This is a genomic window from Streptomyces sp. NPDC058371, assembly GCF_042723265.1.
Lineage (GTDB): Bacteria > Actinomycetota > Actinomycetes > Streptomycetales > Streptomycetaceae > Streptomyces.
Genome location: NZ_JBHXJC010000003.1, coordinates 466315 through 523692 on the forward strand (window position 1 = coordinate 466315; position 57378 = coordinate 523692).

Sequence of the window (57378 nt, forward strand, 5' to 3'; positions counted from 1 at the left end):
TCCGGGCCCGCTCCGGCTGCTGTAGTCGACTGGTGCGGCGGCCGGACAGAGTCGCTGGTGTACGCCCCCGTCCGGCGTCGTTGATGTCAGCCGTGGATGTCAGCAGCTTCTGAGGGGAGAGCATGGGTGTGCATCTGTGATCACCGGGGGGTGGAGGCGAATCTGTCGTCGATGTCTGGGATCCAGAAGCAGATCTCCAACGTCTTCAGGCGGTCCCAATGCCGCACGCGGCGCCCTTGTCTGATTGCGGCAGTCAGGCTTACGAGTAGCAGTGCCGCACAAATTCCTGCCAGCACACGATCGGGTCCCGCGACGAGCTCGATCACCGCGACGACGAGCGCGAACACCAGGGCGAGGGCCGAGTTCCGCAGCATCAACGCGAGGCCTTGCAGCCGAGTGATCTCGCCCGATGCTTCCTTGCTGTGGAGTTCCACTGCAGCCAACAGCAGAGATGCATCGGTGTGCACGAAGGCTCGGTCCCGCGCTTCGGGCACTCTGGTCACGAATTCCTGACGAGCGTTCTCAACGCTCCAGTTCCAACGCGGTGCGACCTTGTCCAGGAGAGCACTCAGAGGATAGGCGAGATGCCCCAACAGGTAACTGGCAACAGCGACTCCGACCACCTGGAGCACTGACGGTGCCGAGGCCAAACTTGTGAGATCGATGATGTTCAAGCGGGCGAGCGCGTAAATGATTAAGGACAGATGCAGTACTCCGGGTATCCCATATGTGAACAGATCGAAGATGCCCACGGCTAAGGTCACGATGCTCCCCCTGACTCGCCAAGGCCTCTGACTCTAGTGAGTAGAGGCCAGGCAGTGTTCTGATGGGTCGAGAGCTTCCCTGCCTGGCCATGACGCGGAAGTGCCGCGAGCACCGCTCCCAAGCCGACGGTTCTGGTTCGTGGGCGACTGAGCGATCTTGAAAACCGTCGTCGCAGCGATGTGACCGTGGGTTCAAATCCCACACCCACAGCAGGTGAACGGCCCCCGACCAGGTGAATTGGTCGGGGGCCTCCTCATGCCTGCTGCCCGTCAACTGGAGGCGGCCGCCTGATGGCCGGTCAGCGCAAGCGGAACCCCAATGGCGCGGGGACGATCACCAAGCGCAAGGACGGCCGGTTTCAGTGCGCGGTCTACGTGCTCCAGCCGGACGGCACCCGGGCTCGCAAGTTCGCCTACGGCAAGACCTGGGCCGAGTGCGACGCGGCGTCGCCGACGTACGGCGCTTCCTCGTCCGCCTGGAGAAGGAGGCCACCGCGGCAACGGCCAAGGAGCCGCACCGTGTTCTGCGTTCCGCTCTGTCTTCCGCCTGCTGAGAGGAACTGATTACGCGCAACGTCGCCAAGCTCGTCGAGCCGCCCCGCACGGACAACCGGGAGCTGATGCCTTGGAGCCTCGACGAGACGTTGGACTTCCTTGCGGCGTCTCGCAGAGATCCGCTCTACGCGGCCTTCGTGCTCGCCATCGCGATGGGGCTCCGGCGGGGCGAGATCATCGGGCTCCGTTGGTCGGATCTCGACCTCGACAACCGCATCTTGTACGTGCGCCAGCAGACCCAGCGTCGCCGTGGCGTCCTGTACGACGACGATCCCAAGAGTCGCCGTCGCCGCGTCGTTCCGCTGCCCGCGCTCTGTATCGCCCCGCTGCGCTGGCACCGGATGCGACAGTCAGCCGCACGCGTCAAGGCGGGGGAGCAGTGGCACGAGTCCGGCTACGTCTTCACCACCCGCACCGGTCGCCAGGTCGAGCCGCGGAACGTCTACCGCTCCTTCACCCGCGTCGCCGAATCCGCCGGCCTTCGCGTGATCCGGCTGCATGACGCTCGGCACGGTACGGCGACCCTCCTTACAGCTGCCGGAGTCGCACCCCGCGTGGTGATGGAGATCCTCGGGCACTCTCAGATCAGCATCACCATGGACGTGTACACGCACGTCGTGCAGGACACTCAGCGCGAGGCCATCAGTCACATGGATCGGCTGCTCAAGCGGCGGCCGGTTGTGAGTGAACGCCCTCGTTGATGTCAAAAGTGGATGTCAAAGGCCCCGGACCATGATCGGTCCGGGGCCTTTTGGCTGGTGCCCCCGGCAGGATTCGAACCTGCGACACCCGCTTTAGGAGAGCGGTGCTCTATCCCCTGAGCTACGAAGGCGGGCGGATCTCGGTGAGACCCGGCGACCAGCCTAGCGGATGTGCGGGCGCGGTCGGAAAGGTTCTGGTTCGCCCAGGTCAGGGGAAGGTCAGGGGCAGTGCGAGGACCTGGGGGCAGGTCAGGGGCGGCGCGGGGGCAGTGTGAGGGCGGTGTGGGGTCAGACGGGTGGGACTCGGCTGAAGCGGCCCGCTACGCGTAGGTCCGTTTCGATGCGGGTCGCGGCGGTGTGGAGTTCCGGGAGGACCTCCTCGACGCACTGCTCGGGGGTGCGGCGGCTGCTGTGCATGGCGACGTTCACCGCGGCGACGACCCGGCCGGTGCGGTCCCGTACCGGTACGGCGATGGAGCGCAGCCCCTGCTCCAACTCCTCGTCGACCAGGGCGAATCCCTCGTCCCGTACCTGGCGGAGGGTGGCCCTCAGCCGCGCGGGGTCCGTGATCGTACGAGGGGTCAGCGGGGTCAGGGCAGGGAGCGAGGGGTCGGGGAGGTCGGCCAGCATGACCCGGCCCAGGGAGGTCGCGTAGGCGGGCAGCCGGGTGCCGACCGTGACGTTCACGCTCATGACGCGCCGGGCGGCGACCCGGGCCGTGTACTGGATGTCGTCGCCCGCCAGGACCGCCAGCGAGGCCGAGTCCTGGAGCCGCTGCGAGAGCGCCGTGAGGTACGGGTGCGCGATCTGGGGGAGGGACAGCCGGGACAGCGGCGGGAAGCCGAGGCCCAGCACCCGCGGGGTCAGCCCGAACACGCGGTCGTGGGACGTGACGTAACCGAGGTGCTCCAGGGTGATCAGGGCGCGGCGCGCCGTGGCCCGGGCGAGCCCGGTGGCCTGCGCGACCTCCGTGAGGGTCAGTTCCGCGCGGCCCTCGCCGAAGGCGGTGAAGACCGTCAGACCGCGGGCCAGTGACTCGACGAACTCGCGGCCCAGTTCCTGCTTGGACGCGCCCGTCCACATGGCGAGGCCCGAGCGCGTGGCGGCAGCAGGCCCGGTGCCCGGCGCCCGGTCCGACTCCCGGCGCAACTCCTCCTCCATCGCGCCCACCGCCACCCGCAGCCGTGGCAGCAGCGAGTCCCGCAGGTCCGCCCCGGTGTGCCGGCTCGTGTGGCTCACCACGCTCACGACACAGGCGATCCGGCCCGAGCCGGGGTCGCGTACCGGTACGGAGAGCGCCACCAGACCCGGCTCGATCAGCTGGTCGTCCAGTGACCAGCCGGCCTCCCGGGCCTCGGCCGTACGCCGCTCGAAGTCGTCCCCGAGGGTGGCGGAAGGCGACACGCTCCGGGCGGCCGCCGTCCCACCGGACCGGGGGACACCCCGGCCCGCACCGCCCGCCGCGTCCGCGCCCCGCGCCTCGCCGTCGTCCTCGTCCGCGTCATCGATCGGGCGGCTCCGTGCCGGCACCGCCGGGAAACCGCGGTCCTCGGGGTCGGCCGCCCGGCGCGTGTGCCAGCGGGCCCAGGCCGCCGCGTCCCACTCGGTGGCGAACAGGGGCCCCGGCGCGGTGCGTTCCGCGGGCAGCAGGTCACCGATGCGGAAGCTCAGGGACATCGCGCGGCGCCGGGTGGCCTGGTGGATGAACCTGATCCCGTCGAGGTCGCCGACGGCCAGGGACACCGACTCGTCCAGGGCGTCGGCCAGCGCGTCGGCGTGGGCGTCGAGGAGCCGGGGGAGGCGCAGGGCGGCCAGATAGGCGTTGCCGAGTTCCATCAGGCGCGGCGCGAGCAGGGCGTCCCGGCCGTCCAGACGTACGTATCCCATGCGCGCGAGGGTGGCCGTGATCCGGTCGACGGTGGACCGCGCGAGCCCGGTGGCCCGTTCGAGGCCGCTGAGACTGGACATCCCGTCGGCCTCGGTCAGCCGCCGCAGTACGGCGATGCCGCGCATGAGGGGAGCGACGGCCTCGGCGGGTACGGCGCTGTCGGGTGCCGACGAGACGGGCGAGACGTTCGATGGCATGGGCTCTCCGTTGCGGATCTCTGGTGAGACACCGTAGTGCTTGCCCGTCACCTCAGCAGATCGACGGCGCCCGGTTGATCACCTCGGCCGTCCGGTTCGTGGAGTCGGGGATCCGGCCCCGGTCACGCGGCCGACAGCGGGCGCCCCGGACGAACGGCGGCCCATTCACCGCCGCGTCACCAACACCCGGTAGTCCCCTGCCAGATCCGCCCCCGCGATCGTCACGCGGATGCCGGTCTTCGGGTCCTGGAAGGACTCGCCGGGGGCGAAGGGCGCGTCGGAGAGTTCGGCGTGGACGTTGGGGCTGCGGGTGCAGCCGCCGCTGTCGCGCTGGGAGTCGTAGACGGTGATGGGGCCGTTGCCGGTGTCCACATCGGCGTCGACCTTGTAGATGAGGATGCCGGGGCGGCAGACCGTCTCGTCGTTGCCGGCGCGGGTGCGCAGCTCCAGCGCGTATCCCGTCTTCGCGTCGAGGGGTACGAAGACCAGCTTGGCGCCGCCCTTCGTGGCCAGCGGGGTCAGCGTGTACTCGGTGGTCCCGGGCGCCGCGGCGCAGCGCACCTGCGCCGTGTCGAGCCAGCCGAGCTTCCACTTGTGCCAGCCCAGCAGGTCGTTGTCGGCGCCCCAGTCCTCGCTCATGATGTCCCAGTGACCGACCGCGCCGCCGCCGTCCTGGGTGTAGAGGTCGGGCAGGCCGAAGGTGTGGCCGTTCTCGTGCGGGAGGACCCGGTAACCGGTGTCGGTGTAGGAGCCGGAGCCGTCGTCCTGGCGGCTGTAGACGAAGGACGCGTTGGAGACCGGGACGCCGTCGGCGACCGGAGCCTCGGTGTTGCCGGCGAAGGTCACCGACAGGACGGTGTCCAGCGCGGAGGGTCCCGCGTTCGGGGTGACCAGCACGTTCAGGATGTCGTACGAGCGGAAGTCCACCGTCGGGTCGGCGGCGGCCACGATGTCCTGGACCAGATCGCGGTAGCCGGGGTCGAAGGGCGCGCCGCGTTCTATGCCGTACGCCTTGAAGGACTTGGGCATGCGCAGCCAGTGGGCGACGGGGGCCTCGGGGCGGTAGTCGAGGCGGCCGTACGAGCTGGTGCGGAACCATTCCCTGGTCTTGGGGAAGAACTCCGCGAGGCGGTCGAGCGCGCTGCCCTGTCCGGGTGCGTCGGAGAAGTCGACCATCAGATTGAGGGCGCGGACCGTGCCGGTGGAGCGTGCGTAGCCGGCCGAGGTCGGGATGCCCTCCGACATCTGCACCCCCGTCGCGCCGTTGATCATGCAGGAGCCGAGCGCCGTGGAGCGGGCCAGTGCGATGGAGCCCGCCGCGGTCGAGCCCGCCGTGAGGTGTCCGGTGCCGGCGGAGGTGCTGACCGCCAGCGTCAGGGCGGTCACCGTGGCGAGCGCGGCCACACGGCGCGGGCGTATCCGACGGCTGGTCGGCTGCATGCATGGGCCCTTCGCTCCCCGGCAGCCGCCGGTCTCCGGCTGCACCCTTTCGATCACCCTCGGTCGGGGGATGCGGGGGCGCTCGCTGGAGGAGACCGAACGTGGGTTTGTCGCCCGAAGGCGTGTGATGCAGGTCACATGCGGCTGGGGAAATAACCGGGGACCGTTTCCCCGTTTAGCCAGGTGTCCGAGCGAAACGGGGAAACGATCCCCGGATCGCACCCGGGGGCCACCGGACCGCAGCGGCACCACCGCCGCGCCGGGAGCCATCGGACCGTGACGGCACCACTCGACGCTCCGGAAGCCCGGAGCCACGGAGGCGCCGGACCGATCGGAACAGCAGCATCGAGCAGCACCCGGACAGCACTACGTGAGGAGTACGCCGTGGAGACCGCGACCCCCGTGCAGCGCCGAGCACCCCGGCCGCGCGCCGATGCCCTGCGCAATCGGGAGCGGATCGTCGCCGCCGCGCGAGAGATGTTCGTCGAGTTCGGCGCCGAGGTGCCGTTCGACGAGATCGCCCGCCGGGCCGGCGTCGGCAATGCCACGGTGTACCGCAACTTCCCCGACCGCGACTCCCTGGCGCGGGAGGTCGTCTGCTCGGTCATGGACCGCACCTCGGAACAGATCGAGTCGGCGCTCGCCGAGGGTGGTGACCCGTTCGAGGCTTTGAGCCGCTTCGTGCACGCCGCCGCCGACGAGCGGATCGGCGCCCTGTGCCCGATGCTCTCCGAGGGCTTCGACCAGAACCATCCTGATCTGGTCGCCGCCCGGGACCGCATCACGGAACTGGTCGAGGAACTGATGGGGCGCGCCCGCAAGGCCGGGCAGCTGCGCCCCGACGTCGAGTTCGGCGACATGATGATCGCCCTCAGCCAGCTCACCCGGCCGCTGCCCGGCACCGCGTGCCAGGGCATCGACCGCTTCGTGCACCGTCATGTGCAGCTGCTCCTGGACGGTATGCGGGCACCGGCCCGCTCCGTACTGCCCGGAGTGGCCGCGACCGTGGAGGACCTGCAACGAGCGTGAGCCCTCAGCCCGTCCGGTACGGCCACCGACCCGAACCGCAGTACCGCAGACCAACAGCACCACAGTGACTCGTAGCGCAGCGCCGCTACCGACCCGATCACGGCACCGCGACCGATGAGTTCCGGCCCCGGCGCCGGTCATCACCTCTGACGTCACCACCGACGACAGACTTCACGGCCGTCACCGAGGACGAGCCGTTCCGCTTCCCGGCCGTCACTGTCGACGAGCCATCTCTTTTCACCGACGCGTATCACCGTCTCACCAACAGCTTCTCCTTCACCTTTCCAATTCTGCGAAGTCCCGAAGTGGGTACCCCCATGTCTGAAACAGTCCAGGCCACCGCCAAGGCGGCACCGCCTTCCGACGCACACTCCAACCGCTGGAAGGCGCTCACCTTCATCGCGCTCGCCCAGCTGATGGTCGTCCTCGACGCGACCATCGTGAACATCGCGCTGCCCTCCGCCCAGCAGGACCTGGGGATATCGGACGGCAACCGCCAGTGGGTCATCACGGCCTACGCCCTTGCCTTCGGCGGTCTGCTGCTCTTCGGCGGCCGTATCGCCGACCTGTGGGGCCGAAAGCGCACCTTTGTCGCCGGTCTGATCGGCTTCGCCGGCGCGTCCGCCCTCGGCGGCGCGGCCACGAACGAGGCGATGATGCTCGGCGCCCGCGCCCTGCAGGGGGCGTTCGGCGCACTGCTCGCGCCCGCCGCGCTCTCCTTGCTCGCCGTGATGTTCACCGAGCCCAAGGAGCGCGCCAAGGCCTTCGGTATCTACGGCGCGATCGCCGGTGGCGGCGGCGCCGTGGGCTTCATCCTCGGTGGCGTGCTCACCGAGTACCTGGACTGGCGCTGGACGTTCTTCGTCAACATCCCGTTCGCGATCATCGCGGCCGTCGGTGCGTACTTCGTCATCCGTGAGCCGGCCGGCGGCCGCAACCGCTCGCCGCTCGACATCCCCGGCGTCATCCTCTCCGTCCTCGGTCTGGTCACGCTCGTCTACGCCTTCACCCGCGCCGAGTCCGACGGCTGGGGCGACTCCGTGACGGTCAGCCTGTTCGTCGCCGCCGTGGTGCTGCTCGCCGCGTTCGTCGTCACCGAGACCCGGGTCAAGGCCCCGCTGCTGCCGCTGCGCGTCATCACCGAGCGCAACCGCGGAGGCGTCTACCTCTCGCTCGGTCTCGCGATCATCGCGATGTTCGGCCTGTTCCTCTTCCTGACGTACTACCTGCAGATCGTGAAGGGCTACTCGCCGGTCAAGACCGGCTTCGCCTTCCTGCCGATGATCGGCGGCATGATGGTGGGCTCCACGCAGATCGGCACCCGTCTGATGACCCGGGTCGCGCCGCGCCTGCTGATGGGCCCGGGCTTCCTGGTCGCCGCGGTCGGCATGCTGTTCCTGACCCAGCTGGAGATCGGTTCCTCGTACTCCGCCGTGATCCTGCCGGGCATGGTGCTGCTCGGTCTCGGCATGGGTACGGCGTTCATGCCCGCCATGTCGCTGGCCACGTTCGGCATCGAGCCGCGTGACGCCGGTGTCGCCTCCGCGATGGTCAACACCTCGCAGCAGGTGGGCGGCGCGATCGGCACGGCCCTGCTGAACACGATCGCCGCCTCGGCGACCACCTCGTACATCAAGGACCACATCGCCGGCGCCGCCTCCAAGCCCCAGCAGCAGCTGGTCCAGCTGCAGGGCCAGGTGCACGGTTACACCAACGCGATCTGGTTCGCCGTCGGCATCCTCGTGCTCGCCGCCACGGTTGCCGCCACCCTCATCAACACCGGTCGCCCGGACGTCTCCGCGGTCTCCGGCGAGGGCGCGGACGTCGAGGACGAGCTCAGGGTGCCGGTGGTCGCCCACTGACACCACGTACCCCTGGCACGTCAGGTTCTTCGGGTACTTCTTCGGGCACTTCGCGTACGGGCGGGGGGTGGGGACGCCTCGCCCGTACGACTCCCAGGGTCTGCCCCGGCTCCGCGCTCCGCGGAGCCGGGGCAGACCTGCGTCCGGGGCCCGGGCACGTGCTGGGGCCGCCCGGGCACCTGCCGGGGCCCGCGCACCTGTCTGGGCCCGGGCCGGCGGGTTCCTGCCGGTCCACGGGCCAGGGGAGTCGGGGCTTCCTACCGCAGCCAGGGCAGGTCCGCGCCCGCGTCCTTCGGCTGGAGCCCCTCCGCGACGATCCGCACCGCTTCGCCGAGCGCCTTCAGCTGGTCGGGGTCGAGCCGGTCGAAGAGGGCCTGGCGTACGGCCGCCACATGGCCCGGGGCGGCGCGCCGCAGCACCTCGTAGCCCTCGTCGGTCAGCACCGCGAACTGGCCCCGCTTGTCGGACGGACAGTCCTCGCGCCGTACCCAGCCGTTCTTCTCCAGCCGCGCGATCGCGTGGGAGAGGCGGGAGCGGGTGATCTTCGCCTTCATGGCCAGCTCGGTCATCCGCAGCCGTCTGCGCGGGGCCTCCTCGAGCTGCACGAGCAGCCCGTAGTAAATGTGCGGCATGCCCGCGTCACGCTGCAGCTGGCGGTCGAGGTGGTCCTCGAGGAGGGTGGCGGCTGCCATGTACGCACGCCAGATGCGCTGTTCCTCGTCGTTGAGCCAGCGCGGCTCTTCAGCGGATGCCGTGTTCATGTACCCCACTGTACGAGGTCCCTCCTTGAAACTTAAACAACTAAAGAGTAGGGTGTTCGCTGTAGCTTGAGACTTCAACTATTTGGTCGGTACGGGCGCGAAGTTCGCTGTATGAGCACGAGGATCGCCGTACGAGCGCGAAGGTCCGCGTACGACCATGGAGTCGAGGAGACCGGGTGCGGTCGAGTGCCGGGTCTCCTCGGACCCCGGAGGGAGCCGCCGTCATGTCCGCCGCCACCGAGGAGCGTGCCGTGCGCGAGCGCATGCCCGCCCTCTACCTGAGTCATGGTGCCCCGCCGCTGGCCGACGACCCGGTCTGGCCCGGCCAGCTCGCCGCCTGGTCCGCCGATCTGCCGCGCCCCAAGGCGATCCTCATGGTCTCCGCCCACTGGGAGGAGGCCCCGCTCGCCGTCGGCGCGGTGCAGACCGTGCCCCTGGTCTACGACTTCTGGGGCTTCCCCGAGCACTACTACCAGGTCCGGTACGCCGCCCCCGGAGCGCCGGAACTCGCCGAGTCCGTACACAAGTTGCTGCGCTCCCCCGGCAGGCCGGTGCAGGACGTCCCGGACCGCGGCCTCGACCACGGCGCCTACGTCCCGCTGGTGGAGATGTTCCCCGCGGCCGACATTCCGGTGCTGCAGATCTCGCTGCCGACGCTCGACCCGGTCGAGCTGATGGACATCGGCCGCAGGCTCGCGCCCCTGCGCGACGAGGGCGTGCTGATCGTCGGCTCCGGCTTCTTCACGCACAACCTGCGCGCACTCAGCCAGGAGGGCCGGATCACCTCGGTGATGGCCGAATTCGACGACTGGGGTCGGCGTGCGCTGGACTCGCAGGACCTGGACGCCCTGCTCGACTTCGAGAACAAGGCACCGGGGGGCCGGCTCGCCCACCCGCGCACCGAGCACTTCGCGCCCCTCTTCGTCACCCTGGGGGCGGGCCATGAGGAACTCTCCGCGCAGCGCACGGTGATCGACGGCTTCTGGCTGGGGATGGCGAAGCGGTCGCTGCAGATCGGTTGATGCGGGATCGGTCGATGCGCCGTCGGTTGCCGTGGGGTCGGCTGCCGGGGGGTCGGCTTGCGTGGCCGTCACGCTCCCGGCGTCACAGCTCCTTCTCGTACCAGGCCACATCCCAGTAGCGGCCGAACTTCCGGCCCACCTCCCGGTACGTCCCCACGTGCCGGAACCCGAAGCGTTCGTGCAGTCGCGTGGACGCCTCGTTCGGCTGGGCGATGCCGGCGTAGGCGCGATGCAGGTCCTCGCCGGCGAGCGCCTCGAAGAGGGCCTTGTAGAGGAGGGTGCCGATCCCGCGGCCGCCCGCGTCGGGGGCGAGGTAGATGGTCACCTCCACGGAGGTGGCGTACGCGGGCTTGGGACGGAACGCGCTGGATGTGGCGTACCCCAGAATCCGCTGTGAGTCCGTGTCGGTGGCAACCATCAGGCGGTGCGGGCCGTCTTCCGGGTGGGAGAGCAGCCAGGGCAGACGCTCTTCCGGCGAGAAGGCGGCCGTGTCAAATGTGATGGGCGTCTCACGTACGAAGTGGTTGTAGAGGTCCGTGAGGGCTTCGAGGTCTTCCTCGACTCCCGGCCTGACCTGCACCTCTGTACGTTCCGACGACATCCTGTCCCCCTTTGTGGCGGCACAGGGTACTGCATGATCAGAAAAATCGAGGGGGCCCATGGGAATTCTGTCCGGATTCCAGTCGTTGTTTCCTTCGGATGCCGGGCACCCGGGAGGGTGAGCCCCCAGTTTCCAGGACCACCTGCCAGCCACCATCGCAAGGGAGCACGCATGGCAACCCGTGCCGTCGCCCGTCGTAAGTCCGCCGCCGCCGGCGAGACCGACGCGGCGCGCAGTGTTCGCGCCGTAGGCGGCGAGATCGCCGATCGCGACCTGGTCGGCATGTATCTCGACGAGATCGCGCGTACGCCGCTGCTCGACGCCGCCAAGGAAGTCGAGCTGTCCCAGATCATCGAGGCGGGTGTGTTCGCGCAGCAGATCATCGACGGCGAAGTCGACGACGCCAAGGCGGACGCGACCCGCGAGGAGCTCGAGGCGCTGGTCGCCGAGAGCGAGCGGGCCAAGGACATCTTCATCCGTTCGAATCTCCGGCTGGTCGTCGCCGTGGCCCGCCGTTATCCGCGCAGCGGGCTGCCCCTGCTGGACCTCATCCAGGAGGGCAACGCGGGCCTGGTGCGCGCCGTCGAGAAGTTCGACTACCGCAAGGGCTTCAAGTTCTCCACGTACGCCACGTGGTGGATCCGTCAGGCCATCACCCGTTCCATCGCCGACCAGTCCCGCACCATCCGCCTCCCCGTCCACCTGGTCGAGGAGCTGGGCCGCATCCGCCGAGTGCAGCGCGAGTTCAACCGCGAGCACGGACGCGACCCGGAGCCGACGGAGATCGCCGCGGAGCTGGGCTCCAACCCGGCGCGCGTCATCGACGTCCTCGATTGGGCCCGCGACCCGGTCTCGCTGAACATGGCGGTCGACGACCAGGGCGAGACCCAGTTCGGCGACCTCCTGGAGGACACGTCCGCGGTGTCGCCCGAGGAGTCCGTCCTCACGCTGCTGCGCAGCGAGGAGCTGGACGACCTGATCGGCCGCCTGGACCAGCGCACGGCCTCCATCATCAAGATGCGCTACGGCATCGACGACGGCCGGGAGCGCACGCTCACGGAGGTCGGCAAGGAGCACGGGCTCACGCGCGAGCGCATCCGCCAGATCGAGAAGCACGCCCTGATGGAGCTGAAGAAGCTGGCTCGCGACACCGGTTTCGACGCGGCGGCGTGACGGCGAGCGCCGTCCCGGCGGACGCCGTATCGGAGATGGCCTGGTAAAGCCGCTTCAAAACACCGGGCTCGGGGCACAAGACTTCAGGGCCCGGACTTGAGGGTCCGGGCTCGAGGGTCCAGGCTTCGGAGCCCGGGTTCACGAATCCGGACCCAGGGCTCGGAAACGCGAGCCCGGCACAGACGGCGTGCGCCCCGCGCCCACAACCCCATAGCCGAGTTCCGACGCGCTCCCCCCCCTGCGTCGGGACTCTTCCCGGGCCGAGCTCCGGCGCCTCCCCCCCCTGGCGCCGGGGCTCGGCTCCATTTGCGGGGGCGCGTGGGCTGTTCGGGTGCGGGTCGGGTGCGCGTTTCGAGGGCGGGTCGCGTATGCCCTTCGGGGGTGGGTGGGTGCGCCTTGGGGCGTGGGTGCGTGCACCTTTGGGGCGTGGGTGCGTGCGCCCTTCGAGCGTGGGCGGCGTACGTCTGCGAGCGCGGGCTGCGTATGCGCTTCGAGCGCCGACTGCGTATGTCTTCGAGCGTGGGCTGCCTACGCCTTCGATCGCCGGCTGCGTACGCCTTTCGAATGCATGCGGGCACACCTGCCCGGGGCACCCCGGACCTGAACCCCGGGGTGACCCGGATGGCAGATTGTGCCACAGAGGCATAACCTGCCTGCCGTGACCGGTACCAACCGTGTCGGCGGCACTCCCGCCGAGCGCACCCCCCGCCCGGGCGAGGCGGATGCGGACTCCGCTTCTTCCGCCTCTTCTGCTTCGTCTGCTGCGCCCACTGGGCGCGCCTTGCGCTCCGGCGCGGCTTCGGCCGCTGCTGCCGAGCGCTCGTCCCGGGCCGGCGGTCAGGGGGAGCCCCGGAGTTCCGGGGGCCCCTCGCTGACCGAGCGGCGGAAAGCGGCGACCCGGATGGACATCGCCCGCGCCGCGGCGGGGCTCTTCATGACGCACGGGCTACGGGGCACCCGCGCCGAGGACATCGCCCGCGCCGCCGGGGTCGCCCCGCGAACCTTCTACCGGTACTTCGCCGCCAAGGAGGAGGCCCTCGGCCCGCTCTTCTCCGCGGGCGCGCAGAAGTGGGCGGAGGCGGTCCGTGACGCCCCCGCCGAACTGCCCGTCCCGGAGGCTCTCCAGCACGCCATCGCCGCCACTCTGACGCCCGGCATCGGGGTCCGGCCCGAATCCCTGGAGTGGGTCCGCAACCTGCTCCGGCTCGCCGAACGCAGCCCTGCCCTGCTCAGGGTCTGGGGCGAGGCCTGCCAGACCGCGGAACGGGAGCTGGCGGGGGTGCTGGCGGCGCGGGTCGCGGGTGTGGGTGTGGGTGCGGGTGCTTCGTATGCGGGTGGTGGCGGCGTTGGCGGTGCTGGTGCTTCATCTGTGGTTGGTGCGGGTGCGGGTGCGGGTGCGGGTGCTGGTGCTGGTGCCGGTGCCGGTGGCGACGGTGACGGTGACGTTGAGGCCGATGCCGGGACCAGCGCCGGGGCCGGGGCTGGGGCCGATGAGCTGCCCGTCTCCCCGGAGCTCCGGCTGAGCGCCGCGGTCGCCAGCGCGGCCGTGCGCGTGGCGGTCGAGGCGTGGGCCGCCGGGGACGACCCGCCCGACGGTCCCGCGAGCCCGGCCGCACTGGCGGCGCGCAATGTGGCGTCGCTGCGGGACTTTCCCTGGGGCGCCGTGTGAGTTGCCCACGCGAGGGCGGGAGTTCGGGGCGGGGGTTCTGGATTTCCGGGTGCTCCGGCGTTCCGGAACACCCGGCCCCTCAGCCCGCCGCTCGGGACAGGCGGCCCCCCAAGTCCCGTACGCAGCCGACCAGTTCCGGCGGCTCCCGAACGGTGAACTCGCAGTCGACCATCGCGAGCCGCACCGCCAGCCACTCCACGGAGTCGCCGGCGGAGGCGCGCAGCCGGCAGTTCTGGTCGTCGATCGGCTCGGGCGCGCCCAGCCACGCCGGCAGACGCGCCGCGACGAACAGCGCGGGCGCGGCGAAGGTGACATCGAACTCGTACGTCTCCTGCCGCCTGTACATCGACTGCCGCAGGAACTCGGCCGCACTCCCGGTCGGCAGCTCGCGCGGGGTGAAACGCGTCCCCGTCGCGAAGGGTTCGGTGACCCGGTCGACGCGGAACGTGCGCCAGTCCTCGCGGTCGAGGTCGTACGCGACGAGGTACCAGCGACGGCCGGTGGACACCAGCCGGTAGGGCTCGGTCAGCCGCCGGGACGCGGTGCCGTCCCCGGACCGGTACGCGAACCGCAGCCGCTCCCGCCCTGCAACGGTCGACGCCATCACGGTCAGCGTCTCGGGCGCGATGCTGGCGCCGTCCCCACTGGTGAGCGGGGTGGTGGCCGCCTGCAGCGTGGACACCCGGTGCCGCAGCCGCGACGGAAGCACCTGCTCCAGCTTCGCCAGGGCCCGTACGGAGGCCTCGTCCAGGCCCTCGACCGCGTGCCCGGCCCCGGCCCGCAGCCCGACGGCGATGGCCACGGCCTCCTCGTCGTCGAGCACGAGCGGCGGCATCGCCTTCCCCGCCACCAGCCGGTACCCGCCGTCCGACCCCTTGGTCGCCTGCACCGGATAACCCAGCTCCCGGAGCCGGTCGATGTCTCGGCGGACGGTACGACGGGACACCCCGAGCCGCTCGGAGAGCTCACCGCCGGGCCACTCGCGGGGCGTCTGGAGCAGTGAGAGGAGCTGGAGCAGCCGCGCCGGGGTGTCGGTGCTCATGAGACCTCCCCGGCGCCGTCCCCGTTCCGTGCACCGTCGTCCCGCCGGCAGCGGTTCCCTATGCCGTCGTGCCCGGGTGTGCCGTCGCCGAGGCACGCGCCGGCGCTCCGCGAGCCTTTGCCATTCCGTGTCGTCATGCCGTACAGATTGCCGTAGATCTAGGACACGATCTGACCTATTGGCCCCCTAGATTCTGAGCATGAACTCCACCGAGACCCCTCTCAGCAGTCCGGATGCCGGCGCTGGAGCCGTGAAGACCCCCGGGTCCGCCGAAGCGGCCACGGCCGACCGGCGGCGTTGGTTCGCACTCGCCATCGTGATGACCGCAGCTTTCATGGACCTGGTCGACGTGACGATCGTGAACATCGCGATCCCGTCGATCCAGCAGGACTCCGGTGCGTCGTTCAGCCAGATCCAGTGGATTACGGCGGGCTACGCACTCGCCTTCGCCGCCGGTCTCATCACCGGCGGACGGCTCGGCGACATCCACGGCCGCAAGCGGCTCTTCCTCATCGGCATAGGCGGATTCACGCTCGCGTCGGCGCTGTGCGGCTTCGCCGCGAACCCGGAGATGCTCGTCGCCTCGCGCATCCTCCAGGGCGGAATGGCCGCGCTGATGGTGCCGCAGGTGCTGTCGATCGTGCACGCGACCTTCCCGGCGCACGAGCGGGGCAAGGTGTTCGGACTCTTCGGCGCGATCGTGGGTCTCGGCGCGGTGTCCGGTCCGCTCCTGGGCGCCCTGCTCACCGAGTGGAACCTGTTCGGCCTGGAATGGCGCCCGATCTTCCTGATCAACCTGCCGGTGGGGGTGGCCGGACTGATCCTCGGACGGAAGTTCATCAGCGAGTCCAAGGCTCCGCGGGCCCTCAAGCTCGACCTCGTCGGCGTCACCCTCGTCACGCTCGGCCTGCTGATGCTGCTCTACCCGCTGACCCGCGGGCGTGAGCTGGGCTGGCCGCTGTGGGGATACGTCTCGATGGCCGGTGCCCTCGTCGTCTTCGCCGCGCTGGTGGCGTACGAGAAGCGGAAGGCGGCGCGGGACGGTTCGCCGCTGGTCGAACTGTCGCTGTTCAAGGTGAAGAGCTTCGCCGCGGGCATCGCCGTACAGACCGTCTTCGGCGTCGGTCTCGGCATCTTCTTCCTGGTCTGGACGCTGTACATGCAGGTCGGCCTGGGCTGGAGCCCGTTGCGCGCCGGTCTGACCGGCGTCCCGTTCTCCATCGCGGTCTCGGTGGCGGCGGGGATGTCCGTGCAGCAACTGGTCCCGCGCTTCGGGCGCAAGGTGCTCCAGGCGGGCGCCCTGGTGATGGCGGCCGGCGTGCTCCTCTACATCTGGGAGTCCGAGCGGTACGGCCTGGCCATCGCTTCCTGGCAGATGGCGCTTCCGCTGGTCGTGATGGGCGCGGGCATGGGCCTGATCGTGGCGCCGCTGACCGACGCGGTGCTGTCGGATGTGCCGCGCGAGCACTCCGGCTCGGCGTCCGGTCTCATCAACACGGTGCAGCAGATGGGCAACGCGCTCGGACTCGGCCTCGTGTCCGTAGTCTTCTTCGGCACGATCGGGGACCGGCTGACGCCGCTCCAGATGGGCCCCGCCTTCGTGAACGCCTTCCAGAACGCGCTGTTCTGGGTCGCCGGAGTCATGGCCGTCATCTTCCTGCTGATGTTCGCGCTGCCGAAGCGACCGGCACAGCATGTGGAGGGGGCGGAGGGCTCGCCTGCGGAGGGCGCGCTTGCCACGGGGGAGCGGGAGGCGGAGGCGGAGCCGGAGCTCGTCGGCTGAACCGCGGTGGGAGGGGCGGGCCCGGCACCTCAGGTGCTGGGGCCGCTCCTTTTTCGTTGCGGCTCCTTTTTCGTTGCCGTCCCTGCCCGGCCTGCCTCCAACACGTGCCAAAGTCCGTTCATGCCCGAGTGGAGCCTGAACCTGTTTACTTTCTGGGCATCAGAGCGTAGCCTCCCGACGTAAACCACAGGTTCGGGCATCAATCGGAGGCGAACGGACATGTACGCACCGGAGCGGCAGCAGGAGATCCTCCGGCTGGCCCGTGACGGCGGCCGGGTGGACGTGCTGTCGCTCGCCGAGGAGTTCCAGGTCACCGCGGAGACCATCCGCCGGGACCTGAAGGCCCTCGACCGCGCAGGGCTCGTACGCCGTGTGCACGGGGGTGCGATCCCGGCCGGGCGCCTCGACTTCGAACCCGACCTCGCCGAGCGCGAGTCCACCGCGGCCGACGAGAAGGACCGCATCGCCCACGCCGCCGTGGCCGAACTGCCCGCCGAGGGCACGCTGATCCTCGACGCGGGCAGTACGGTCGCCCGGCTGGCCGGTGCCCTCCCGCTGGAGGCGACGCTCACCGTCGTCACCCACAGCCTGCCCATCGCGGCCCGCCTCGCGGACCATCCCGGCATGCAGCTCCACCTCGTCGGGGGGCGCGTACGGCACCGGACGCGCGCCGCCGTCGACGCCTGGGCGCTCCGCGCGTACGGCGAGATCCGCGCCGACGTCCTGTTCATCGCGGCCAACGGCTTCTCCGTCGAGCACGGGCTGACCACCCCCGACCTCGCCGAGGCCGCCGTCAAACGCGCGGCCGTCCGCGCCGCGCGCCGGGTGGTGCTGCTCGCCGACTCCTCCAAGCACGGCCAGGAGCACTTCGCCCGCTTCGGCGACCTGAGCGATGTGGACCTGCTGATCACCGACAGCGGGCTGAACCCCGAGGACGCCACGGCCATCGAGCGCGGCGGCACGCAAGTGCTGTGTGTCTGAGAGGCGGCGCGGATGCGTGGATGTGCTGAGTGTCTGAGCAGCGGCATGGCTGTACGTAGTGCCGTGTGTCTGAGCAGCGGCGTGGATGTACGGCGGGTCGTGTGTCTGGGCAGCGGCGTGGATGTACGGCGTGCTGTGTGCCCGGGCAGCGGCGTGGGCGTACGGATGTGCCGCGTGTCTGACAAGCGGCATGGGCATACGGACGTGCCGTGTGCCGAGAAGCGGCACGGAAGTGCTGTGAGTTCTGGAAACGAGTGCGCATGATCCTCACCGTCACCCCCAACCCCTCCCTGGACCGTACCTACGAAGTCCCGTCGCTCGACCGCGGCGAGGTGATCAGGGCCACCGGCGAACGCATGGACCCGGGTGGCAAGGGCGTCAACGTCTCGAGGGCGGTTGCCGCCGCCGGACAGCGCACGGTCGCCGTCCTGCCCCTCGGTGGTGCGCCCGGCGCACTCGTCGCCGACCTGCTCGACGCGCAGGGCATCGAGGTCGCGCCGGTCCCGATCACCGGGGCGACCCGCTCCAACATCTCGGTCGCCGAACCCGACGGCACACTGACGAAGATCAACGCACCGGGCCCCGAACTCTCCGGCGCGGAGGCCGAACAGCTCCTGGAGACCGTCCGCCGGCAGTACCGCTCCGGCGAGGCCCACTGGATCACCTGCTGCGGCAGCCTCCCGCGCGGGCTCGCGCCGTCCTGGTACGCCGAGCTGGTGGCGCGGGCGCACGCGGCGGGCGCCCGGATCGCGCTGGACACTTCGGGACCCGCGCTGCTTGCGGCGCTGCGCGAGCGTCCCGACGTGGTGAAGCCGAACGCCGAGGAGCTCGCGGAAGCCGTCGCGCGCCCCCTCACCACCGTGGGCGACGCGGTCAAGGCGGCCGAGGAGTTGCGCGCGCTGGGCGCGTGCGCCGTGCTCGCGAGCCTGGGGGCGGACGGGCAGTTGCTCGTGGACGGCGCGGGCGCCTGGTTCGGCAGCGCGCGCGTGGACGTCGTACGCAGCAATGTGGGCGCCGGTGACTCCTCACTCGCCGGTTTCCTGATCGCCGGCGGCCGCGGCCCCGAGGCCCTCGCCTCCGCCGTTGCGCACGGCGCCGCCGCCGTACAACTGCCCGGCAGCGTGATGCCGGGGCCGGCCGACCTCGACCCCTCCGCCGTCGTCGTGACCACGGAGATCCCGGTGGACCGCGTACTGACGGAGCCGGTGTCATGACGGCGCGCGGTCTTCGTGGGTTCGCGCGCCGGGGTGGGCGGAGTTTTCGCTGCTGCGGCTTCGAGGGGCGCGGCCGGGGGCGGGGGCAGGGGCGAGGCGATCTTCCTGGTCCTGTCGCTGACGGAGGGCGAGGTCTCTCCGGTTCCGTCTTCGAGGGGCGACGCGATCTTTGCGGTCCCGTTGCCGACGGCGGGCGAGGGCTTCCCGGTTCCGTCTTCGAGGGGCGGGGTCTTCCCGGCCCGGTTTCCGAGGGGCGAGGCGATCTTCCCGGTCCCGTCGCTGACGGAGGGCGAGGTCTCTCCGGTTCCGTCTTCGAGGGGCGACGCGATCTTTGCGGTCCTGTCGCCGACGGCGGGCGAGGGCTTCCCGGTTCCGTCTTCGAGAGGAGGCGAGGGCTTCCCAGCCTCGCCTCGGTCATCCCCGTGTACCCCGCGTTCTGCGAGCGCGGCACCCCCGTCCCCACCCCCGCCCGTATCTCCCCCCGGGCGACACGCGTGCGAAGGAGCCCGCGATGAGCGAGATGATCACCGCGGACCTGGTCGACCTCGACCTGTCCGCCGATACCAAAGAGGCCGCGGCACGCGCCCTCGCCGAGCGCATGATGGCCCTGGGCCGGGTCACCGACCTCGACGGCTTCCTGGCCGATGTGGCCGCCCGTGAGGCCCAGATGCCGACCGGCCTCGACGGCGGCATCGGCATCCCGCACTGCCGTAGCGAACATGTCACCGAGCCGACGCTCGCCTTCGGACGCAGCGCTGCCGGGATCGACTTCGGCGCGCCGGACGGGCCCGCCGACCTGATCTTCCTGATCGCCGCTCCGGCGGGCGCGGATGACGCGCACCTCACGATCCTGTCGTCGCTCGCCCGCCAGCTGATGAACGCCGAGTTCACGTCCGCGCTGCGGGCCGTGGACGACGCGGCGGCCGCGGCTGCGCTCATCCGCGGGGACGAGCCTCCGGCGGCGGCTGCGACCGAGACCGCGGCGGCAGGCGAGACCGCGGCGGCGACCGCCTCCGGTGACTCCGTGGCGGTGTCGACGGCGGCCTCCGCCGACAGCGGCACGGACGGCGCGGCCCCGGCGCCGGGTGCGAACGTCGAGGACGGACCCGCCCCGGCGCCGGGCGCCACCGCGGATGGCGAACCCTTCCGTATCGTCGCCGTCACCTCCTGCCCCACCGGCATCGCGCACACCTACATGGCGGCCGAGTCGCTGGAGAACGCGGGCCGCGCGGCCGATGACGTCGAGGTCGTGGTCGAGACACAGGGCTCGGCCGGCTTCACCCGGCTCGACCCGGCGGTCATCGCGGCGGCGGACGGCGTGATCTTCGCGCACGACGTCCCCGTACGAGAAAAGGACCGCTTCGCCGGAAAGCCGACCGTCGACGTCGGCGTGAAGGCCGGCATCAATCGGCCGGCCGAGCTGATCTCCGAGGTCCGCGGCAAGGCGGAGCGCGGCGAGGTCACCGCGGGCGCCGTACCCGGCACGCCGGTCGAGCGCATCGGCGCGTCCGGCGAGGGCTACGGCACCAAGCTCCGCAAGTGGCTGATGAGCGGCGTGAGTTACATGGTCCCGTTCGTCGCCGCGGGCGGTCTGCTGATCGCTCTCGGCTTCGCGATCGGCGGCTACAAGGTCAACAAGGCGCCTTCCGTCATGGACCACTTCATGTGGATGCAGGCGGACAGCTGGGGCGCGCTGTTCTTCCAGATCGGCGGCGTGGCGTTCGGCTTCCTCGTCCCGGTGCTGGCCGGCTACATCGCATACGGCATGGCGGACCGGCCGGGTCTGGTCCCCGGTTTCGTCGGCGGCGCGATCTCCCTCACCATCAACGCGGGCTTCCTCGGCGGTCTGGCCGCCGGTCTCATCGCCGGTGGTGTGGTGCTCGGGATCCAGAAGGTAAAGATCCCGGCGGCGTTGCGCGGGATCATGCCGGTGGTGGTGATCCCGCTGATCTCCGCGGCGATCGTCGGGTTCCTGATGTTCGTGGTGATCGGCAAACCCATCGCCTCGGCGCAGAAGGGCATGACCGACTGGCTCAACGGCCTCACCGGCACCAACGCCGTCCTGCTCGGCGCCCTCCTCGGCCTGATGATGTGCTTCGACCTCGGCGGCCCGGTCAACAAGGTCGCGTACACCTTCGCCACCGCCGGAATCGCCGTCGCCAGTCCCAGCGACTCCGCGATGAAGATCATGGCCGCGGTGATGGCGGCCGGCATGGTCCCGCCGCTCGCGATGGCCCTGGCGACGACCGTGCGCGGCAAGCTCTTCACGCCGACCGAGCGCGAGAACGGCAAGGCCGCCTGGGTACTCGGCGCCTCCTTCATCTCGGAGGGTGCGATCCCGTTCGCCGCGGCGGATCCGCTGCGCGTCATCCCCTCGTCCATGGTGGGCGGCGCGGTCACCGGCGCACTGTCGATGACCTTCGGCGCCACGCTGCGCGCCCCGCACGGCGGCATCTTCGTCGTACCGCTGATCGGCAACCCGTTCCTCTACCTCATCGCCATCGCCGCCGGCGTCTGTGTCACCACCGCCCTGGTCGTCGTCCTGAAGGGCCTGCGCAAGACCCCCGACGGCGGCGCGACCACGGAGGCGTCGGGCGCCCCGGCACCGGCCACCGCCGATACCAAGGAGCCGGTCGCCGCCTGAGCGGCCCGAATCCGCCCGAATCGGTCCGCCAGTTGACCCCTTTAGGGCGACTGTGAGTCGTTCACCGCATCTGCGAGATGCGTCACGGTCCGGGACCAAAGTCCCGGACCGTGGTGTCTACTGGAGCGCATGCCTGAGCATGTGTCGATCCTCCAGCTGATAGGCGTGGGCGTCCTCGCCCTGGCGACCGTGATCTGGGTCGTCGGCCTGGTACGCCTGCTGCGCCGCAGCCGCTTCGAGGCCGCGGTGTGGCGCCACGGCGACACGCTCATGGCCATCCCTCCCCAGCGCCAGTCCGGGCCCGGCGCGGAGTCGGTCGAACTGACCCCGGAGGAGCACGCCGCTTTTGCGGGCCTGGTACGGCAGTTCAGCGACAGCCCGCGTTTTTAGCGGGTGCGGGTGCGGGTGCGGGTGCGGGTGCGGCTGCTGGCGCGGGGCGCTGTCGCGTTGTGCGCTTGGAGCTGAGGTGCGGGGCGTTGGGCGTGCCGGCGTGAGGCGGTGTGCTGGCGTGAGGTGGTGTGCCGGCGTGAGGTGGTGCGAGTTCGCGCGCTGCGCGCTGTACGCGCCGGTGTGAAGTAGGCCGGAGCTTCGATCTGAGCCGGCGCGCGCCCGCGTTGATGCGCCCGCGCGAACTGGATCGAGTCGCCCCTCCCGTGAGCGGACGCGCCCGGCGCGAGCGGAACCGCCCGCGCCTCCCGGAGGTGCAATGCGCCGACGCCAACCGAGTTGGGCTCCGGCGCCAACCGAGGGGGCGTCGCACCGGCGCTAGCCGTGACACACCCGGCGTCATCCGAGGCGCGAACCCGGCGCGAACCCGTCACGTCGCGCCGGCGCCAACCCCGTCACGTCGCGCCGGCGCCGACTGAGATGCACCCGGCGCCATCCGAAAGGCGCACTCCCGGCTAGCCGAGGCGCGTAGCCCGGCGCTCCATCGCGTCGCGGGCCGCTTCCTCCGTCGCGTACACCTCGCACATGTGCCGTCGATCCGGCGTCGCCGTGTGTTCGACCTCCCACAGGGAGATCTCCCGCCCGTCGCGCAGCAGGAACGCGTGCTCGTAGAGCGAGAAGCACAGCCGCGCCGCCTGGCCCGCCCGGCCGGGACGACCGAAGGCCTGCGTGATCTGGTGCGCGAAGGCCTCGCGCAGCAGCAGGTTGGTGAGGTCGGTGTCGGGGCCGTCCACGTTCTCCGCGCGGCGCAGCAGCCGGCGCGCGTGGTCGGCCGAGTCGTCGGGCGCGTAACTGTGCCGTGGCTCGGGAATCGGCGACAGCTGCACCAGCACCGGCAGCTCGAAGTCCGGCGTGTCCGCCGGCAGCGGCAGCCGGGCGGTCGCGGCGCGCAGCTCCTCCTCGTCCGCGTACACCTCGTGCTGGGCGTCGCTCCCGGGCGCGGTGTTGTGGACGAGCTCCCACAGCGTGACCGCCGAGCCATCGGCGAGCAGCCACGTGTGCCGGTAGGTCTCGCGATGCAGCCCCGCGCTGTGGTGCGCGGAGTGCAGAGAACTGTCGTGCGCCAGCGCGCAGTCGAGCGGCCGTATCGTCTCGTCCGGCAACTCGAAGGAGTTCAGGGCGCGGCCGAGGAGTCGCGCGAGATGCTCCTCCGGAGACTCGGGCGACTCGGGTGGCTCGTACGCTGCTGTCTCGTACGGAACGCTCAAGGCTTCTCCCGGCGTTGCTGCATGTCACCTTGTGGGTGCATACCGTAGCCCCTCGGTCGGACATCATGTCCGCGAACCGAGAAAACGTGCGGAGAGAAAACGGGCGGGCCGCGCGGGAGGTTCCCGCACGGCCCGCCGAGCCCTCAAAGCGCCCTCGTCAGACGGCACTTCCCGCGGTCCACGCGCTCCACGCCATGTTCCAGCCGTTGAGCCCGTTGTCCGGCGAAACCGTCTTGTCGGGGGAGTTCTTGACCGTCACGACGTCTCCCACGAGAGAGTTGTCGAAGAACCACTTGGCGATCGTGTCGCCCTGCGCTCCCTGGGTGTCGGCCAGTCCCACGCAGCCGTGGCTCGTGCCCTGCTGCCCGAAGGGCGGATTGCCGCGGCTGTACCAGTAGTTGCCGTGAATGAAGGTTCCCGACGCCGTCAGCCGCATCGCGTGCGGCACGTCCGGGATGTCGTACTCGCCGCCGTAGCCGACCGTCGATCCGTTCATGCGCGTCTGCGTGAACTTCTCGGAGATCACCATCTGGCCGTTGTACGTGGTGTGCTGCGGGCTGCCCGCGGAGATCGGGATGGACTTGACGGTCTTCCCGTCGCGCACCACCTTCATCGTCTGCGTGCTGACGTCGACCGTGGAGACCTGTGAGCGGCCGACGGTGAAGGTGACGGTCTTGTCCTGCACGCCGTAGGCGCCGTTCGCGCCCTCCACCCCGTCCAGGTTGATCTTCATCGTGACCTTGGAGCCGGCCTTCCAGTACTGCTCGGGCCGGAAGTCGAGCCGCTGCGCGCCGAACCAGTGCCCCACGACCTGCTGGCCCGTACTGGAGGTCACCTTGATGTGCGACTGCACGGCCTTCTTGTTGCTGATCACCTTGTCGAAGTTGAAGGAGACCGGCATCCCGACACCGACCGTGGTGCCCCCGTCGGGCGTGTACGTCCCGATGAAGCTGTTGTTCGTCGAGACCGTGGTGAAGATGGAGTTGGCCGCGGCCGTGCGCCCGTTCGCGTCCTTGGCGGTCGCGGAGATCTGGTACTTCGTACCGCGCTCCAGCTGCTCCTTGGGCTTCCAGGTGCTGCCGCTCGCGGAAATCGATCCCGGTACGGCGGTCCCGGCCCCCGCCACCGTCATCTTCACGTCGGTCAGCTTGCCGTCGCTGACCTTCACCCCGGTGGAGTTGATGGACGCGCTGGTCGAACCGTCCTTGGCCGAGATGGCGATCTTCGCCGTGGACGTCTTCGACGAGCTCTCGCCGCCCTTGCCGTTGTCGGCGCTGGCGTCGCCGCCGCAGGCGGTGAGGGTGAGGGCGCCGACTATCAGGGCGGCACAGGCCCCCAGTGCGCGCCGCATAGATATGTCCGGCGTTGTCACGGGCTGCTCCAGGTTTTTGTGATGTGGGTGATCCGCTCCAGTGCGTGGAGAAAGAGCGCGCCGGGGCGCGAAGGGTTCCCTGCAGCCGCGGCGAACGCCATCACGTGACAGAACCGGGACAATCACCCACCCACCAACTGCCGTACGCCGCCGCCCTCCCCGACGACCGCACGATCCGCCCCCTGTCTACCGGATGGCATCCCTCGTGGGTTGACCCCAACGGCTCTGCCTACCGCCGCCCGTACAGCTCCGAGTAGGCGGGCCACGCCCCGCCCGGCCCGTCCACCGACTCGGCCGCCCGTACCGCCCGTACGATCGCCCGCGTCACGGCATCGGCGCCCGCGGCGAGGATCTCGTTGAGCGCGAGGGGGTTCCCGGGGGCGAGCGGCCGGTCGCCCGTGGCGAGCGCGAACACCGTGTCGCCGTCATTGAGCAGGTGCACCGGACGTACGGCGCGCGCGATGCCGTCGTGCGCTGTTCCCGCGAGCTTCTGCGCCTGCGCGCGGGTGAGATCGGCGTCGGTGGCGACGACGGCGAGTGTGGTGTGCAGCGGGGGAGGGGCGTTCTTCGCGGCGAGTTCGGCCAAGTGCTGCTGGGCTGCCTCGTGTGCCTCGGCCGACGGGTACGTCGTACGACCGAGCAGCAACTCCCCGTACAGCGCCCCTGTCTCCGGCTCGACGACCGAACCCGCCGCGTTGGCCACCACCAGCGCGGCAACGGTGACGCCGGAGTCGAGTACGGCGCTCGCGGTGCCGACTCCGCCCTTGATCTGTTCGACCACCGCGCCCGTGCCGGCGCCCACACATCCCTCGGGCACCGGAGCGCCCGGCCTGCTCGCGTCAGCCGCCTCGACCGCGGTCCGGCCGGTGGCCGCGTCGGGGCGCGCGCGGAAGTCGCCACCGCGCCCCAGGTCGAAGACACAGGCAGCGGGTACGACGGGCACCACGTGCGCCGGGTCGGCTCCCACGCGGACCCCACGCCGCCGCTCCTCCAGCCAGGCCATCACTCCCGACGCCGAGTCCAGCCCGTAGGCGCTGCCGCCGGTCAGGACGATCGCCTCGACCTTCTGCACCAGGGCGCGTGGATCCAGCGCATCCGTCTCCTTGGTGCCGGGTCCGCCCCCGCGCACGTCGACGGCCGCGGTCGCACCACCCGGCGAGGCGAGCACGACAGTGGTGCCGGTGAGCCATCCGTCGCCGATACATGTCGCGTGTCCCACCCGCAGGCCGGCGACATCGGTCAGAGCGTCAACAGTCATGGGCCCAGTTTTCCCACGCCGGACGGATCCCGCGCCGGAAAGCTCCCAGCCACGCGGGTCTCGCGCCAGACAGGACCAGCGCCGGATCATTCCGGCGCCGGACAGCTCCCGCCACGCGGGGGCCCCGCGTCACTGGGCCCGCGTCTTCTCCCGCCGGACCATCCGCGACGTCAGGGTCACCCCGAGGGCCACCGCCAGTGCTGACACGATGCCCGCCGTCAGGACCGCCCAGTCACCCAGGAACGTGCACAGGATGACCAGCAGGGCCGCTGTCGGCAGGACGAGCTGCTGACTGATGCCCACCTTGAAGTGGCGCGAGTGCAGCACCCACACGGTCAGGAAGTACAGGGCTGTCGGCAGCGTCACCGCCGCGGACGCGGCGAGCGTTGAGAGATGCGCCTTCCCGACCGCCTGTTCCACGGCGACTTCGAGTCCCGCACCGATCGCGGCTGCCGAAGCGAAGATCAGGTAGTGGCCGTAACCCCACAGGAACGCCTGCCCGTTGGACCGCAGATGCCCGTGGATCGGCACCACGAAGTAGATCCACCAGGCGGCGAACACGATCAGCAACCCGCCCGCGGCGATCGGCAGCAGCTCGCCCAGCGCGTCGTTCTCGTCCACGCCCGACTTCACGGCGACTGTGGCCGCGGCGATCGTCTCGCCCAGCACGATGATCGTGAACAGGCCGTACCGCTCGGAGATGTGATGCGGATGCCAGGGCGTGGTCGTGTCCTTCTCCGCATACAGGGGGACGCACAGTTCGGCGATCGCCATCACCAGGAACACCCACGGCCGCCCGTGCTCGGGCAGAACCAGCAGACCCAGCCAGCCGATCTGGCACAACAGCACACCGCCGGCGTACCGCAGTGCCGTCGTTCTCTCGGGGCCCTCGGCGGACCGCGCGGCGCGCAGCCACTGGGCGATCATCGCGAACCGCATGATCGCGTAGCCGAGCCAGACGACCACGAAGTCGTGGTCGTCGAACGCCCGCGAGACTCCGGCCGCGAGCACGAGCACGCCGGCGATCTGCACCAGCGTCACGACGCGGTAGAGGGCGTCGTCGTTGTCGTACGCCGAGGCGAACCAGGTGAAGTTCATCCAGGCCCACCAGATCGCGAAGAAGATCATCGCGTAGTTCAGGATGCCCTCGCCCGAGTGCCCTTCGGTGATCGCGTGCACCAGCTGAATGCCGGCCTGGGCGATGGCCACGACGAAACACAGGTCGAAGAAGAGCTCCAGCGGCGACGCGACCCGGTGTGCCTCGCCACGGCCGCGAGCGGTCATGGGGCGCAGCGGCCCACGGTCGGCCGGCCGCGGCTCCGGCGCGGATTCGGAAGCGGAAGCGGAACTGGTCGTCATGGAGCCAAGCACAGCAGAAAAGCTCCGGAAATTCTTGTGAATACGTTCACAAGCGGACTTGGGTCCAAAGTCCCGAAGAAAAGTCCAGGTCAGATGAGATAAGGAGCGCCGCGCCCGCCGGGACGAAGGACCTCCGGTCTCCGATCGGGGACCAATGCGGCCGCTCGTGACCTCCTCGCGGGCGTGCAATGGAGGCGTAGCGACCGAGCGAAGCGGAAGGTGCGCGCGATGACTGCCACTCCTGCGGAAAAGACGGCCGGAGCCACGGCGGACCCGACGGTCCACGGGGCGGCCTGGGACGGTTTCAAGGGCGGGCTGTGGCGGGACGCCATCGACGTCCGCGACTTCATCCAGCGCAACTACACCCCCTACGAGGGCGACGGTACGTTCCTCGCCGCCCCCACCGAGCGCACCGCCAAGGTCTGGAACAAGCTCCTCGCCATGTTCCCGGCCGAGATCGAGCGCGGCATTCACGACGTCGACGTGTCCACCCCGTCCCGCATCGACGCCTTCGCGCCCGGCTACATCGACCCGAACCTCGACGTCATCGTCGGCCTCCAGACCGACGCCCCGCTCAAGCGCGCCATCATGCCCAACGGAGGCTGGCGCATGGTCGAGACCGCCCTGAACTCCTATGGGTACGAGGCCGACCCCGGCGTCCGCGACATCTACACCCACCTCCGCAAGACCCACAACGACGGTGTCTTCGACGCCTACACCCCGGAAATCCGCGCCTGCCGGTCCTCCGGCATCATCACCGGCCTGCCCGACGCCTACGGCCGTGGCCGCATCATCGGTGACTACCGCCGGGTCGCCCTCTACGGCGTCGACCGCCTCATCGAGGCCAAACGGGCCGACAAGGCCGAGCTCGACGCCGAGTGGCCCAGCGCGCAGGTCATCCAGGAACGCGAGGAAGTCTGTGAGCAGATCCGGGCCCTCGCCGAACTCAAGTCCATGGCCCGCTCCTACGGCCACGACATCTCCGGGCCCGCCACCACCGGCCGCGAGGCGGTCCAGTGGCTGTACTTCGCCTACCTCGCCGCCGTGAAGGAGCAGAACGGCGCGGCCATGTCCCTCGGCCGCGTCGACGCCTTCCTCGACATCTACCTCCAGCGGGACATCGAGGCGGGCCGGCTCACCGAGTCCGCCGCGCAGGAGCTCATCGACGACTTCGTCATCAAGCTCCGCATCGTCCGCTTCCTGCGCACCCCCGAGTACAACGAGCTCTACTCCGGCGACCCCACCTGGGTCACCTGGTCCATGGCCGGCATCGGCGAGGACGGGCGCGCGCTGGTCACCCGCACCACCTTCCGCGCCCTGCGCACCCTCTACAACCTCGGCCCCGCCCCCGAGCCCAACCTCACCGTCTTCTGGTCCCAGCGGCTGCCCGAGGCCTTCAAGGCGTACGCCGCCCAGGTCGCCATCGACACCAGCGCCCTCCAGTTCGAGTCCGACGACCTGATGCGCCCCAAGTACGGGGACGACACTGCCGTCGCCTGTTGTGTCTCCGCGATGGCCGTCGGCAGGCAGATGCAGTTCTTCGGCGCCCGGGTGAACGTCGCCAAGGCCCTCCTGTACGCCATCAACGGCGGGCGCGACGAGAAGTCCGGCAAGACCGTCGTCGACGGCTTCGAGCCCTTCACCGGCGAATACCTCGACTACGACGACGTCCTCGCCCGGTACGACGCCATGCTCGGCTGGCTCGCCAAGACGTACGTCCACGCGCTCAACGTCATCCACTACATGCACGACAAGTACGCGTACGAGCGCATCGAAATGGCCCTCCACGACCGGGAGATCCTGCGCACCATGGCGTGCGGCATCGCGGGTCTGTCGGTCGCCGCGGACTCCCTCTCCGCCGTCAAGCACGCGCGCGTGAGGGTGATCCGGGACGAGACGGGCCTCGCCGTCGACTACGAGACCGAGGGCACCTACCCGGCCTACGGCAACAACGACGACCGCGCCGACTCCCTCGCCCAGTGGATCGTCCACCACTTCATGGAGAAGGTCCGCCGGCACCCCACCTACCGCGACGCCGTGCACACCCAGTCGGTGCTGACCATCACCTCGAACGTCGTCTACGGCAAGAAGACCGGCAACACCCCCGACGGCCGCCGCTCCGGCGCCCCCTTCGCCCCCGGTGCCAACCCCATGAACGGCCGTGACGAGCACGGCTACATCGCCTCGGCCCTCTCCGTCGCCAAGCTTCCGTACGACGACGCGGAGGACGGCATCTCGCTGACCAACACCATCACTCCGGACGCGCTCGGCCGCACCGCCGAGGAGCGGATCGCCAACCTCGCCGGCGTCCTCGACGGCTTCATGGCCAGTGACGGCTTCCACATGAACGTCAACGTCCTCGACAAGGCGACCCTCCAGGATGCCATGGAACAGCCGCAGAACTACCCGCAGTTGACCATTCGGGTCTCGGGCTACGCGGTCAACTTCGTCCGCCTCACGCGTGAGCAACAGCTCGACGTCATCAACCGCACCTTCCACGGCGCCCTCTGAGAGGTCCCGATGACTGCCCTGCTCCAGCCCACTCCGGCCGCGGCGCCCGCCCCGGTCCCGGAAGCGGCACCGGCCGACCGACATAGCCGTACCGGTTCCGCGGCTCCTGCCGCCACGGCTGCGGCCACCCCCGCCGCCGCGGCCACCCGCCGCCCCGTCGAGGGCTCCGTCCACTCCTGGGATCTGTCGACCGGTGTCGACGGCCCCGGCACCCGCTTCGTCACCTTCCTCGCCGGCTGCCCGCTGACCTGCCTGTACTGCCACAACCCCGACACCTGGCGGATGCGCAGCGGCAGGCGGACGGCGGCCGACAACGTGATCGGCGAGGCCCGCAAGTACACGCGCTTCATCGCGGCCGCGGGCGGTGGTGCCACCGTCAGTGGCGGCGAACCCCTTCTGCAGCCGGTCTTCGCGGGCGAACTGCTGCACCGCTTCCGACACGAACTGGGCCTGCACACCGCCCTCGACACCTCCGGCTTCCTCGGCGTACGCGCCACCGACGCCCTGCTGCGCGACGTCGACCTGGTCCTGCTCGACATCAAGTCCTGGGACCGCGAGACCTACAAGAAGGTCACCGGGCGGCCCCTCCGGCCGACCCTCGACTTCGCCCACCGCCTGGCCGGCCTCGGGAAGGAGACGCACATCCGCTTCGTGCTCGTACCGGGGCTCACGGACGACCCCGCGAACATCGAGGGCGTCGCCGCCTTCGCCGCCTCGCTCGGCATCGTCTCGCGCGTCGACGTGCTGCCCTTCCACAAGCTGGGCGAGGCCAAGTGGCAGGCCCTCGGCATGCCCTTCTCCCTGCGCGACACCCCGTCCCCGACTCCGGAGCAGACAGTCATGGCAAAGGACATCTTCACGGCCCATGGCCTGAAGGCGGTGTAAGACCCAATGACACTCGAACGGCCTACAGGACAGGCAACCGGACCGAGCCCTTCCTACGGTGACTCCATGAGCCCGTCCCCCTACGGCGGCCCCACCCGCACGTCCACGCCCGCCGCGCCCACCGCCTCCGGGAAGGACACCTACCGGCCCGGGTCGACGATCGACGAGTGGCGGCCGGAGGACGACTCCTTCTGGCAGTCCGTCGGGCGCAAGGTCGCCAACCGCAACCTGTGGATATCCGTCCCGGCGCTCATGCTCGGCTTCGTCGTCTGGCAGGTGTGGTCCGTCACCGCGGTCCGCCTCAACGATGTCGGCTTCGGCCTCTCCACGTCCCAGCTGTTCTGGCTGACCGCCATACCCGGCATCACCGGCGGGACGTTCCGCGTGCTCTACACGTTCATCGGGCCGATCTTCGGCGAGCGGAAGTTCACCGCGTTCTCCACGCTCATCCTGATCGCCCCGATGCTCTGGCTGGGCTTCGCGCTCCAGGACACCGGAACCCCGTACTGGGAACTGGCACTGATCGCCGCCACCTGCGGCATCGGCGGCGCCAACTTCTCGTCGTCCATGGCGAACATCGGCTTCTTCTTCCCCAAGCGGGAGAAGGGCAGCGCCAACGGCCTCAACGGCGGACTCGGCAACCTCGGTGTCTCCGTGGTCCAGCTGGTCGCCCCGCTGGTCGTCACGGCGGCCGTCCTCGGCGCCCCGGCGGGCGGGCCGCAGCGCGACACCGTAAAGAACACCGACGTCTGGCTGCAGAACGGCGCGTTCCTGTGGGTGCCGCTCCTGGTGATCATGGCGCTGCTCGCCTGGTTCTTCATGAACGACCTGAAGGTCGCCGCCGCCCCCTTCAGCCAGCAGAAGATCATCTTCAAGCGCAAGCACAACTGGCTCATGACCTGGCTCTACGTCGGCACCTTCGGCTCGTTCATCGGCTTCGCCGCCGCTCTGCCGATGCTGATCAAGAACAACTTCGCCGACCAGGGCTACCAGGCCACCACCTACGCCTGGATCGGCCCCTTCATCGGCGCCCTCATGCGCTGGGCCGGCGGCTGGCTCTCCGACAAGATCGGCGGCGCCCGGGTGACCCTGGTGTCCTTCGTCGGCATGGCCGCCTCGCTGGTCGTGGTGATCAACGCGCTGCCGTCCGGCGCCGAGCAGGGCAGCTTCTGGGCCTTCTACGTCGGTTTCCTGTGCGCGTTCGCCTTCTCCGGCGTCGGCAACGGCTCGACCTTCCGCCAGATCCCGGTGATCTTTCGGGACCAGCACCTGAAGAACGCGGCGGACCAGGGCCCGCAGGCGCAGCAAGCCGCGCTCAAGCAGGCCGAGATGGAGGCCGGAGCGGTCAGCGGCTTCTCCGCCGCGATCGCTGCCTACGGGTTCTTCTTCATCCCCGCGATGTTCGCCAACATCTCCGTCACCAGCGCGCTGTGGCTGTTCATCGGCTTCTACGCCACGTGCCTCGTCGTCTGCTGGTGGTTCTACGCCCGCCCCGGCGCCGAGGCGCCCAGTTGAGCCGGGCCGGTCCACGACCCCCTCGGCGTACCCTGGACACATGAGTACCACCCCCGCCCCCGCCCCCGAACCGCGCGATCCGAAGCCGGCGCTGGTCTTCGACGACCCGTTGAGCCAGCAGTCCTCGGACGACACGGACCGTGGGTGGGGCGAGCGGCCCGGCGCCGACAGCGACAGCGCGGCCGACCTGAAGCGGTTCCTCGACGAGAAGCCGCCCCACCACATCTGAGCGTGTCCGGCCGGACGGGTCCATGCCCGCCCGGCCCGGCGTACGCGCGCTGCTAGGGCTCGTTGTGCCCGGAGCCGCGCTGGGCCACCAGAGCGTCGCGGATCTCCTTGAGCACCTCCAGCTCGCTCACCTCCAGCACCTCCTGAGTGCCCTCCTTCGCCTTGCGGCGGGCCTCCTGCCGGGCCAGGTACTTGGACATCGGCAGGACCATCAGGAAGTACACGACGGCCGCGGTGATCACGAAGGTGAGGGCGGCGCCCAGCACCGAGCCCCACATGATCGTGATACCCGTCGCGGTGTCGCCACTGCCGGAACAGGGGGCTTTGAGGCAGGAGTGGTAGCTGTCGAGGTTCTTCGTGCCGATCGCGCCCACCAGGGGGTTGATGACTCCCTTCACCACTGAACTGACGATGTTGGTGAAGGCCGCGCCGATGACTACCGCGACTGCCAGATCGACGACGTTTCCACGCATCAGAAAGGCCTTGAAGCCCTCCCAGATGCTCGGCTCCTTCTTCTCGATCACCAAGAGGCCCCTCTGCACAAGTTGTGGAACAAACAGCTCCGCAACCTACGTCAGGGCGTGCCGGACCTGTCCAATTGGGTCCCTCGATCGAGGGACTTGACATCCCTTCGTCGCTCAGCACAGGGTCACCGCCAGCCGTGAGGTGGCGCCGGCCCCGGCCAGCTGTGCCGCGGCCGACCGTGGGACAGACAGCACGACCAGTGCCCCGGTCTCGGTGGCACCGACGTCCGGCACATCGGTCACCCGCACCCCGGCCGCGACCACTCGCGCCGCGCCGCCGTTGTCCGCCGCGACCACGTCCACCCGGTCGCCCGGCTGCAACAGCCGCACCGTGGCTCCGTCGGCGATCCGCACCGGTGCCGTCACCATCTCGACCGCGCGCCGCTCACGTACGGGCGTGGCGGAAGGAGGGGAGGCGGCCGTCGGACGCTCGCGTGCCCGGCCGGCGTCACGGGGGCCCGCCGCGACGAGCGCGGCAGCCGTCACCGCCAGGCCCGCCGCCACGGCCCGCCTTCGATGCCGTAACAGACGTCGCAACGGCAGCCTGCCGGTCCGCACCCGCACGGGGGCGAAATGCGGGACCTCGCACGTGGGCGGTGCGTCCGTGCCCAACGGGCGTACCAGAGGGGAGAGCTGAGCCATGGGTGCCACCACCTGCCACGAGAGATCGGCTTGCGATCCCACGATGAGGCCTCGTGGCGAAGCCCGTCGGAGCCGGTGGACGACCGACGGGTTGTGGACAACTCCCTCACCCGAACGGGACGTTCCGTTCCGTCGACCCCGGTCGGCACCCGACGGCACCTGACCCCGGTCGGCACCCGACGGCACCTGACCCCGGTCGGCACCCGACGGCACCTGACCCCGGTCGGCACCCGACGGCATCTGACCCCAGTCGGCCCCCGACGCACCCGGCCCAGGTCGGCACCCGACCCCGGCCGGCCCCCAGTACCCGGTCGCCACCCCTACGGCAGCGTGAACCCCGGATCCATCCCGCCCAGTGCCGTCGTGCACAGGCAGTCCCGCGCATCGTTCGGGGGCAGGGCGGCGACCGCGTCGAAGAGGACACCGCGCAGCCGGTCCACGTTCGCCGCGAACACCTTCAGTACGTCCTCGTGCGAGACGCCCTCGCCGGTCTCGGCGCCCGCGTCGAGGTCGGTGACCAGGGTCATCGACGAGTAGCAGAGCTCCAGTTCACGGGCGAGCGCGGCCTCGGGGTGACCGGTCATGCCGACCACCGACCAGCCCTGCGCCTGGTGCCAGAGGGATTCGGCCCGGGTCGAGAACCGCGGCCCTTCTATGACCACCAGGGTGCCGCCGTCCACCGGTTCCCAGTCCCGACCGCGCGCCGCCTTCAGCGCGGCCGCGCGACCGGTGGGGCAGTACGGGTCGGCCAGCGACACATGGACGACGTTCGGTACATCGCCGCCGGGCAGCGGCAGTCCGTCGAAGTAGGTCTGCGTCCGGGCCTTCGTACGGTCGACCAGCTGATCCGGTACGAGCAGGGTCCCGGGGCCGTACTCGGGGCGCAGGCCGCCGACCGCGCAGGGGCCGAGCACCTGGCGTACGCCCACGGAGCGCAGTGCCCAGAGGTTGGCGCGGTAGTTGATGCGGTGCGGCGGCAGATGGTGGCCGCGGCCGTGGCGGGGGAGGAAGGCGACTCGCCGGCCGGCGATCTCACCGAGGAAGAGGGAGTCGCTGGGTGGCCCGTAGGGGGTGTCGACCTGTACCTCGGTCACGTCGTCGAGGAAGGAATAGAAACCCGATCCGCCGATGACCCCGATCTCGGCCGTGACCGACGACGGGGCCTGCCCCGGGGCCACCGCACCCGCCGGGCTCTGTGCGTTCTCCGTGTTCGCCATGACCCGCACCCTAGCCGGGGCGGGAAACGCCGAAGACCCCGCCGTCAGAGGACGACAGGGTCTCGCAGGAAAAGCCTTACGCGGCGGTGCTGCCGGCCGAGGAGGAGCCGCTCGACGAGCTGCTCGACGACGACTTCGAGTCCGACGACGACGACTTCGACTCCGACGAGGACGTCGACTTCGAGTCGGATGACGAGCCCGTCTTCGTGGTCGAGGCCGGGCTGGCGCTCGACGACGAACCGCGGCTGTCATTGCGGTAGAAGCCGGAGCCCTTGAAGACAATGCCGACCGCGGAGAACACCTTCTTCAGGCGTCCCTCACAGCTGGGGCACTCGGTCAGAGCATTATCGGTGAACTTCTGCACCGCCTCGAGGCCCTCGCCACACTCGGTGCACTGGTACTGGTAGGTCGGCACTTGTCTTCCTCCTGGCACTCTCACTCAGTGAGTGCTAACGACGGTCCATAGTGACGTATTCCTCGGGATCAGTCCACCGTCACCGGCGTGCGGTGACCGACGCCACGTGCCACCGTGCGGCTGCGCGAGCGCGGCGCGAGGTGTGAACGCAGGGCCACGAGGGTCACCAGAGCCAGTGCCGTACCGGCCAACGGCACCAGGAATCCGGCGCCGTCCCAGAGGCGGTCCTCCAGCTGTCCGGCGACCGTGACGGCCGCTGCCTGGCCGAGCGCGACCGCACCGGTCAGCCAGGTGAAGGCCTCGGTCCGGGCATTCGCCGGCACCAGGCTGTCGACGAGCGTGTAGCCGGTGATCAGGGCGGGCGCGATGCACATGCCGACGAGGAGTCCGATGCCGGCGAGGACGACCACCGAGTGGGCGGCCCACAGACCGGAGGCGGTCAGCGCGAGAGCCGCGTATCCCAGGACGAGGCGCCGCTGCGGAGCCACCTTCCAGGCGACGGCGCCGCAGACGATGCCGGAGAGCATGTTGCCCGCGGCGAAGATCCCGTAGAGGACGCCGTTCAGGCCGGGCTCGCCGATCGACTCGCTGAACGCGGCGAGCGAGACCTGCATGCCGCCGAAGACGGAGCCGATGCCCAGGAAGGTCACCATCAGCACGCGCACCCCGGGGACGCTCAGCGCGGAAACGCGCTCCACGCGTGCGTGCCCCGCGCCGGACGGGGCGACGGCGGGCTGAGTGCTCTTCTGCGCCGCGAACAGCAGTCCGCCGATCAGGGTCAGCGCGGACTCGGTCAGCAGGCCCGCGGTCGGGTCCAGGGCGGTGCACAGGGCGGTCGCCAGCAGCGGGCCGAGTACGAAGGTCAGCTCGTCCGTGACGGACTCGAAGGCGGCCGCGGTGGTCATCAGGGGCGAGTCCTGGAGCTTCACGCCCCAGCGGGCGCGCACCATGGGGCCGATCTGCGGCACCGAGGCGCCGGTCGGGACGGCCGCCACGAAAAGGGCCCACAAGGGGGCCCCGGTCAGCGCGAGTGCCGTCAGGGAGAGACCGGCCAGGGTGTGCACGAGGACGCCGGGCAGCAGGACGGTGCGCTGCCCGTAGCGGTCGGCGAGCCGCCCGCTGTAGGGCGCGAACAGCGCCATGGAGACGCCGGTGGCGGCCGCGACTGCGCCCGCGGCCCCGTAAGAGCCGGTGGTGTGCTGGACGAGGAGCACGATGGAGATGGTGAGCATCGCGAACGGCTGTCGCGCGGCGAAGCCGGGAAGCAGGAACGTCCAGGCGCCGCGGGTGCGCAGCAGCTGTCCGTATCCCGGGCGGGAGGTGACCGTGGATGCCACGGCCCGTGCCTTTCTGCCGCCTGGTAGCGCGCCCGTGCGGGGGTGCCGAGAGCTGTCCTCTTGCGCGGAACTGCGGTAGATACCGGCGCCCACTGCGGGAGGGCGTCACGGCCGCCATACGGTCGCGCCAGCTCTGCGTCAGGCAGAGTTGGTTCGATCAAGCAAAGTTGGTTCGATCAAAGTATGCCTTCATCGTACAGGGGTGAAGGCAAGGGGCGCCTGTGAAAACGAGCACCGTGGCGTCGTTCGCCTGCGAATGCGCATCGCCCCTTAATGTCGCGTTTGGTGTTCCGTCCCGTTGGCCGCCGTGCCCAGCCAGCCGGCCAGCTTGCCGCCCTGTCCCACCGCGCGCAGCCGCTGTTCGGCCGCGTCCCGGACCGGGTCGGTGGCGACCACGAGCAGCTCGTCGCCGAGCCGCAGCACGGTCGTGGGCAGCGGCACGAAGGACGTGCCCTCGCGCACCACCAGCGTCACGGCGGCCCCGGGAGGCAGCCTCAGCTCGTTGATCTCGACGCCGTGCATCCGTGACCCCTTGGGGATCGCCACGGACAGCAGATGCCCGCGCAGCCGCTCCAGGGGCGCCGATTCGATCCCCAGGTCGGCGGGCCCCGCGGAGGCGCCCAGCCGCAGCTTGCGGGCCAGCCAGGGGAGTGTGGGCCCCTGGATGAGCGTGTAGACGACGACCAGCACGAAGACGATGTTGAAGATCCGGCGGCTCTCCTGGATGCCGCTCACCATCGGGATGGTCGCCAGGATGATGGGCACGGCGCCGCGCAGCCCGGCCCAGGACATCAGCGTCTGCTCCTGCCAGGGCAGCCGGAACGGCATCAGGCTGAGGACGACGCTCAGCGGCCGCGCCACCATGGTCAGCACCAGGCCTATGACCAGCGCGGGCCAGATGTCGTCGCCCATCTCGTGCGGTGTCACCAGCAGTCCGAGCAGCACGAACATGCCGATCTGGGCGATCCAGCCGAGGCCCTCCGCGAAGCCGCGCGTGGCGGGCCAGTGCGGCAGCTTTGCGTTGCCGAGCAGCATGGACGCGAGATAGACGGCGAGGAAGCCGCTGCCGTGGGCGAGCGCCCCGGCCGCGTACGCCGTGACCGCGATGGCCATGACCGCGATCGGGTAGAGGCCCGACGCCGGCAGGGCCACGTGCCGCAGTCCCCATGAGCCGAGCCAGCCCACCGCGAGGCCGATGGCGGCGCCGATGGCCAGCTCCAGGGCTATTTCGCCCAGCAGCGCGTACCAGTGCTCCACCGGGCCCGCCGTGGAGAACGCGACGACCAGGATGACCACCGGAGCGTCGTTGAAGCCCGACTCGGCCTCCAGAACGCCCGTCACGCGCGTGGGGAGGGGGATTCTGCGCAGGACCGAGAAGACGGCCGCCGCGTCCGTCGAGGACACCACCGCCCCGATGATGAGCGCCTGCCGCCACTCCAGCCCGATCAGATAGTGGGCGGCCGTGGCCGTCACTCCGACGCTCACCGCGACGCCGACGAGCGCCAGTGAGGTGGCGGCCGGGAGGGCCGGTCTGATCTCTTTCCACTTCGTGGCGAGGCCGCCCTCGGCCAGGATCACGACCAGGGCCGCATACCCGATGACCTGGGTCAACTCGGCGCTGTTGAAGTGGATGTCGCCGATTCCGTCCTGGCCCATGGCGACGCCGATGCCCAGGTAGACGAGCAGGCTGGGGAGCCCGCTGCGCGACGAGATGCGAACCGCTGCCACCGCGATGAGCAGGACGAGCGAGCAGACGAGCAGGAGCTGGTTGAGGTGGTGGACAGTCAGCGGCCGTTCCCTTCCTTAGCTCACGCGTTTCAAGCGCGAGCTCACGTACTACGAACTCAAGTACTTCGTTACCTTACCTAACTCTTGACGATTTCTTGACACTTCCAGGTGCAAGATCGAACGCACGTACTTCTGGGTTGCCGACTCCGCGTCAAGGCGCGGTGGGCCCTGCGCCTATGGTTGCTCCAGCACTCCAGGACCGCCTGCCGCTCGCGTTAGGACAGCAAGGACAGCGATGCCCCCCAACACCACCGCCTCTTCCGGCCAAAAGCCCGGCAAGTCCGGCAGGAAGAAGGGGCGCAGAGCCCGTCTGCTCGTGATCGTTCTGGTTCTGGCCATCGTCGGAGGCGTCGCCTACGGCGCGTACTGGAGCATCAGCACAGTCCGTGCCTCCTTCCCGCAGACCAAGGGATCGATCCAGCTCGACGGTCTGTCAGGACCCGTCGACGTCAAGCGTGACAGCTACGGGATCCCGCAGATCTACGCCTCCTCGGACGAGGACCTGTTCATGGCGCAGGGCTTCGTACAGGCGCAGGATCGGTTCTACGAGATGGACGTCCGCCGTCACATGACGTCGGGCCGGCTGTCCGAGATGTTCGGCAAGGGCCAGGTCAAGGACGACGAATTCCTGCGCACCCTGGGCTGGGACCGGGTGGCGAAGAAGGAGTACGACACCAAGCTGTCGGCCGCCACGAAGAAGTACCTCCAGGCGTACGCCAAGGGGGTCAATGCCTACCTGAAGGGCAAGGACGGGGCGGACATCTCCCTGGAGTACGCGGCCCTCGGTTTCACCAACGACTACAAGCCTCAGGAGTGGACCCCGGTCGACTCGGTGGCCTGGCTCAAGGCGATGGCGTGGGACCTGCGCGGCAACATGAAGGAGGAGATCGACCGCTCCCTGATGACCAGCCGCCTGGGCCCGAAGCAGATCGCCGACCTGTACCCGGAATACCCGTACAGCCGGAACAAGACGATCGTCCAGGAGGGTCAGTACGACAGCGTCACCAGGTCGTACGTCCAGGGCGGCGGCACCGGCAGCGGCGGCTCCACGGGGTCCGCGGCGGGCACCGGCCTGGCGGGGAACACCACGGCTCCGGACGGCCTGCAGAGCCAGCTGTCGGGCCTCTACGACGTCCTGGACGACGTCCCGACGGCCGTCGGTGTGAACGGCAACGGCATCGGCTCCAACTCCTGGGTGGTCTCCGGGGACCACACCATCACCGGCAAGCCGCTGCTCGCCAACGACCCGCACCTGTCGGCGTCGCTGCCGTCGGTCTGGTACCAGATGGGGCTGCACTGCCGCAGCATCAGCGACAAGTGCCAGTACGACGTGTCCGGTTACACCTTCGCGGGGATGCCCGGTGTGGTCATCGGTCACAACCAGGACATCGCCTGGGGCATGACCAACTCGGGGGTCGACGTGACGGACCTCTACCTGGAGAAGCTCACCGGCGACGGCTACCAGTACGACGACAAGGTGCTGCCCTTCACGACCCGCAAGGAAAAGATCAACATCGCGGGCGCCAAGAGCAAGACGATCATCGTCCGGGAGACCAACAACGGACCCCTGCTGTCCGACCGCGACGACGAACTGGTCAAGGTCGGCAAGAAGGCCACCGTCGACAGCGCGGCGCCCGACCGCGGAGACGGCTACGGCATCTCGCTGCGCTGGACCGCGCTGCAGCCGGGCAACTCCATGGACGCCGTCTTCGAGCTGGACAAGGCCACCGACTGGACCGAGTTCCGCAAGGCCTCCCAGTCCTTCGACGTGCCCTCGCAGAACCTGGTGTACGCCGACACCGAGGGCCACATCGGGTACCAGCTGCCCGGCAAGATCCCTACGCGAGGCAAGGGCGACGGCTCGCTCCCCTCGCCCGGCTGGGACTCCAAGTACCGCTGGACCGGCTACATCCCGCAGTCCGCGTTGCCCTACGAGTACGACCCCGAGCGCGGCTACATCGTGACCGCCAACCAGGCCGTCGTCGACAAGGACAAGTACCCCTACACGCTGACCACGGACTGGGGCTACGGCACGCGCAGCCAGCGCATCACCGACCTGATCAAGACGAAGATCGACGGCGGCGGCAAGATCTCCACCGACGACATGCGGCAGATGCAGCTCGACAACAGCAGCGAGATCGCCAAGCTCCTGGTGCCCAAGCTGCTCAAGATCGACGTCGCCGACAAGAACGTGCGCGAGGCCCAGAAGCTCCTCGAGGGCTGGGACTACACCCAGGACGCCGACTCCGCGGCGGCCGCGTACTTCAACGCGACCTGGCGCAACATCCTCAAGCTCGCCTTCGGCAACAAGCTGCCCAAGGAACTGCGGGTCAAGGGCCAGTGCCTGTACGTCGAACCGGTCAACACCACCGGCCCCGTGGACGACGACCAGAAGGTGCGCGAATGCGGTCAGCGTGACGCGGACCAGGCGCAGCCGGACGGTGGCGACCGCTGGTTCGAGGTGGTCCGCAAGATCGTCGACGACGAGCACAACGACTGGTGGAAGGCGCCCAAGACGCGCACCGACACGAAGGTCACGAACCGAGACCAGCTGTTCGCCCGCGCCATGAAGGACGCCCGCTGGGAGCTGACCGCCAAGCTCGGCAAGGACATCGACACCTGGAGCTGGGGCCGGCTGCACCGCCTGTTCCTGAAGAACCAGACGCTGGGCACCGACGGTCCCGCCGTCGTGAAGTACATGCTCAACCGCGGTCCCTGGAAGCTCAGCGGCGGCGAGGCGACGGTCAACGCGACCGGCTGGAACGCGGCGGGCGGCTACGGAGTCGTCTGGGTCCCGTCGATGCGCATGGTGGTCAACCTCGGTGACCTCGACAAGTCCAAGTGGATCAACCTCTCCGGCGCCTCCGGGCACGCCTACAGCGCCCACTACACCGACCAGACGGACAAGTGGGCAAAGGGCGAGCTGTTGTCCTGGTCCTTCTCCGACAAGGCCGTGGACGAGAGCACCAGTGACACGTTGCTGCTGAAGCCGTGAGACCGGACGGATCGTGAAAAGGGCCCTCCACGCGTGCGTGGAGGGCCCTTCGCATGTGTGTGGAGGGGCCCCTTCGCGCAAAGGGTGACGTCGGCCGCCGGTGGAGGCCGGTGCGAGACGGTCAGCGAAAGCGCCGTACTCCCGCAGGGGTCACCACCGCGTGCACCGGCCGGTCGTGCGCCTCGGCGGGAACCCGTTCGACGACCTCCGTGTCGTACAGCAGCACCACCAGCGCGGGATCGGCCCCCGCGCGCTCCAGGCGCGCCAGTACGCGGTCGTACGAGCCCCCGCCGCGCCCCAGGCGCATCCCGCGCGCGTCCGCCGCAAGGCCGGGCAGCAAAACGGCGTCGGCCTCCTGGACGGCGGTCGGCCCGAGCCGCTCGCCCGCCGGCTCCAAGAGGGCGGTCTTCCCGCCGTGTTGGACGCGTACGAGCGCGTCCTCCCCGCCGTACGCCCCCCAGTCCAGGTCGTTGTCCGCCATCAGGACCGGCAGGAGCACGCGCACCCCGCGTGCGTGGAGCGCGTCCAGGAGCGCGAGGGTGCCCGGCTCACTCCCCACGGACACGTACGCCGCCACCGTGCGCGCATGCGCCAGTTCCGGCAGCTCCAGGGCCCGGGCGGCGAGAGCCCCGGCTGTTTCCCGCACGTCATCAGCCGTCAACCGGCTTCTCACCGAAAGGATCTCTCGTCGCAACATTCGCTTGGCAGGCTCAGCCTCGCGTCCCTGGTGACTCACAGGTCCTCCGGTACCTTTCGTAATGCGCTCATATGAGAATGAATTAACCGGAGCCTCAGTTTCCGCACATAGCCACCGGATATGGTTGCGGACATGACTGAGTCACACCCCAGGATCAGCAAGGCTGTCATCCCCGCAGCAGGCCTCGGCACCCGGTTCCTGCCGGCCACCAAAGCCACTCCCAAAGAGATGCTGCCGGTCGTCGACAAGCCGGCGATCCAGTACGTGGTCGAAGAGGCCGTGTCCGCGGGGCTCGACGACGTCCTCATGATCACGGGCCGCAACAAGCGCCCCCTGGAGGACCACTTCGACCGCAACTACGAGTTGGAGTCGGCCCTCCAGAAGAAGGGCGACGCCGGGCGGCTCGCCAAGGTCCAGGAGTCCAGCGACCTCGCGACCATGCACTACGTGCGCCAGGGCGACCCCAAGGGCCTCGGACACGCCGTCCTGTGCGCCGCCCCGCACGTCGGCCACGAGCCCTTCGCCGTCCTGCTGGGCGACGACCTGATCGACCCGCGCGACCCGCTGCTCGCGCGCATGGTCCAGGTCCAGGAACAGCACGGCGGCAGCGTCATCGCGCTCATGGAGGTCGCGCCCGAGCAGATCTACCTCTACGGCTGCGCGGCCGTAGAGACCACCGGCGAGGACGACCTCGTGAAGGTGACCGGACTGGTCGAGAAGCCGGACCCGGCGGACGCCCCCAGCAACTACGCGATCATCGGCCGCTACGTTCTCGACCCGCACATCTTCGACATACTGCGCAAGACGGAGCCCGGCCGCGGCGGCGAGATCCAGCTCACCGACGCCCTCCAGCAGCTCGCCACCGACGAGAAGGTCGGCGGCCCGGTGCACGGCGTGGTCTTCACGGGCCGCCGCTATGACACCGGGGACCGCGGCGACTATCTGCGTGCCATTGTCAGACTCGCGTGCGAACGTGAAGACCTGGGCCCGGACTTCCGGACCTGGCTTCGCAGTTACGTAGCCGAGGAGATGTAGCAATTTGAGCAGCGCCGCGACCCACGTCACCGGCCAGGACCACCTCTGGTCGGTGACCGAACACCTGGAGGACATCCTCGCGACCGTCCGTCCCCTCGAACCCATCGAGCTGCAACTCCTCGACGCCCAGGGCTGCGTCCTGGTCGAGGACGTCACGGTGCCGGTCTCCCTGCCGCCGTTCGACAACAGCTCGATGGACGGGTACGCGGTCCGGGTCGCCGATGTCGCGGGCGCGAGCGAGGAGTACCCGGCCGTTCTGACGGTCGTCGGCGATGTGGCGGCGGGCCAGGCCGAGCAGCCGTACGTGGGTCCCGGTGAGGCCGCCCGCATCATGACCGGCGCGCCGTTGCCGCCCGGAGCCGAAGCGGTCGTCCCCGTGGAGTGGACCGACGGCGGCCTCGGGGAGGGCGCCGTCTCCGGGATGCGCGCCCACAGCGCGGCCCCCGAAGGCGCTTCCGGCCAGGTGCACGTCCACCGCCCCGCAGAGGCACGCGCGCATGTACGCGCGAAGGGCAGCGACGTGAAGGCCGGCGACCGGGCGCTGGCGGCCGGCACGATCCTCGGCCCGCCGCAGATCGGCCTGCTCGCCGCGATCGGCCGCGGCACGGTCCGCGTGCGCCCGCGCCCGCGCGTGGTCGTGATGTCCACCGGCAGCGAGCTGGTCCAGCCCGACGAGGCGCTCGGCAGCGGCCAGATCTACGACTCCAACAGCTTCGCCCTGTGCGCGGCCGCCCGCGACGCCGGGGCGATCGCCTATCGCGTGGGCGCGGTCGCCGACGACGCCGAGACGCTCCGCTCCACCATCGAGGACCAGCTCATCCGCGCGGACCTCCTGGTCACCACCGGCGGGGTCAGCGTCGGCGCGTACGACGTCGTCAAGGAGGCGCTGTCCTCCGTGGGCGACGAGGACGAGGAGGGCAGCGGCATCGACTTCCGCAAGCTCGCCATGCAGCCCGGCAAGCCCCAGGGCTTCGGCTCCATCGGTCCCGAGCACACGCCCCTGCTGGCGCTGCCGGGCAACCCGGTGTCGTCGTACGTCTCCTTCGAACTGTTCGTCCGCCCCGCGATCCGCACGCTGATGGGCCTCAAGGACGTCCACCGGCCCACGACCAGGGCGACGCTCAGCGTGGACAAGGCGCTGACCTCGCCCGCGGGTCGCCGGCAGTTCCTGCGGGGGACGTACGCGGAGGGGAAGGCGACGCCCGTCGGCGGCGCCGGCTCCCATCTGATCGCGGCGCTCGCGCATGCCGACGCCCTGATCGTGATCCCCGAGGACGACACCTCGGTCGAGCCCGGTGCCGAGGTCGAGGTGGTCCTGCTCGGCTGAGCGGCCGGTCCGGGGAGGGCCTGCTCCGGTTGAGCCGCCCGTCCTGGGAGGGTCTGCTCGGCCGAGCCGCCGGTCCCGGGAGGGTGCTGCTCCGCTGAGAGGTCCGAGTTGGCGGTACCGTGTCGCGCACAACAGGCCACGCGCCGCACCGCGACGGGCCCTGACCGGGAGCGCCACAGCAGATGACCGTATCTTCCCGGGGGGACACCCCCGGACCCCCTGAGCAGGACCGACTGACGCACATCGACGAGGCGGGCGCCGCCCGCATGGTCGATGTCTCCGGGAAGGACGTGACCGCGCGCACCGCCAGCGCCAGCGGCCGTGTGCTGGTGTCGCCCCGGGTGGTCGAGCTGCTGCGCGGCGAGGGGGTCCCCAAGGGCGACGCCCTGGCCACTGCGCGGATCGCGGGCATCATGGGTGCCAAGCGGACCCCGGATCTGATCCCGCTGTGCCACCCGTTGTCGGTGTCGGGTGTCAAGCTGGATCTGTCGGTCACGGACGACGCCGTCGAGATCCTCGCCACCGTGAAGACCACGGACCGTACGGGGGTCGAGATGGAGGCCCTCACCGCGGTCAGCGTGGCGGCGCTCACCGTGATCGACATGGTCAAGGCGGTCGACAAGGGGGCGGTCATCACGGACGTACGCGTGGAGGAGAAGACGGGCGGAAAGTCTGGCCACTGGAGCAGGGCATGACCGCACAGCCGTACCGCGCGCTCGTCGTCACCGCCTCCAACCGAGCCGCCGCCGGGGTCTACGCGGACAAGGGCGGACCCCTGATCGCCGAAGGGCTCGCCTCGTACGGCTTCGAGGTGGACGGTCCGCAGGTCGTGTCCGACGGGGATCCCGTCGAGGCCGCGCTGCGGGCCGGTGTCGCGGCCGGTTACGACGTCATCGTGACCACCGGCGGCACGGGCATCTCGCCCACCGACAGGACCCCCGAGGCCACCCGGCGCGTGCTCGACCACGAGGTGCCGGGCATTCCCGAGTCCATCAGGGCCTTCGGCAGGGAGAAGGTGCCGACGGCGGCACTGTCCCGGGGGCTCGCCGGAGTCGCGGGAGGGACGCTGATCGTCAACCTGCCGGGCTCCACCGGCGGGGTGAAGGACGGTCTCGCCGTCCTGGAGCCCCTGCTGGTCCACGCCGTCGACCAGATCCGCGGCGGCGACCACCCCAGACCCGGCGCCGGTGGGGGTGCGAGCTGAACAGCCCATCCTGGCCCGTCGAGCTGGTGGAAGGCGATGTCGTCCTCAGGCCGATAAAGGTGCGCGACCAGCGGGCGTGGCGCGAGGTCAACCGGCGCAACCGCGACTGGCTGCGGCCGTGGGAGGCGACGATTCCGCCGCCCACCCCGGCCGGTCCGATCGCGCACCGGCCGACCTACCGGCAGATGGTCCGGCACTTGCGCGCGGAGGCCAACGCGGGCCGGATGCTGCCCTTCGTCATCGAGTACCAGGGGCGGCTGGTCGGGCAATTGACGGTCGCGGGCATCACCTGGGGATCGATGTGCTCCGGGCATGTCGGTTACTGGGTCGACGAGTCGGTCGCCGGGCGAGGGGTGATGCCGACGTCTGTCGCACTGGTGGTCGACCACTGCTTCCGCACCGTTGGTCTGCACCGCATCGAAGTCTGCATTCGCCCCGAGAACGGGCCGAGCCGCAGAGTCGTGGAGAAACTCGGATTCCGCGAGGAAGGACTTCGGCCGCGTTATCTGCACATCGACGGAGCCTGGCGCGACCATCTCGTCTTCGCGCTCACCGCGGAAGAGGTGCCGGAGGGGCTGCTCGCCCGCTGGCAGCGCGGACGCTCGAAGGGACCCCGTCAGAACACCCCGGGGGACTCCTCCCCGAACGCTCCGCGGAACTCCGCCTAAGCCGCCCGGATACGTCGGCAGCCTGTGACAAATGAAATAGGTGTTCGAAATTGATCGGTGGGCGATCGTCTCGGGGCGTTAAATTCGCGCTCCCGGCGGCCTGCTGATCGCATCGGTCACAAAAAAAGCTCGAAATATCAGCCAGATCGTGCGACACACCGGCGCAATTGGCAGATGGCCTCACGCAAACCCCTCTACCGTGTGAGGCGTGAGCAGCAGCGGCCTCATCTACGCAGTCATCGTCGGGGCCTGGGCCGCCTACTTGGTGCCGATGTGGCTCCGTAGGCAGGACGAGCTGAACGAAGCCCGTCCGACGGAACGCTTCAGCACCGCCATCCGGCTGCTGTCCGGACGGGCGGGGATGGAGCGCCGGTACGCCAAGGACCTGCAGGCGCGCTCCACCGACGAGGGGGAGCCCAGCGCCGAACCGGACGGCGTCACCGACTCGGTGGACGTCCGGGCCTTCGCCGTGCCGCCGACCGAGTCGCACGCGCCGGCGCAGAAGCGGGCGCAGGCGCAGGCCCAGCAACGACAGCAGGTGCAAGCGCAGGTTCCGGTGAAACCCAGCGCTCAGCGGGAGCAGGCGCCGCAGTCGTACGGGAGACCCGCTTCCCGGGCGACGGAGCGGCCCGCGTCCCGGGCGGTCGACAGACACGCTTCGCGGGCGGGCGACCATCACGGTGCCCGTGGAGCCGATCAGTCGGGTTCCAGGACGGCCGACAGGTCCGTACCGCAGCAGGCCGGCAAGTCCGCCAAGCCGTCGAACTCGTCGACCGCACCGTCTGCTTCGGGGCACGCCGGGGGTTCGCCCAAGCCGGCGGCCAAGGGTGTGCCGGCGGCGCGGCGGGCGTCCTCGGCGGAGGCCGCAGCGCGCGCCCGGCGCACGAAGGTGCTCGCGCGCCGGCGGCGTACGACCGTGATGCTCTTCATCGCCTTCACGCTCGGCGCGATCGTCGCGGCGGTCGGCGGGCTCGCGTTCCTGTGGGCGCCGGCGGCGCCCGCGGCGCTGCTGAGCACGTACATCGCCTATCTGCGCGTCCAGGAGCGCCGGCGCTTCACGTACACGATGGACCGGCAGCGGGCCGAGGCGGCGGCGCAGCGGTTGCGCGAGCGGCAGCCTCGGCGGCGGCCGACCATGGACCCGGGCACCGACGAACCGGACGACTCGCCCGAGCCGGAGGCCGACCCCGGTCTGTCGGCACTCGCGGCCGACCGTCGTGCCCTGGTCGAGCAGACCGATCACGCGGAGTGGGTCGACCAGCAGCGTGAGCGCCAGCGGCGGCCCGGGCGCGGGGACAGCTGGGATCCCGTTCCGGTACCGCTGCCGACGTACGTGACCGCGCCCGTCGCGCCGCGGGCGACGTCCAGTGTCGATCTCGGTGCGCCCGACGCGTGGAGTTCGGCGCGGTCCAGTGCCGCCGAGCCGAGTGCTCCGGAGGCGGAGGCCGTTGCGGAGGAGCGTGCGGACGGCGCGGACGGAGGCGATGCGGCGGACGACGACGGTCGATGTGACGCGCGTCGCGCCGCGTCCGCCCGGCGCGCGCGCGAGCGCGGGCGCACGCCCCTCTTCGACCAGTACGAGGACGGGGATCGGCCGCGGGCGGCCAACGAGTAATGGTCCCGGCGGGTCGCAGACCCCCGGTCGAGGCGACGGTCGTGGCTGCTCGGTCCACCTCTGTTGACCAGCCAGGAACGGATTTCCAAGCACCCGGATGGGGATGCTAGAGTTTCTCTCGTTGCAAGGGCCTGTGGCGCAGTCTGGTAGCGCACCTCGTTCGCATCGAGGGGGTCTGGGGTTCAAATCCCCACAGGTCCACCGCAATTGAGAACCCCGTCGGATTCGTCCGGCGGGGTTCTCGCGTGTGCCCGGGGCCCGGTCGGGCCGGGGTTACAGCGGCTTGGCGAAGCAGTGGCTCAGGGGCTCGTGGCGGTAGAGGCCGAACTTGGTGCAGGGCTCGTAGCCGCTGGAGACGTAGAGGGCGATCGCCTCCGGCTGCATGGCGCCCGTCTCCAGGACCATCCGCGTGCGGCCGGCCGCGCGGGCGTCGTCCTCCAGGTCGGCCAGGATGCGGCGGGCCAGGCCGAGGCCGCGGGCCTCGGGGATCACGTACATCCGCTTGAGCTCGGCGTCGCCGTCCGAGTAGCCCTCGGCGTTCTCGTTCTGGGTGCGCCAGCCGCCCGTCGCTGTCGGGCGCTCCCGCTCGTCGTACGCGAGGAGATAGCGGCCGAGCGGCGGCTCGAACATCGACGGGTCGAGAGGTGTGAGGTCGCCCTCGTCGCCGTAGCGCTCGGCGTATTCGAGCTGCACCTGGTCATTGAGTTTGACGGCGTCGGGGTGGTCGAACGGGACCGGGCGGATATTCATGCGCAGCATCGTACATCTATGCGTCAGGAACGGGGTACGGATTAAGTATCGTGCCCGAGTGCTGACTGTGACCTCTGTGAACGTAAACGGACTTCGGGCCGCCGCCAAGAAGGGCTTCGTGGAGTGGCTCGCCGGGACCTCCGCGGATGTGCTCTGCCTGCAGGAGGTGCGGGCCGAGCCTGCGCAGCTCCCGGGGGGCGTGCGGGAGCCCGAGGGGTGGTACGTCGTGCACGCGCCCGCCGCGGCCAAGGGGCGCGCGGGTGTGTCCCTTTACACACGGCGTGAGCCGGACCGCGTGCAGGTCGGGTTCGGGTCCGCGGAGTTCGACGCCAGTGGACGGTACGTCGAGGTCGACCTGCCCGGTGTCACCGTCGCCAGCCTCTATCTGCCCTCCGGTGAGGTCGGGACCGAGCGGCAGGACGAGAAGATCCGGTTCATGGGGGAGTTCCTCGGCTATCTGAAGGGGCTGCGCGAGCGCGCCGCCGCCGACGGGCGCGAGGTCGTCGTCTGCGGTGACTGGAACATCGCCCATCAGGAGGCCGACCTCAAGAACTGGCGCGGCAACCGCAAGAACTCCGGGTTCCTGCCGGAGGAGCGGGAGTGGCTGGGGCAGGTGTTCGAGGAGGGCGCCGGGTACGTGGACGTCGTACGCGCCCTGCATCCGGACGTCGAGGGGCCCTACTCCTGGTGGTCGTACCGGGGGAGGGCTTTTGACACCAATGCCGGATGGCGCATCGACTATCACGTCTCGACGCCCGGGCTGGCGGGGAAGGCCGTCAAGGGCTTCGTGGAGCGGGCGGCGACCCATGGGGAGCGCTGGTCCGACCATGCGCCGGTGACGGTGGTCTACGACCTGTAGGGCTGATATGGGCTGTAGGGCCGATACGGGCCTTGTAGGACAGGTGTGCCCTCCAGGACCGAGCAGGGGGCGGCGACCGGGGGGGGGGCTACGGCGTGCCTTCCGGATTGCGCAGGCGGCGGTCGAGCGCCATCGACAGCTCGGCTTCCACGACGCTCTTCGCCAGGGGGCGCAGGCGCTGGAGGTCTTCCGGGGTGCGGTCCTGGGCGAGGACCAGGTCGGTGAAGAGTTCGGCGAGGGCGTCCGTGTGCTCGCGTACGCGGCGGGCGGCGCCCAGGACGTCCGCGAGCGGGATGCCCTCGCGGACCAGTGCCGCCGACACGTCGAGGAGGCGGCGGCTGATGTGCACGATCTCCGTGCCGTCGGTGCCCAGGTAGCCGAGGTCGAGCGCGGCGGCGAGGTTCTCCGGGGTGGCCTGGCCGGCGAAGACGTCGGCCAGTTCCTCGGGGGAGAGGCGGACGGGGGTCTCCTCGGTGGGTTCGCCGAGGCCGAGCAGCTCGCGCACGTCGCGGCCGTGGTCGAAGGCCTCGGCCAGTTCCGCGATGCCGTTCAGGGTGTGACCGCGCTCCAGCAGCGCCGAGATCGTGCGCAGGCGGGCCAGGTGGCCGGCGTCGTACCAGGCGATACGGCCCTCGCGGCGGGGCGGCGGGATCAGCTTGCGTTCGCGGTAGAAGCGCAGGGTGCGCACGGTGATGCCGGCCTCCTTGGCCAGCTCCTCCATGCGGTATTCGCGCTTGCCGGGCTCGGGGGGCGCGCCTGTGCTGTCGCGCGCCCGCGCTCGCGCCTGTGCCTCGCGCCCCCGGTTTCCTGATCCCTCAGCCACGTCGGCACCCTACGTCGTACCCCGGGTAACTTTCCCCGTCCCGACCCCTACCCATGAGTACGAAGCTCCTCTACTCTCCCCATTGCGCCAGTATTCACTGGCAGAGTCGTGCGGACCAGGGAGGCGTCGGGATGACCGAGCACGAGCATGTACGGGTGGCGGTGATCGGGTCCGGGTTCGGGGGCCTCGGGGCCGCCGTGCGGCTGCGACGCGAAGGCGTGACCGACTTCGTCGTCCTGGAACGGGCCGGCACCGTGGGCGGCACCTGGCGGGACAACAGCTATCCCGGCTGCGCCTGCGACGTGCCGTCCCACCTCTACTCGTTCTCGTTCGCGCCCAATCCCGACTGGCCGCGGACCTTCTCCGGTCAGGAGCACATCCGCGCCTACCTGGAGCACGTCGCCGACGTCTTCGGGCTGCGGTCGCACCTCCGCTTCGACTCCGAAGTGAAGATGATGCGCTGGGACGCCCAGCAGCTGCGCTGGGAGATCGAGACGGCGAGCGGGACGCTCACCGCCGACCTCGTCGTCTCCGCCACCGGGCCGCTCTCCGATCCCAAGGTCCCGGACGTCCCGGGGATCGACACCTTCACCGGAGAGGTGTTCCACTCCGCGCGCTGGGACCACGACTACGACCTGCGCGGCAAGCGCGTCGCGATGATCGGCACCGGGGCCTCGGCCATTCAGATCGTGCCGTCCATCCAGCCCGACGTCGCGCGGCTGACGCTGTTCCAGCGGACACCGCCGTGGGTCATGCCTCGCGTCGACCGTGCCATCAGCCCGGCGGAGCGGTGGCTGCACCGGCAGCTGCCGTTCACGACGCAGGCGCGGCGCGGACTGCTGTGGGGCATCCGGGAGTTGCAGGTCCAGGCGTTCACCAAGCGGCCCGACCAACTGGGCCTGGTGGAGCGGCTGGCCAAGCGGAACATCGCGCGCGCCATCAAGGATCCGGCGCTGCGCGCCAAGCTCACCCCGGACTACCGCATCGGCTGCAAGCGCATCCTGCTCTCCAACACCTACTATCCGGCGCTCGCCCGCCCCAATGTGGACGTGGTGGCCTCCGGTCTCGCCCGGATCGACGGTTCCACCCTGGTGGGCGCCGACGGCAGCGAGGCCGAGGTCGACGCGATCATCTTCGGTACGGGTTTCCATGTCACCGACATGCCGATCGCGGAGCGGGTCGTGGGCGCGGAGGGCAGGACGCTCGCCGAGACCTGGAAGGACGGGATGCGGTCGCTGCGCGGCGCCACCGCGGCCGGGTTCCCCAACTGGATGACGATCATCGGGCCCAACACGGGCCTGGGGAACTCCAGCATGATCCTGATGATCGAGTCCCAGCTGAACTACCTGGCCGACTACGTACGGCAGTTGGACGTCCTTGGCGGCCGTGCGGCCCTCGACCCGCGTCCCACGGCTGTCGACGGCTGGAACCACAAGGTCCAGGAGCGCATGAAGCGCACGGTCTGGAACACCGGCGGCTGCAACAGCTGGTACCTCGACGCGAACGGCCGCAACACCACCATCTGGCCCGGTACGACGACCGAGTTCCGCAACGCCACCCGGCGCGTGGATCTCGCCGAGTACGACGTGCTGCGCGCCCCTGAGGCGCCGGTGGCGCCGGCGCCCGGGAAGTCCCGTACGAAGAAGACGGTGGAGGCGGGGGCGTGAGCCGGCTGATGCATGTGGCGAGCGGGCCTTACGCGCCCCCCGTGCCGGCGCGCGTGCTGACCGTGGACTCCCCTGACGGCGCCCGATTGCACGTAGAGGCGCACGGACCCGAGGACGCGCCCCCCGTTGTCCTCGCGCACGGCTGGACCTGTTCGACCGCCTTCTGGGCGGCGCAGATCCGGGACCTCGCCGTCGACCACCGGGTCATCGCGTACGACCAGCGCGGGCACGGGCGCAGTCCCGTGAGCGAGGCGTGCAGTACGGACGCGCTCGCCGACGACCTGGAGGCGGTGCTCGCGGCCACCCTCGCGCCCGGTGAGCAGGCCGTGCTGGTGGGGCACTCCATGGGCGGGATGACGCTGATGGCCGCGGCCGGGCGCCCCCGCTTCCGGGAGCATGCGGCGGCGGTACTGCTGTGCAGCACCGGCAGTTCGCGGCTGGTCGCCGAGTCGCTGGTGATCCCGATGCGTGCCGGGCGGCTGCGGACCCGTATCACTCAGTCCGTGCTGGGTTCGCGGGCGCCGCTCGGGCCGGTCTCGCCGCCGGCCAGGCGGATTCTCAAGTACGCGACCATGGGGCCCGGTTCGTCGCGGGCCATGGTCGACGCGTGTGCGCGGATCGTGCATGCGTGTCCCCGGGGTGTGCGGCACTCCTGGTCGCAGGTGCTCGATCTGCTCGATCTCGACCACGGTGTGCGGGAGTTGCGGATGCCCACCGCGGTGGTGGTCGGTACGGCGGACCGGATGACGCCCGTCGTCCACGCGCGCGCCCTCGTCGCGGCGCTGCCGAACTGTGTCGGTATCACGGAGCTGCCCGGGCTGGGGCACATGACGCCCGTCGAGGCGCCGGAGGCGGTGACCGGGCGGATCCGGGAACTCGTCGGCGTGTATGTCCGGGGACAAGGACACGGGCAGGAGCAGCAGGTGCAGGAGCAGAAAGTGCAGGGAGCTGGAGAGGGGTCGGGGGCGGCTCCGGGGCGGCAAGAGGCGCATGCGCAGGCGCGGGAGGACGTGCAGGCGCCGGTGGACGTGCGAGCGCCGGTGGACGTGCGGGACGAGCTGAAGGAAGCGGGCGCATGAGCAAGGTGAGTCTGGAAGGACAGGTCGCGGTCGTCACGGGGGCGGCGCGCGGTGTCGGTGAGCTCCTCGCGCGCAAGCTCTCCGCGCGCGGCGCCAAGATCGCGCTCGTCGGCCTGGAGGCGGACGCGCTCAAGCAGGTCTCCGAGCGTCTGCACAGTGAGAGCGACCACTGGTACGCCGACGTCACCGATCACGAGGCGATGGCGCGGGTCGCCGAGGAGGTCAAGCAGCGGTTCGGGAAGGTCGACATCGTCGTCGCCAACGCCGGTGTCGCGAACGGCGGTCCCTTCGTGGACTCCGATCCGGTCGCCTGGCGGCGGGTCATCGAGGTCAACCTGATCGGCTCGGCGGTGACGGCGCGCGCGTTCCTGCCGGTGCTGATGGAGAGCCGCGGTTATCTGCTGCAGATCGCCTCGCTCGCCGCCATCACGCCGGCGCCGATGATGACCGCGTACTGCGCGTCCAAGTCGGGGGTGGAGGCGTACGCGCACAGTCTGCGCGCCGAGGTCGGCTACAAGGGCGTGCGCGTCGGGGTGGGGTATCTGTCGTGGACCGACACGGACATGGTGCGCGGCGCCGACCAGGACGACGTGATGCGGGAGTTGCGGCAGCGGCTGCCGTGGCCGTCCAACAAGACGTATCCACTGGGGCCGGCGGTCGACCGGATCGTCGCCGGGATCGAGCGGCGGTCGAGCCATGTGTACGCGCAGTGGTGGCTGCGGGGGATGCAGGGCATCCGCGGGTATCTCCCGGGGCTCATCGGGGCGGTGGGGCAGCGGGAGATGCGGCGGTTCGAGCCGCGGCTGAACGCTGTCTCCCGCGGGCTTGTGGGGGCGGGCGGGGCTGCGGACGAGGAGAAGCGGCAGGGCACTTCACCGTGAGTGACTGATCGAAATGCGCGGTATGTCCGAGCGTGTCAATCTGGTCGAGCCCCGATCCCCTCACCCACTACGGGAGTGAATTCCATGGGCATCAAGGACCAGTTCCAGGACAAGTCCGAGCAGATGCAGCAGCAGGCGAAGAAGAAGTTCGGCGAGCAGCAGGACGAGGCGAGCGAGCGCTCTTCGCAGGGACGCGAAAGTGCCGAGCAGGAGATGGAGCGCGGTGAGCGCACTGCGCGTGAGCGGCTCGACGAGGACTACGACGCCTGACGCTGCGGCCGGCCCTGCCGGAACAGGGGTGCCCTCATGAGTGGGGGCGCCCCTTCGGCGTGCACGTTCCTTGGAGGGGCGTGCGCGTGAGGCGTGGGCGCCTCTTTGAGGGGAGTGCGGGCTGCTGGGGGGCGTGCGCGTGGGGCGTGTGCGCGTCTTGATGGGCGTGCGTGCTGCTCTAGGGGGCGTGCGCTGCTCCTTTGGCGCTCCAGTGGGCGCCTCTGGCAGCGCGCCGCGCCCCGATGGGCGCCTCCGTCAGCGCGCTGCGGCCCGGTGTTCGCTGCTTGGCGCTAGCGCTTCGGTGTCCGGCCCTTCACCCCCCACGCCCGCGCCGTGAGCGCGATCGACCCGTCGGGCGCCGTCGTGAGCGACGTGCGCAACGCCTCGCGTACGCGGTCCCGCAACTCCGGGGGAAGCGCGGCGACGTACCCGGCCGCCGGGCCCTGACCGGCGAGGAACGGCTCCCACAGGTCGGGGAACCCGGCGAAGTGGGTGGGTACTTCGATCGGCGTGACCTTTACGTCGTCCAGTCCCGCGTCCGTCCACAGCGCACGCAAGGGTTCCGGGCGGCACAAGGGGAAGCGGTGTCCCTCGTCGAGTGAGGCGGCCGACGGGTCCACGGACCTCGCCGCGTCCCAGAAGTGGCGCAGGAACGCCATGCCCTCGGCGTAGTCCCAGACGTATGCGCCGATCAGGCCGCCCGGGCGCACGGTTCGTACGAGCTCGGCCAGTGCGGCGGTGGGGTCGGGAAGGAAATTGAGTACCAGGCCGCCGGCGGCCGCGTCGAAGGTCGCGTCACGGAAGGGGAGTGCCTGGGCGTCGGCCACAGCTGTGCCCCCACGTCCCGGCGCGATCGCTGCCGCCGCCACCTCCGCGAACGCCCAGGACCGGTCCACGCCCACCATCAGCTGGGGCCGGCATCGTGTGGTCACCGCGGACGTCAGTGCGCCGGTGCCGCAGCCGACGTCCAGCCACCGCAGGCCGGGGCCCGGGTCCACCCAGGCCGCGAACCGTTCCGCGACCAGGCGGCTCCACCGACCCATGTACCGCTCGTACGCGTCCCCGGCGGCCCAGACGTCGTACTGCCCCGCCGCTTGCGCGCCGTGCGCGCCCCGCGTCTCTCGCATGCCGTGCGCCTCCGCTTCGCTCCATGCGCCCCGCGTGAATCGCATCGGGCGCGCCCCCACTACTCGTTACGCGCCCCCCGACGGCCTACCTGCATGCAGCGCCACCGGGCCAGCGCCCCGCTCCCCGCGTCCCGCGCCCCGCACCAGCGTTCGCGCCCAGCACCAGCACCAGCACCAGCGTTCGCGCTCCGCGCCAACCGCCACCCACGCGCCCCCTTTCCCCGCGCGCGCCCCGCGCCTCTCACGTACCCCGCGCCTCCACTTCGCTCCACACCCCCCGCGCCTCTCGCATGCCGTGCGCCTCCACTTCTCTCCCCACGCCCCACGCCCCACGCCCCGCGCCCATCGCATCCGACGCGCCCCCACCACCCCTCACACGCCCTCACCTCACCTGCCGACCACCTCACCTCCCGACCACCTCACCTCCCGACCACCCCACTCCACATCCCCCACCCCTACCCCCACCCCTACCCCCTCCCAGGCAACCTCGGGCGGCTGCGGTCGGGGATGGATGAGTGGTCGGGGGGAGAGGCTGCGGGGTGGGTGGAGAGGAGGTCGAGGGCCAGGCGGATGGCGTCGTCGAGTTGGGCGTGGCGGCCCTCTGCCCAGTCGAGGGGGGTGCGGAGGATCTCGAGGTCGGGGGAGACGCCGTGGTTCTCGACGGACCAACCGTAGGCGTCGAACCAGGCCGCGTTCATGGGAACAGTGATGACCGTGCCGTCGCCGAGGCGGTGGCGGCCGGTCATGCCGACGACGCCGCCCCAGGTGCGCTGGCCGACGACGGGGCCGAGCTTGAGCAGTTTGAAGGCGGCGGTGATCATGTCGCCGTCGGAGGACGTGGCCTCGTCGGCGAGGGCGACGACCGGGCCGCGGGGGGCGTTGGAGGCGTAGGACACCGGCTGGGCGTTGCGGGTGAGGTCCCAGCCGAGGATCTTGCGGGTCAGTTTCTCGACGACCAGTTCGCTGATGTGGCCGCCGGCGTTACCGCGCACGTCGACGAGGAGTGCGGGCCGGGAGACCTCCATCCGCAGGTCGCGGTTGAACTGGGCCCAGCCGGAGCCGCCCATGTCCGGGATGTGGAGGTAGCCGCAGCGGCCGCCGCTCAACTCGCGGACGACGTCGCGGCGTTTGGCGACCCAGTCCTGGTAGCGCAGGGGGCGTTCGTCGATGAGCGGGACCACGGCCACCCGGCGGGAGCGGCCCTCACCCTCGGCCGGGATGAACGTCAGCTCCACCGTCGTACCGCCCGCGCCCGCGAGCAACGGGTACGGGCCCGTCACCGGATCCACCGGGCGGCCGTCCACGTGGGTGAGGACGGCGCCCTCGCGGATGCCCGAACCGGCGAGTGGGGAGCGGGCCTTGGAGTCGGAGGAGTCGCCGGGGAGGATGCGCTTGAGGGTCCAGTTGCCGTCCCGGCGGACGAAGTTGGCGCCGAGCAGGCCCTGCCAGCGCTGGTAGTGGGGCGGGCCTTCGTTGCGGCGGGCGGCGGAGACGTAGGCGTGGGAGGTGCCGAGTTCGCCGAGGACTTCGCGGAGCAGGTCGGCGAACTCGTCGGGGGAGGCGACGCGTTCGACCAGGGGCCGGTACTGGGCGAGGACCGCGTCCCAGTCGATGCCGCACATGTCCGGGTCCCAGTAGTAGGCGCGGATGATGCGGCCGGCCTCCTCGTACGCCTGGTGCCATTCGGCGGGCGGGTCCACCTCGTGCAGGATGCGGCGCAGGTCGATCCAGACGGTCGAGTCGCCGTCGCCGGACTCCGTGGAGGGGACGGCCCGCAGGTCGCCCTCGTCGACCACGACCAGCCGGCTGCCGTCGCCGCTGACGGCGAACCAGTCGAGGTGGTCGACGAGTTCGGACTTTTTCGCCTTGGCGATGTTGAAGTACTCCAGGGTGGGGCGGCCGGTCATGTCGTCCGGGTTGGCGAAGGTCTCGCCGAGGGCGCCGGAGATCGGCCAGCGCAGCCAGACGAGTCCGCCGCCGGCGACCGGGTACAGCGCGGAGTACTTGGAGGCGGTGACCGGGAAGGGGGTCACCCGGCTCTCCAGGCCCTCGACCTCGACGCTGGTGGCGCTGCCGTCGCCCGGCTCGTCCTCGATGGGGTCCAGGCCGCCGGCGACCGGGCGCCCGTCGGGGTTCAGGGCGAAGGGGGAGGGGGTGGCCGAGGACAGCGGCACGAGGTAGGGGCGGCAGCCCAGCGGGAAGGACAGGTCCCCGGTGTGCACGTCGTACACCGGGTCGAAACCGCGCCAGGACAGGAACGCCAGATACCGCCCGTCCCGGGTGAAGACCGGATTCTCGTCCTCGAAGCGGCCGTTGGTGACGTCGACGATCAGCCGCGCGCCCGGTCCG

Annotated in this window: 47 protein-coding genes, 2 tRNA genes and 1 pseudogene (1 of these 50 only partly in view); 28 read left to right on the top strand and 22 right to left on the bottom strand. The window is 70.3% G+C overall.

The genetic code is table 11. The features are described from left to right. Nucleotides 1–140: 140 nt before the first annotated feature. A complete protein-coding gene (locus ACFWM2_RS13600; RefSeq protein ID WP_383277683.1) occupies nucleotides 141–764 on the bottom strand; it encodes a hypothetical protein in 624 nt (207 codons plus the stop codon). Nucleotides 765–1055: 291 nt separating this feature from the next. On the opposite strand from ACFWM2_RS13600, the pseudogene ACFWM2_RS13605 reads away from it, so the two are divergent. Further along, a pseudogene (locus ACFWM2_RS13605) lies at nucleotides 1056–2020 on the top strand (tyrosine-type recombinase/integrase). Between the two features lie 55 nt (nucleotides 2021–2075). On the opposite strand, the gene ACFWM2_RS13610 reads toward ACFWM2_RS13605, so the two are convergent. The 3 genes from ACFWM2_RS13610 to ACFWM2_RS13620 all read right to left on the bottom strand — a co-directional run bounded on the left by ACFWM2_RS13610 (nucleotide 2076) and on the right by ACFWM2_RS13620 (nucleotide 5545). Beyond that, nucleotides 2076–2151 (bottom strand) — tRNA-Arg (locus ACFWM2_RS13610). Between the two features lie 157 nt (nucleotides 2152–2308). Then, nucleotides 2309–4105, bottom strand: coding sequence for an IclR family transcriptional regulator C-terminal domain-containing protein (locus ACFWM2_RS13615; protein ID WP_383277686.1), 1797 nt, complete (start codon nucleotides 4103–4105; stop codon nucleotides 2309–2311). Nucleotides 4106–4270: 165 nt separating this feature from the next. Next, entirely contained in the window at nucleotides 4271–5545 is a 1275-nt protein-coding gene (locus ACFWM2_RS13620; protein ID WP_383277689.1) for a M6 family metalloprotease domain-containing protein, read from the bottom strand. 384 nt (nucleotides 5546–5929) lie between these two features. On the opposite strand from ACFWM2_RS13620, the gene ACFWM2_RS13625 reads away from it, so the two are divergent. Together ACFWM2_RS13625 and ACFWM2_RS13630 are read left to right on the top strand one after the other, a co-directional pair. After that, nucleotides 5930–6574: a TetR/AcrR family transcriptional regulator gene (locus ACFWM2_RS13625; RefSeq protein ID WP_383277692.1), complete on the top strand. Its 645-nt coding sequence runs from the start codon at nucleotides 5930–5932 to the stop codon at nucleotides 6572–6574. A gap of 317 nt (nucleotides 6575–6891) precedes the next feature. Beyond that, nucleotides 6892–8436: an MFS transporter gene (locus ACFWM2_RS13630; RefSeq protein ID WP_383277695.1), complete on the top strand. Its 1545-nt coding sequence runs from the start codon at nucleotides 6892–6894 to the stop codon at nucleotides 8434–8436. A gap of 257 nt (nucleotides 8437–8693) precedes the next feature. Here the strand turns inward: ACFWM2_RS13630 and ACFWM2_RS13635 are convergent, their stop codons facing one another. Further along, entirely contained in the window at nucleotides 8694–9197 is a 504-nt protein-coding gene (locus ACFWM2_RS13635; RefSeq protein ID WP_383277698.1) for a MarR family winged helix-turn-helix transcriptional regulator, read from the bottom strand. A gap of 224 nt (nucleotides 9198–9421) precedes the next feature. Here ACFWM2_RS13635 and ACFWM2_RS13640 point away from each other — a divergent pair, with 224 nt between their 5' ends. Then, the gene (locus tag ACFWM2_RS13640) at nucleotides 9422–10219 is read left to right on the top strand and encodes a dioxygenase (RefSeq protein WP_383277701.1); all 798 of its coding nucleotides are present in this window, start codon (nucleotides 9422–9424) and stop codon (nucleotides 10217–10219) included. An 82-nt stretch (nucleotides 10220–10301) separates the two neighbouring features. Here the strand turns inward: ACFWM2_RS13640 and ACFWM2_RS13645 are convergent, their stop codons facing one another. Next, the gene (locus tag ACFWM2_RS13645; RefSeq protein ID WP_383277704.1) at nucleotides 10302–10820 is read right to left on the bottom strand and encodes a GNAT family N-acetyltransferase; all 519 of its coding nucleotides are present in this window, start codon (nucleotides 10818–10820) and stop codon (nucleotides 10302–10304) included. A gap of 171 nt (nucleotides 10821–10991) precedes the next feature. On the opposite strand from ACFWM2_RS13645, the gene ACFWM2_RS13650 reads away from it, so the two are divergent. Further along, on the top strand, nucleotides 10992–11993 hold the full coding sequence (locus tag ACFWM2_RS13650) for an RNA polymerase sigma factor RpoD/SigA (RefSeq protein ID WP_383277707.1): 1002 nt from the start codon (nucleotides 10992–10994) through the stop codon (nucleotides 11991–11993). A 901-nt stretch (nucleotides 11994–12894) separates the two neighbouring features. After that, a complete protein-coding gene (locus ACFWM2_RS13655; RefSeq protein WP_383277710.1) occupies nucleotides 12895–13662 on the top strand; it encodes a TetR family transcriptional regulator in 768 nt (255 codons plus the stop codon). 79 nt (nucleotides 13663–13741) lie between these two features. Here ACFWM2_RS13655 and ACFWM2_RS13660 read toward each other — a convergent pair whose 3' ends face one another. Beyond that, on the bottom strand, nucleotides 13742–14704 hold the full coding sequence (locus tag ACFWM2_RS13660; protein WP_383277713.1) for a helix-turn-helix transcriptional regulator: 963 nt from the start codon (nucleotides 14702–14704) through the stop codon (nucleotides 13742–13744). 199 nt (nucleotides 14705–14903) lie between these two features. On the opposite strand from ACFWM2_RS13660, the gene ACFWM2_RS13665 reads away from it, so the two are divergent. From ACFWM2_RS13665 to ACFWM2_RS13685, 5 genes are all read left to right on the top strand, one after another. Continuing rightward, nucleotides 14904–16487, top strand: a complete 1584-nt coding sequence (locus ACFWM2_RS13665) for an MFS transporter (protein WP_383277716.1) — start codon at nucleotides 14904–14906, stop codon at nucleotides 16485–16487. 219 nt (nucleotides 16488–16706) lie between these two features. Beyond that, a complete protein-coding gene (locus ACFWM2_RS13670; RefSeq protein WP_383277719.1) occupies nucleotides 16707–17468 on the top strand; it encodes a DeoR/GlpR family DNA-binding transcription regulator in 762 nt (253 codons plus the stop codon). 260 nt (nucleotides 17469–17728) lie between these two features. Continuing rightward, entirely contained in the window at nucleotides 17729–18682 is a 954-nt protein-coding gene (gene pfkB, locus ACFWM2_RS13675; protein ID WP_383277722.1) for a 1-phosphofructokinase, read from the top strand. A 511-nt stretch (nucleotides 18683–19193) separates the two neighbouring features. Further along, nucleotides 19194–21326, top strand: coding sequence for a fructose-specific PTS transporter subunit EIIC (locus ACFWM2_RS13680; RefSeq protein WP_383277725.1), 2133 nt, complete (start codon nucleotides 19194–19196; stop codon nucleotides 21324–21326). Nucleotides 21327–21455: 129 nt separating this feature from the next. Next, a complete protein-coding gene (locus tag ACFWM2_RS13685) occupies nucleotides 21456–21716 on the top strand; it encodes a hypothetical protein (protein WP_383277728.1) in 261 nt (86 codons plus the stop codon). 512 nt (nucleotides 21717–22228) lie between these two features. Here ACFWM2_RS13685 and ACFWM2_RS13690 read toward each other — a convergent pair. The 4 genes from ACFWM2_RS13690 to ACFWM2_RS13705 form a co-directional block, all read right to left on the bottom strand. Beyond that, nucleotides 22229–22981 (bottom strand): DUF6227 family protein, encoded by a 753-nt coding sequence (locus ACFWM2_RS13690; protein WP_383277731.1) that lies wholly within the window; start codon nucleotides 22979–22981, stop codon nucleotides 22229–22231. 157 nt (nucleotides 22982–23138) lie between these two features. Next, nucleotides 23139–24353 (bottom strand): Ig-like domain-containing protein, encoded by a 1215-nt coding sequence (locus ACFWM2_RS13695; RefSeq protein ID WP_383277734.1) that lies wholly within the window; start codon nucleotides 24351–24353, stop codon nucleotides 23139–23141. A 229-nt stretch (nucleotides 24354–24582) separates the two neighbouring features. Continuing rightward, a complete protein-coding gene (locus ACFWM2_RS13700; RefSeq protein WP_383277737.1) occupies nucleotides 24583–25611 on the bottom strand; it encodes a P1 family peptidase in 1029 nt (342 codons plus the stop codon). 129 nt (nucleotides 25612–25740) lie between these two features. Beyond that, complete coding sequence (locus tag ACFWM2_RS13705; RefSeq protein ID WP_383277740.1) at nucleotides 25741–26970, bottom strand: low temperature requirement protein A; 1230 nt, start codon at nucleotides 26968–26970, stop codon at nucleotides 25741–25743. A 228-nt stretch (nucleotides 26971–27198) separates the two neighbouring features. Here ACFWM2_RS13705 and pflB point away from each other — a divergent pair, with 228 nt between their 5' ends. From pflB to ACFWM2_RS13725, 4 genes are all read left to right on the top strand, one after another. After that, entirely contained in the window at nucleotides 27199–29481 is a 2283-nt protein-coding gene (gene pflB / locus ACFWM2_RS13710) for a formate C-acetyltransferase (protein WP_383277743.1), read from the top strand. A 9-nt stretch (nucleotides 29482–29490) separates the two neighbouring features. After that, nucleotides 29491–30366, top strand: a complete 876-nt coding sequence (gene pflA / locus ACFWM2_RS13715; RefSeq protein WP_383277746.1) for a pyruvate formate-lyase-activating protein — start codon at nucleotides 29491–29493, stop codon at nucleotides 30364–30366. Between the two features lie 66 nt (nucleotides 30367–30432). Next, nucleotides 30433–31881: a NarK family nitrate/nitrite MFS transporter gene (locus ACFWM2_RS13720; protein ID WP_383277749.1), complete on the top strand. Its 1449-nt coding sequence runs from the start codon at nucleotides 30433–30435 to the stop codon at nucleotides 31879–31881. Nucleotides 31882–31921: 40 nt separating this feature from the next. Beyond that, nucleotides 31922–32110: a hypothetical protein gene (locus ACFWM2_RS13725; RefSeq protein ID WP_383277752.1), complete on the top strand. Its 189-nt coding sequence runs from the start codon at nucleotides 31922–31924 to the stop codon at nucleotides 32108–32110. Between the two features lie 52 nt (nucleotides 32111–32162). Here the strand turns inward: ACFWM2_RS13725 and mscL are convergent, their stop codons facing one another. From mscL to ACFWM2_RS13755, 6 genes are all read right to left on the bottom strand, one after another. Further along, nucleotides 32163–32633 carry a large conductance mechanosensitive channel protein MscL gene (gene mscL, locus ACFWM2_RS13730; RefSeq protein ID WP_383277755.1) on the bottom strand — a complete coding sequence of 157 codons (471 nt, stop codon included), beginning with the start codon at nucleotides 32631–32633 and terminating at the stop codon, nucleotides 32163–32165. Nucleotides 32634–32747: 114 nt separating this feature from the next. Next, complete coding sequence (locus tag ACFWM2_RS13735; protein WP_383277758.1) at nucleotides 32748–33275, bottom strand: hypothetical protein; 528 nt, start codon at nucleotides 33273–33275, stop codon at nucleotides 32748–32750. Nucleotides 33276–33595: 320 nt separating this feature from the next. Further along, nucleotides 33596–34492: an S-methyl-5'-thioadenosine phosphorylase gene (locus ACFWM2_RS13740; RefSeq protein ID WP_383277761.1), complete on the bottom strand. Its 897-nt coding sequence runs from the start codon at nucleotides 34490–34492 to the stop codon at nucleotides 33596–33598. 76 nt (nucleotides 34493–34568) lie between these two features. Further along, entirely contained in the window at nucleotides 34569–34907 is a 339-nt protein-coding gene (locus ACFWM2_RS13745) for an FmdB family zinc ribbon protein (RefSeq protein WP_383277764.1), read from the bottom strand. A gap of 68 nt (nucleotides 34908–34975) precedes the next feature. Beyond that, a complete protein-coding gene (locus ACFWM2_RS13750; RefSeq protein WP_383277767.1) occupies nucleotides 34976–36244 on the bottom strand; it encodes an MFS transporter in 1269 nt (422 codons plus the stop codon). Between the two features lie 270 nt (nucleotides 36245–36514). Then, complete coding sequence (locus tag ACFWM2_RS13755) at nucleotides 36515–38032, bottom strand: potassium/proton antiporter (RefSeq protein ID WP_383278318.1); 1518 nt, start codon at nucleotides 38030–38032, stop codon at nucleotides 36515–36517. A 235-nt stretch (nucleotides 38033–38267) separates the two neighbouring features. On the opposite strand from ACFWM2_RS13755, the gene ACFWM2_RS13760 reads away from it, so the two are divergent. Continuing rightward, on the top strand, nucleotides 38268–41027 hold the full coding sequence (locus ACFWM2_RS13760; RefSeq protein WP_383277770.1) for a penicillin acylase family protein: 2760 nt from the start codon (nucleotides 38268–38270) through the stop codon (nucleotides 41025–41027). Nucleotides 41028–41148: 121 nt separating this feature from the next. Here the strand turns inward: ACFWM2_RS13760 and ACFWM2_RS13765 are convergent, their stop codons facing one another. Then, a complete protein-coding gene (locus ACFWM2_RS13765) occupies nucleotides 41149–41724 on the bottom strand; it encodes a 5-formyltetrahydrofolate cyclo-ligase (protein ID WP_383277772.1) in 576 nt (191 codons plus the stop codon). Between the two features lie 132 nt (nucleotides 41725–41856). On the opposite strand from ACFWM2_RS13765, the gene galU reads away from it, so the two are divergent. From galU to ACFWM2_RS13800, 7 genes are all read left to right on the top strand, one after another. After that, nucleotides 41857–42759, top strand: coding sequence for a UTP--glucose-1-phosphate uridylyltransferase GalU (gene galU / locus ACFWM2_RS13770; RefSeq protein ID WP_383277775.1), 903 nt, complete (start codon nucleotides 41857–41859; stop codon nucleotides 42757–42759). Between the two features lie 4 nt (nucleotides 42760–42763). Continuing rightward, nucleotides 42764–44086 (top strand): gephyrin-like molybdotransferase Glp, encoded by a 1323-nt coding sequence (glp, locus tag ACFWM2_RS13775; RefSeq protein ID WP_383277778.1) that lies wholly within the window; start codon nucleotides 42764–42766, stop codon nucleotides 44084–44086. A gap of 182 nt (nucleotides 44087–44268) precedes the next feature. Next, nucleotides 44269–44781: a cyclic pyranopterin monophosphate synthase MoaC gene (gene moaC, locus ACFWM2_RS13780; RefSeq protein WP_383277781.1), complete on the top strand. Its 513-nt coding sequence runs from the start codon at nucleotides 44269–44271 to the stop codon at nucleotides 44779–44781. Then, complete coding sequence (locus tag ACFWM2_RS13785; protein ID WP_383277784.1) at nucleotides 44778–45290, top strand: molybdenum cofactor biosynthesis protein B; 513 nt, start codon at nucleotides 44778–44780, stop codon at nucleotides 45288–45290. The genes moaC and ACFWM2_RS13785 overlap by 4 nt, the downstream gene beginning before the upstream one ends. 26 nt (nucleotides 45291–45316) lie before the next feature. Beyond that, nucleotides 45317–45958: a GNAT family N-acetyltransferase gene (locus ACFWM2_RS13790; RefSeq protein ID WP_383277787.1), complete on the top strand. Its 642-nt coding sequence runs from the start codon at nucleotides 45317–45319 to the stop codon at nucleotides 45956–45958. 208 nt (nucleotides 45959–46166) lie between these two features. Next, entirely contained in the window at nucleotides 46167–47573 is a 1407-nt protein-coding gene (glpR, locus tag ACFWM2_RS13795) for a gephyrin-like molybdotransferase receptor GlpR (RefSeq protein WP_383277790.1), read from the top strand. Nucleotides 47574–47700: 127 nt separating this feature from the next. Beyond that, nucleotides 47701–47774 (top strand) — tRNA-Ala (locus ACFWM2_RS13800). A gap of 72 nt (nucleotides 47775–47846) precedes the next feature. Here ACFWM2_RS13800 and ACFWM2_RS13805 read toward each other — a convergent pair. Continuing rightward, nucleotides 47847–48323 carry a GNAT family N-acetyltransferase gene (locus ACFWM2_RS13805; RefSeq protein ID WP_383277793.1) on the bottom strand — a complete coding sequence of 159 codons (477 nt, stop codon included), beginning with the start codon at nucleotides 48321–48323 and terminating at the stop codon, nucleotides 47847–47849. Nucleotides 48324–48381: 58 nt separating this feature from the next. Here ACFWM2_RS13805 and ACFWM2_RS13810 point away from each other — a divergent pair, with 58 nt between their 5' ends. Further along, entirely contained in the window at nucleotides 48382–49182 is an 801-nt protein-coding gene (locus tag ACFWM2_RS13810) for an exodeoxyribonuclease III (protein WP_383277796.1), read from the top strand. Nucleotides 49183–49270: 88 nt separating this feature from the next. Here the strand turns inward: ACFWM2_RS13810 and ACFWM2_RS13815 are convergent, their stop codons facing one another. Further along, the gene (locus tag ACFWM2_RS13815; protein ID WP_383278321.1) at nucleotides 49271–49903 is read right to left on the bottom strand and encodes a MerR family transcriptional regulator; all 633 of its coding nucleotides are present in this window, start codon (nucleotides 49901–49903) and stop codon (nucleotides 49271–49273) included. Between the two features lie 233 nt (nucleotides 49904–50136). On the opposite strand from ACFWM2_RS13815, the gene ACFWM2_RS13820 reads away from it, so the two are divergent. From ACFWM2_RS13820 to ACFWM2_RS13835, 4 genes are all read left to right on the top strand, one after another. Next, complete coding sequence (locus ACFWM2_RS13820) at nucleotides 50137–51672, top strand: flavin-containing monooxygenase (protein WP_383277799.1); 1536 nt, start codon at nucleotides 50137–50139, stop codon at nucleotides 51670–51672. Further along, complete coding sequence (locus tag ACFWM2_RS13825; protein ID WP_383277802.1) at nucleotides 51669–52751, top strand: alpha/beta fold hydrolase; 1083 nt, start codon at nucleotides 51669–51671, stop codon at nucleotides 52749–52751. The genes ACFWM2_RS13820 and ACFWM2_RS13825 overlap by 4 nt, the downstream gene beginning before the upstream one ends. Then, entirely contained in the window at nucleotides 52748–53632 is an 885-nt protein-coding gene (locus ACFWM2_RS13830; RefSeq protein ID WP_383277805.1) for an SDR family oxidoreductase, read from the top strand. Before ACFWM2_RS13825 ends, ACFWM2_RS13830 begins: the two co-directional genes overlap by 4 nt. 84 nt (nucleotides 53633–53716) lie before the next feature. Continuing rightward, nucleotides 53717–53902 (top strand): hypothetical protein, encoded by a 186-nt coding sequence (locus tag ACFWM2_RS13835; protein WP_383277807.1) that lies wholly within the window; start codon nucleotides 53717–53719, stop codon nucleotides 53900–53902. Nucleotides 53903–54192: 290 nt separating this feature from the next. Here the strand turns inward: ACFWM2_RS13835 and ACFWM2_RS13840 are convergent, their stop codons facing one another. Together ACFWM2_RS13840 and ACFWM2_RS13845 are read right to left on the bottom strand one after the other, a co-directional pair. Next, complete coding sequence (locus tag ACFWM2_RS13840; protein ID WP_383277810.1) at nucleotides 54193–55029, bottom strand: class I SAM-dependent methyltransferase; 837 nt, start codon at nucleotides 55027–55029, stop codon at nucleotides 54193–54195. A gap of 467 nt (nucleotides 55030–55496) precedes the next feature. After that, nucleotides 55497–57378, bottom strand: the 3' portion of a protein-coding gene (locus ACFWM2_RS13845) for a S41 family peptidase (RefSeq protein ID WP_383277813.1). The gene runs 1622 nt beyond the window's last position; the window shows 1882 of its 3504 coding nt (coding positions 1623–3504); its start codon lies off the right edge, out of view; it ends in the stop codon at nucleotides 55497–55499.

What these genes read in the sequence shown, in the direction of transcription:
- ACFWM2_RS13815 (WP_383278321.1), bottom strand. Translation starts at nt 49,903, where the DNA reads ATGGAGGAGCTGGCCAAGGAGGCCGGCATCACCGTGCGCACCCTGCGC.
- ACFWM2_RS13760 (WP_383277770.1), top strand. Translation starts at nt 38,268, where the DNA reads ATGCCCCCCAACACCACCGCCTCTTCCGGCCAAAAGCCCGGCAAGTCC.
- ACFWM2_RS13620 (WP_383277689.1), bottom strand. Translation starts at nt 5,545, where the DNA reads ATGCAGCCGACCAGCCGTCGGATACGCCCGCGCCGTGTGGCCGCGCTC.
- ACFWM2_RS13840 (WP_383277810.1), bottom strand. Translation starts at nt 55,029, where the DNA reads ATGCGAGAGACGCGGGGCGCGCACGGCGCGCAAGCGGCGGGGCAGTAC.
- ACFWM2_RS13720 (WP_383277749.1), top strand. Translation starts at nt 30,433, where the DNA reads ATGAGCCCGTCCCCCTACGGCGGCCCCACCCGCACGTCCACGCCCGCC.
- ACFWM2_RS13665 (WP_383277716.1), top strand. Translation starts at nt 14,904, where the DNA reads ATGAACTCCACCGAGACCCCTCTCAGCAGTCCGGATGCCGGCGCTGGA.
- pfkB (WP_383277722.1), top strand. Translation starts at nt 17,729, where the DNA reads ATGATCCTCACCGTCACCCCCAACCCCTCCCTGGACCGTACCTACGAA.
- pflA (WP_383277746.1), top strand. Translation starts at nt 29,491, where the DNA reads ATGACTGCCCTGCTCCAGCCCACTCCGGCCGCGGCGCCCGCCCCGGTC.
- pflB (WP_383277743.1), top strand. Translation starts at nt 27,199, where the DNA reads ATGACTGCCACTCCTGCGGAAAAGACGGCCGGAGCCACGGCGGACCCG.
- moaC (WP_383277781.1), top strand. Translation starts at nt 44,269, where the DNA reads ATGACCGTATCTTCCCGGGGGGACACCCCCGGACCCCCTGAGCAGGAC.
- ACFWM2_RS13660 (WP_383277713.1), bottom strand. Translation starts at nt 14,704, where the DNA reads ATGAGCACCGACACCCCGGCGCGGCTGCTCCAGCTCCTCTCACTGCTC.
- ACFWM2_RS13685 (WP_383277728.1), top strand. Translation starts at nt 21,456, where the DNA reads ATGCCTGAGCATGTGTCGATCCTCCAGCTGATAGGCGTGGGCGTCCTC.
- ACFWM2_RS13635 (WP_383277698.1), bottom strand. Translation starts at nt 9,197, where the DNA reads ATGAACACGGCATCCGCTGAAGAGCCGCGCTGGCTCAACGACGAGGAA.
- ACFWM2_RS13765 (WP_383277772.1), bottom strand. Translation starts at nt 41,724, where the DNA reads ATGTTGCGACGAGAGATCCTTTCGGTGAGAAGCCGGTTGACGGCTGAT.
- ACFWM2_RS13655 (WP_383277710.1), top strand. Translation starts at nt 12,895, where the DNA reads ATGGACATCGCCCGCGCCGCGGCGGGGCTCTTCATGACGCACGGGCTA.
- ACFWM2_RS13805 (WP_383277793.1), bottom strand. Translation starts at nt 48,323, where the DNA reads ATGAATATCCGCCCGGTCCCGTTCGACCACCCCGACGCCGTCAAACTC.
- ACFWM2_RS13670 (WP_383277719.1), top strand. Translation starts at nt 16,707, where the DNA reads ATGTACGCACCGGAGCGGCAGCAGGAGATCCTCCGGCTGGCCCGTGAC.
- ACFWM2_RS13700 (WP_383277737.1), bottom strand. Translation starts at nt 25,611, where the DNA reads ATGACTGTTGACGCTCTGACCGATGTCGCCGGCCTGCGGGTGGGACAC.
- ACFWM2_RS13735 (WP_383277758.1), bottom strand. Translation starts at nt 33,275, where the DNA reads ATGGCTCAGCTCTCCCCTCTGGTACGCCCGTTGGGCACGGACGCACCG.
- ACFWM2_RS13835 (WP_383277807.1), top strand. Translation starts at nt 53,717, where the DNA reads ATGGGCATCAAGGACCAGTTCCAGGACAAGTCCGAGCAGATGCAGCAG.
- ACFWM2_RS13650 (WP_383277707.1), top strand. Translation starts at nt 10,992, where the DNA reads ATGGCAACCCGTGCCGTCGCCCGTCGTAAGTCCGCCGCCGCCGGCGAG.
- ACFWM2_RS13830 (WP_383277805.1), top strand. Translation starts at nt 52,748, where the DNA reads ATGAGCAAGGTGAGTCTGGAAGGACAGGTCGCGGTCGTCACGGGGGCG.
- ACFWM2_RS13680 (WP_383277725.1), top strand. Translation starts at nt 19,194, where the DNA reads ATGAGCGAGATGATCACCGCGGACCTGGTCGACCTCGACCTGTCCGCC.
- ACFWM2_RS13645 (WP_383277704.1), bottom strand. Translation starts at nt 10,820, where the DNA reads ATGTCGTCGGAACGTACAGAGGTGCAGGTCAGGCCGGGAGTCGAGGAA.
- ACFWM2_RS13820 (WP_383277799.1), top strand. Translation starts at nt 50,137, where the DNA reads ATGACCGAGCACGAGCATGTACGGGTGGCGGTGATCGGGTCCGGGTTC.
- ACFWM2_RS13615 (WP_383277686.1), bottom strand. Translation starts at nt 4,105, where the DNA reads ATGCCATCGAACGTCTCGCCCGTCTCGTCGGCACCCGACAGCGCCGTA.
- ACFWM2_RS13725 (WP_383277752.1), top strand. Translation starts at nt 31,922, where the DNA reads ATGAGTACCACCCCCGCCCCCGCCCCCGAACCGCGCGATCCGAAGCCG.
- ACFWM2_RS13740 (WP_383277761.1), bottom strand. Translation starts at nt 34,492, where the DNA reads ATGGCGAACACGGAGAACGCACAGAGCCCGGCGGGTGCGGTGGCCCCG.
- ACFWM2_RS13785 (WP_383277784.1), top strand. Translation starts at nt 44,778, where the DNA reads ATGACCGCACAGCCGTACCGCGCGCTCGTCGTCACCGCCTCCAACCGA.
- ACFWM2_RS13640 (WP_383277701.1), top strand. Translation starts at nt 9,422, where the DNA reads ATGTCCGCCGCCACCGAGGAGCGTGCCGTGCGCGAGCGCATGCCCGCC.
- galU (WP_383277775.1), top strand. Translation starts at nt 41,857, where the DNA reads ATGACTGAGTCACACCCCAGGATCAGCAAGGCTGTCATCCCCGCAGCA.
- ACFWM2_RS13630 (WP_383277695.1), top strand. Translation starts at nt 6,892, where the DNA reads ATGTCTGAAACAGTCCAGGCCACCGCCAAGGCGGCACCGCCTTCCGAC.
- ACFWM2_RS13705 (WP_383277740.1), bottom strand. Translation starts at nt 26,970, where the DNA reads ATGACGACCAGTTCCGCTTCCGCTTCCGAATCCGCGCCGGAGCCGCGG.